The organism is Bradyrhizobium sp. 154, from assembly GCF_023073875.1.
Lineage (GTDB): Bacteria > Pseudomonadota > Alphaproteobacteria > Rhizobiales > Xanthobacteraceae > Bradyrhizobium.
Genome location: NZ_JADPKG010000014.1, coordinates 57,672 through 104,940, shown reverse-complemented (window position 1 = coordinate 104,940; position 47,269 = coordinate 57,672). Strand labels below are relative to the sequence as shown.

30 protein-coding genes and 2 pseudogenes (1 of these 32 running past the window's edge) are annotated in these 47,269 nt (G+C 58.4%); 12 read left to right on the top strand and 20 right to left on the bottom strand.

The window, feature by feature from the left end:
- The 4 genes and pseudogenes from IVA92_RS01190 to nolL all read left to right on the top strand — a co-directional run.
- Positions 1–532, top strand: a pseudogene (locus tag IVA92_RS01190) (IS21 family transposase); the annotation flags it as partial.
- Positions 441–1,304, top strand: coding sequence for an IS21-like element helper ATPase IstB (gene istB, locus IVA92_RS01185; RefSeq protein WP_346015530.1), 864 nt, complete (start codon positions 441–443; stop codon positions 1,302–1,304). The pseudogene IVA92_RS01190 and the gene istB, both read left to right, overlap by 92 nt.
- A 406-nt stretch (positions 1,305–1,710) precedes the next feature.
- On the top strand, positions 1,711–2,973 hold the full coding sequence (ectB, locus tag IVA92_RS01180) for a diaminobutyrate--2-oxoglutarate transaminase (protein WP_247281330.1): 1,263 nt from the start codon (positions 1,711–1,713) through the stop codon (positions 2,971–2,973).
- A gap of 1,053 nt (positions 2,974–4,026) precedes the next feature.
- Entirely contained in the window at positions 4,027–5,148 is a 1,122-nt protein-coding gene (gene nolL / locus IVA92_RS01175) for a nodulation factor fucose acetyltransferase NolL (protein ID WP_247281329.1), read from the top strand.
- 457 nt (positions 5,149–5,605) lie between these two features.
- On the opposite strand, the pseudogene IVA92_RS01165 reads toward nolL, so the two are convergent.
- The 7 genes and pseudogenes from IVA92_RS01165 to IVA92_RS01135 all read right to left on the bottom strand — a co-directional run.
- Positions 5,606–6,212: pseudogene (locus IVA92_RS01165) on the bottom strand (3-methyl-2-oxobutanoate hydroxymethyltransferase); the annotation flags it as partial.
- Between the two features lie 847 nt (positions 6,213–7,059).
- Positions 7,060–8,325: an adenosylmethionine--8-amino-7-oxononanoate transaminase gene (locus IVA92_RS01160; protein WP_247281328.1), complete on the bottom strand. Its 1,266-nt coding sequence runs from the start codon at positions 8,323–8,325 to the stop codon at positions 7,060–7,062.
- Positions 8,322–8,954, bottom strand: coding sequence for a dethiobiotin synthase (bioD, locus tag IVA92_RS01155; protein WP_247281327.1), 633 nt, complete (start codon positions 8,952–8,954; stop codon positions 8,322–8,324). Before bioD ends, IVA92_RS01160 begins: the two co-directional genes overlap by 4 nt.
- Positions 8,951–10,105 carry an 8-amino-7-oxononanoate synthase gene (locus IVA92_RS01150; protein ID WP_247281326.1) on the bottom strand — a complete coding sequence of 385 codons (1,155 nt, stop codon included), beginning with the start codon at positions 10,103–10,105 and terminating at the stop codon, positions 8,951–8,953. Before IVA92_RS01150 ends, bioD begins: the two co-directional genes overlap by 4 nt.
- An 86-nt stretch (positions 10,106–10,191) precedes the next feature.
- Positions 10,192–10,545, bottom strand: coding sequence for an aspartate 1-decarboxylase (gene panD, locus IVA92_RS01145; RefSeq protein WP_247281325.1), 354 nt, complete (start codon positions 10,543–10,545; stop codon positions 10,192–10,194).
- Between the two features lie 50 nt (positions 10,546–10,595).
- Complete coding sequence (gene bioB / locus IVA92_RS01140) at positions 10,596–11,579, bottom strand: biotin synthase BioB (protein WP_247281324.1); 984 nt, start codon at positions 11,577–11,579, stop codon at positions 10,596–10,598.
- Between the two features lie 578 nt (positions 11,580–12,157).
- Positions 12,158–12,613 (bottom strand): hypothetical protein, encoded by a 456-nt coding sequence (locus IVA92_RS01135; RefSeq protein ID WP_247281323.1) that lies wholly within the window; start codon positions 12,611–12,613, stop codon positions 12,158–12,160.
- A gap of 4,953 nt (positions 12,614–17,566) precedes the next feature.
- Here IVA92_RS01135 and gmd point away from each other — a divergent pair.
- The 4 genes from gmd to IVA92_RS01115 all read left to right on the top strand — a co-directional run bounded on the left by gmd (position 17,567) and on the right by IVA92_RS01115 (position 23,994).
- On the top strand, positions 17,567–18,652 hold the full coding sequence (gene gmd / locus IVA92_RS01130) for a GDP-mannose 4,6-dehydratase (protein WP_247281322.1): 1,086 nt from the start codon (positions 17,567–17,569) through the stop codon (positions 18,650–18,652).
- Entirely contained in the window at positions 18,633–19,592 is a 960-nt protein-coding gene (locus IVA92_RS01125; protein WP_276576769.1) for a GDP-L-fucose synthase, read from the top strand. Before gmd ends, IVA92_RS01125 begins: the two co-directional genes overlap by 20 nt.
- A 234-nt stretch (positions 19,593–19,826) precedes the next feature.
- Positions 19,827–21,653, top strand: coding sequence for a glutamine--fructose-6-phosphate transaminase (isomerizing) (gene glmS / locus IVA92_RS01120; RefSeq protein WP_247281321.1), 1,827 nt, complete (start codon positions 19,827–19,829; stop codon positions 21,651–21,653).
- Positions 21,654–22,644: 991 nt separating this feature from the next.
- A complete protein-coding gene (locus IVA92_RS01115) occupies positions 22,645–23,994 on the top strand; it encodes an MFS transporter (RefSeq protein WP_247281320.1) in 1,350 nt (449 codons plus the stop codon).
- A gap of 487 nt (positions 23,995–24,481) precedes the next feature.
- On the opposite strand, the gene IVA92_RS01110 is transcribed toward IVA92_RS01115, so the two are convergent.
- From IVA92_RS01110 to IVA92_RS01050, 13 genes are all read right to left on the bottom strand, one after another.
- Positions 24,482–25,348 carry an electron transfer flavoprotein subunit beta/FixA family protein gene (locus tag IVA92_RS01110; protein ID WP_247281319.1) on the bottom strand — a complete coding sequence of 289 codons (867 nt, stop codon included), beginning with the start codon at positions 25,346–25,348 and terminating at the stop codon, positions 24,482–24,484.
- Positions 25,349–25,762: 414 nt separating this feature from the next.
- Complete coding sequence (gene nifA, locus IVA92_RS01105) at positions 25,763–27,535, bottom strand: nif-specific transcriptional activator NifA (RefSeq protein WP_247281318.1); 1,773 nt, start codon at positions 27,533–27,535, stop codon at positions 25,763–25,765.
- A 256-nt stretch (positions 27,536–27,791) separates the two neighbouring features.
- Positions 27,792–28,559, bottom strand: coding sequence for an SDR family oxidoreductase (locus IVA92_RS01100; protein ID WP_247281339.1), 768 nt, complete (start codon positions 28,557–28,559; stop codon positions 27,792–27,794).
- 979 nt (positions 28,560–29,538) lie between these two features.
- Positions 29,539–30,513, bottom strand: coding sequence for a nodulation protein NodZ (locus tag IVA92_RS01095; RefSeq protein WP_247281317.1), 975 nt, complete (start codon positions 30,511–30,513; stop codon positions 29,539–29,541).
- Between the two features lie 190 nt (positions 30,514–30,703).
- Complete coding sequence (locus tag IVA92_RS01090; RefSeq protein WP_247281316.1) at positions 30,704–32,716, bottom strand: carbamoyltransferase; 2,013 nt, start codon at positions 32,714–32,716, stop codon at positions 30,704–30,706.
- Between the two features lie 199 nt (positions 32,717–32,915).
- Complete coding sequence (locus IVA92_RS01085) at positions 32,916–33,704, bottom strand: ABC transporter permease (RefSeq protein WP_247281315.1); 789 nt, start codon at positions 33,702–33,704, stop codon at positions 32,916–32,918.
- Between the two features lie 3 nt (positions 33,705–33,707).
- Positions 33,708–34,622 carry a nodulation factor ABC transporter ATP-binding protein NodI gene (gene nodI, locus IVA92_RS01080; protein WP_247281314.1) on the bottom strand — a complete coding sequence of 305 codons (915 nt, stop codon included), beginning with the start codon at positions 34,620–34,622 and terminating at the stop codon, positions 33,708–33,710.
- A 4-nt stretch (positions 34,623–34,626) separates the two neighbouring features.
- On the bottom strand, positions 34,627–36,339 hold the full coding sequence (nodU, locus tag IVA92_RS01075; RefSeq protein ID WP_247281313.1) for a nodulation protein NodU: 1,713 nt from the start codon (positions 36,337–36,339) through the stop codon (positions 34,627–34,629).
- Between the two features lie 11 nt (positions 36,340–36,350).
- Positions 36,351–36,980, bottom strand: coding sequence for a nodulation methyltransferase NodS (gene nodS, locus IVA92_RS01070; RefSeq protein WP_247281312.1), 630 nt, complete (start codon positions 36,978–36,980; stop codon positions 36,351–36,353).
- 23 nt (positions 36,981–37,003) lie between these two features.
- Positions 37,004–38,362, bottom strand: coding sequence for a chitooligosaccharide synthase NodC (gene nodC, locus IVA92_RS01065; RefSeq protein WP_247281311.1), 1,359 nt, complete (start codon positions 38,360–38,362; stop codon positions 37,004–37,006).
- A gap of 14 nt (positions 38,363–38,376) precedes the next feature.
- On the bottom strand, positions 38,377–39,030 hold the full coding sequence (nodB, locus tag IVA92_RS01060; RefSeq protein ID WP_247281310.1) for a chitooligosaccharide deacetylase NodB: 654 nt from the start codon (positions 39,028–39,030) through the stop codon (positions 38,377–38,379).
- A complete protein-coding gene (locus IVA92_RS01055) occupies positions 39,027–39,659 on the bottom strand; it encodes a NodA family N-acyltransferase (RefSeq protein ID WP_247281309.1) in 633 nt (210 codons plus the stop codon). The genes nodB and IVA92_RS01055 overlap by 4 nt, the downstream gene beginning before the upstream one ends.
- A complete protein-coding gene (locus IVA92_RS01050) occupies positions 39,656–40,072 on the bottom strand; it encodes a response regulator (RefSeq protein ID WP_247281338.1) in 417 nt (138 codons plus the stop codon). Before IVA92_RS01050 ends, IVA92_RS01055 begins: the two co-directional genes overlap by 4 nt.
- 442 nt (positions 40,073–40,514) lie before the next feature.
- Between IVA92_RS01050 and IVA92_RS01045 the strand changes: the two genes are divergently transcribed.
- From IVA92_RS01045 to IVA92_RS01030, 4 genes are all read left to right on the top strand, one after another.
- Positions 40,515–41,459, top strand: coding sequence for a LysR family transcriptional regulator (locus tag IVA92_RS01045; protein WP_247281308.1), 945 nt, complete (start codon positions 40,515–40,517; stop codon positions 41,457–41,459).
- Positions 41,460–43,835: 2,376 nt separating this feature from the next.
- Entirely contained in the window at positions 43,836–44,555 is a 720-nt protein-coding gene (locus IVA92_RS01040) for a MerR family transcriptional regulator (RefSeq protein ID WP_247281307.1), read from the top strand.
- A gap of 1,367 nt (positions 44,556–45,922) precedes the next feature.
- The gene (gene hisC, locus IVA92_RS01035; RefSeq protein ID WP_247281337.1) at positions 45,923–46,999 is read left to right on the top strand and encodes a histidinol-phosphate transaminase; all 1,077 of its coding nucleotides are present in this window, start codon (positions 45,923–45,925) and stop codon (positions 46,997–46,999) included.
- Positions 47,000–47,214: 215 nt separating this feature from the next.
- A protein-coding gene (locus IVA92_RS01030; RefSeq protein WP_247281306.1) for an LLM class flavin-dependent oxidoreductase crosses the window boundary here: on the top strand, positions 47,215–47,269 show its 5' end (the start). 974 nt of this gene lie beyond the right edge of the window; only the first 55 of its 1,029 coding nucleotides appear in the window; the start codon lies at positions 47,215–47,217; its stop codon lies beyond the right edge, outside the window.

Below are 47,269 nucleotides of genomic sequence, written 5' to 3'. Positions count from 1 at the left end.
GTGATCCGTCAGGATGGACGTATCGTTGCCGAGCACCCGCGATCCTTTGGCCGCGGCGATACCGTCTACGACCCCTGGCATTATGTGCCGGTGCTCGCCCGCAAACCCGGCGCCTTGCGCAACGGTGCTCCCTTCAAAGACTGGGTGCTGCCGGCCGCGATCGATCGGATCCGGCGCAAGCTGGCCAGCACCGACGATGGCAATCGGCAGATGGTCGACATCCTCAACGCGGTGCTGACTGACGGTCTGTCCGCGGTGGAAGCGGCCTGTGCCGAAGCGCTCAGTCACAGCGTCCATTCCGCCGATGTCGTTCTCAATATCCTGGCCCGTCAACGTGAACCTGCCCCACCGGCCAACATCATGACGCCGGCCGCACTGACGCTCCGTCATGCACCGATCGCCGATTGTGCCCGCTACGACAACCTCCGGAGGACCATCTGATGGAACGAACCCAAATCTTCGACCTCATGGGCGAACTCAAGCTCTACGGCATGAAGGCTGCCTTCGACGAGATCATGGCAACTGCCGTTAAGCGCCAGCACGAGCCTCAGCGCATTGTCGGCGACCTGCTCAACGCCGAGATCAACGAGAAGCAAGCCAGGTCGATCAAATACCAGCTCACCATTGCCAAGCTGCCGCTCGCCAAGGACATCGCCGACTTCCAGTTTGACGGCACGCCGATCAATCAGACTCTCGTCAATGATCTCGCTGGCGGCGGCTTCATCGCCCAACAACGCAACGTCGTGCTGGTTGGCGGCACCGGTACAGGCAAAACACACTTGGCCATTGCCATCGCCAGAAGTTGCATCCGCGATGGCGCTAGAGGACGCTTCTACAACGTCGTCGACCTCGTCAACCGGCTCGAGACCGAAACCCGCAACGGTCGGCAGGGACGGCTCGCCGAGCATCTGACCCGCATGGACTTCATCGTTCTCGACGAGCTGGGCTATCTGCCGTTCGCGCAATCCGGCGGTCAGCTCCTGTTCCATCTCATCAGCCGGCTCTACGAACGCACCTCCATCATTGTCACCACCAATCTCGCGTTCGGCGAATGGCCGAGCGTGTTCGGCGATGCCAAAATGACCACCGCGCTACTCGACCGATTGACCCATCACTGCGACATCGTCGAGACCGGCAACGACAGCTGGCGATTCAAAAGCCGCGACGATGTTCAAACAACCCGCGCTCGCGCCGTCTCCGCAACCCCGACCAGCTCCGACGACCCGAGCGCTCCCAGCAGAGCACGCCGATCAAAGGGGTCCCTTTTGGATGCCGATAGGGGGTCCCAGTCGAACGCCGATTGACAGCTGCCGGGCTCCGCCATCGCCGGAGCGCATCGGCCCCTCTGGTCGCGACGACATTTTTCGGCCCACATACTTCCCGTTTCCAAGCTAACCGCGCAGTATGCGCAAATTTCTTCAATCGCGCGCGGCTAAGCAAGTTTGCCCGCGAAGGACGACTTAGCCGGGGCCCTCGCTGGATGGGGACGAAACTACTAAACATAGTAGCTTTGTTCCGCCTGGTTCTCGGGTAAGCCGTTGGAGCTGATTTTCAGACGCCCTACGCATAGCCCAAAGGACGCCGAGAGGCGCCGGAACCGTGCGCTCGTGGTCTGCCAATCCTGTACGATGTTGGCCGCGCGCTTGTTCGTCGAGCAGATTTTCTTGTCGAGGAGACGACCACATGGTTGGAGGACACGAGCCGCACAGAATGAAGACAGTCGAAATGCTAGAGTCCAACGTGCGCTCGTACTCACGTTCCTTTCCTGCTGTCTTCAGCAGGGCGCGCGGCTCGATTATGTTCGCAGAGGGTGGCCGAAAGGTCATTGACTTTCTGTCCGGCGCTGGAGCGCTAAATTATGGCCACAACAATCAGGAGATCAAATCGGCAATCGGCGAGTATCTGGAGTCGGACGGGGTCGTCCACGGCTTGGACATGGCCACTCCAGCAAAGATCGAATTCATGGAGACCTTTAGCTCTGTCATCCTTCGTGAACGGAATCTTTCCTACCGCTTTCAATTTACGGGGCCTACGGGAGCTAACGCTATTGAAGCAGCTCTAAAGCTCTCGCGTAAGATCACAGGACGTCACAACGTCATTTCTTTCACGAATGGATATCACGGCCAAAGTTTGGGAGCCATAGCCGCGAGCGGTAACCGCTTTTACCGCAAAGGCAGCAGCATTCCCTTATCCGGCACAACGTTCATGCCCTATGATGGGTATCTTGGCTCCGCTCACAGTGCGGCGGATTACGTGCGAAAGGTATTAATGGACGAGAGCAGTGGCACTGATCTTCCAGCCGCCATTCTCGTCGAAACCGTGCAAGGAGAGGGAGGCATTAACGTCGCCGGCGAGGAATGGTTGCAGTCAATTCAGGCTTTGGCAAAAGAGGTCGGAGCTATTTTCATAGTTGACGATATCCAAATGGGCTGTGGCCGTACAGGCGAGTTCTTCAGTTTCGAGTTCGCTGCGTTGTCGCCAGACATTGTTGTACTGTCGAAATCGCTGAGTGGGTACGGTTTGCCACTATCGATGCTCCTGATCAAAGAAGCGATTGACGCATGGGAACCAGGCGAGCACACGGGGACGTTTCGAGGAAACAACCTTGCACTCGTCTCTGGCAAAGCGGCTTTGAATCTGTATTGGCGCAACCAGACGTTCTCGCAACAGGTCCGACGATTGGGCGCATTTATGCGGCGTCGACTCGATGCTGTCGCGCACCAGCACGGAAACAGGTTTGCTGTTCGTGGACGGGGCATGGTATGCGGATTCGATTGCAAAACGACCGAAATCGCAGAGGCGACGTCACATAGAGCGTTTGAGAAGGGATTGATTATCGAGCGATGCGGACCGACCGATCAGGTTGTAAAGTTCTTGCCTGCACTTACGATCGAGCAAGAAACGTTGGGACAAGGCCTAGACATATTCGAGGAGTCATTGACCGAAACGTTGAATTCAGCCCGAGCAAGCTAAACTTGTAGGCACCCGAGAGAAACTGTTGCTAGCGACCGCATCGCCGCACACGCCGAAATGGTCAGGAGTTTTGAGGCCATGATCATGAAGGTGAAGCCTGAAGGCCAACTCTATCTGTGACCCTCCGAGTCGGCTGATGCGCGGAGAACGCCTGCTGCCCTCCTCGATCCACAACACGTGAGTGCGAGCAGCACCTTGACCATAGAACCTCGCAATCGCGAGCGATTCTGGTCGAGCTGGCTTATCTAAGTTTCCACTCTGAGGTCTGCCGAAGGTGAGCTCGCAGCGGAATGGAGTCAAATGGTGTGGTATGGCTTCTTGGTGCCCACGTGCCGAGCCGCACGGGTGCGGACTTTGTTGGGACCGTAGATTGTGCAGCAGCGATCCAGCCTGAGCCGTTTACAGCATAGGTGCAGCAACAATCACTCCGGCGGCCGGCGTTGCGACGAACGCCGTCAAGGAACGAGCGGTGGGGATGTCCCGGGTTCTGTTGAATTTCTGAAGAGGTCGGCGTTGCCACCTTGAGCCGGTAGGCTCGGGGTGCTGATTCCAAAGGAGAGCAACGCCATCACGAGAGATATCACACACCGGCTGGTTGGCCGGCGACCGGCGCTGTGGACGAAGCATTTGCGGAAGTGCGGGCGAGTCCTCGAGTTCAGCTATCAGAAGCCCCTATTTGGCGTGAGCGCCTCGGCGGCAAGCGAAGGTGACGGACCAAATGTCAACTATGCTGGGCCAACCGAAGAAGCCCGACGCATCTGCCGGGTCCGAGATGCGTCGGGCTGAGTGGAAGGCTGAGCGCGACAGTCTTCCTCCCAGAACCGCGTCTGCAAATAGTATGCCGTGCCCGTACTGCTACACCAGTATCTCAAAATTAGATATCTGCCCTGCCACAAAGTTCCGCGAGGCATTCAGAGACGCTCAGCCAGCTCCGTCTTCAATGGCCTGACTATTCCCGTTCCAAAAACTCCCGCCATCACCTTTCGTTTGGATCAAAAATGAGGCAGAAGAAGCGGACAACGGGCCGCCGGCTCATCAACAACAGATATCTAGATGTTTGACACATTGCTACGCGTGACTGGAACGATCGCCCCGAGCTCGCGCACGACAGAGGCAAACGATCGAGATCTAAGCTTAGATTTCGCGAAAGGTGCGCTCATTGTTTTGGTGATCGTTGGGCACCTGATTCAGTATGTCATCTACCGAGACGACGGGTTTTGGTATTCGCCGTACTACAAATCGATCTATATGTTTCACATGCCGCTCTTTATGGCGATAAGCGGATATCTTTCTTCTCGATCACTGCTGCAAAAGTCGTTCACTCGAGCCGCCAGCGACCGTGCGAAGCAGCTCTTGCTGCCGATGCTGTTTTGGTGGACGTTCATGGAGACAGCTAAGCTGGCGGCATTGTGGCGCGCGCCCAGCCTAACGAGCGGACTTTTGGAATTTGTAGACGATTTCGCTGGCACATACTGGTTCATCTGGGCCACGTTTATTTCCTACCTTCTCCTCAAGATTTCTACCAGGCTAAACCACCAATCGTGGGTCATATCTGGCTTAGCCATACTGGTCGCACTCGCGCCTCTGACATTCTCCATATCACCCCTGATCAGATTCACTTACCCGTTCTTCTGCTTCGGCTTCTTGCTTGCTCAATCGAGAGAGCGATGGACGCGTACATCGCGACATCACAAGCCGCTCCTAATTTTACTTCTCTCGATAGTGACCTGCGTATGCTTTCTAGCTTGGGGCAAGGATACCTATGTCTACAATAATCTTGGGGTAATTCACGATTTTCGGTCGGCTAAAAACGTGCTTCTGATGTTTGTTGGCTCTGCAGCTGCCTCAGCAATCGCTATCGAACTCCTGCTGCAATGCTGGAGCGTTGGCCATTCAAATCGAATTGCCCGCTTTATCGCTGTGGAGTTGGGCCAGACCACGCTGCTGCTCTACCTGGTCCAGGGTACCGTGTTCCGTCTCATGGATTTCGTACAGTTCGGAGAACTTTGGGATCTCACGACCCGGTTGATCATCGCGGGTATGCTCGGGGCCGCGATTATTGCGATCGCGCTAACGGTGCGCTCGATTGTTCGCGGCGTTCCATATCTGTCGCAGCTCGTCCTTGGAATGCCGCCACGCTCTGGTCTTCCGCAAGCCAAACCTGCAATGAACTAGCTGTATGCATTTGACGTTTGTACGGCAGGGTATGGCGATAGCTTGTGACGCCGCGGGAATAGCGCTCGAACCCAGATCCGACGGCGACGGCGTGCCGCCGGTCGAGCCGGTGATCGGCATAAGAGCAACCCCATCGAAGCGTGTATTGATCAGGTTTGTATGGCACCGGCGAACTCAGCCCATTGCCTCCGTCCAAATAAGATCGACTGTCGTGAGATTAGCTTCGCTGCACCAGTCGTCCAGCCGCCGGGTTTCGACCCAGATCTGGCGATCGAACCTAATCCAATCACACTCGGCGAGATGTTTCTTCGAGTGCCGTACTGAACCCGAGAGTCCAGTCGTTCGAATCTCCGTCTCGGCCCGCAGCTGCCCGAAGTAAAAGGCCCTCAGCAACGAACAAGCCGTTCTTGTTCGATGAGATGGCGAGGCGATTACTCATCGCGAGCAAGTTGTGCTCAGATTCAGTCGCGCGCGCAGCGAGCTCGGCCGGGGCGCCTTCGAGGACAAGAGCAAAGCATCCGGCTGCTGTAGCTGGTGCGCATCGGCAAGCAGGCGTAGGGCATCGTCCACGTTCCGAACTTGTACCTTGAAGCCGCCCATCGCGTTCACGCTTTTATGGTGTGAGACCAAAGATGACCCATCACGGAAATTTCGCAATTCACCAAGGCTCGGATCATCTCAACACGCTTGCCCCTCCCTCAAGTTCGAGGCGTCTGCGCCACGCTGCAGGACGCCTCGAGCGTTGCATATCGTGTCGTCGGAACTGAGATGAAAGCTGAGAAACGGCATGTCAGCTACAAGCAGGGTGCCAGGCCCTGTTTGCGCGACCACGACCAGGTGGTGATTCATCGTCGCCATGCTGACCGGTAAAGTGGTCATCAAACCCAAGGCATACGTTGCCGACGCTATCGCCGACAAGAATGACGTCGACGACAGGATCGGCGATGCGTGCCGTTACCCGCATCATAAGCCGTGATCATCACCATGGCGCGCCCTTCCTCCTTGCGTCGTTGCAGAACTGGAATCGTGACGCGTTCAACCGGCAGCTGCGAAGTGTGGCTCATGTCGATCTGATCCGGCCCCGCATGTCTCTGGAAATGGCCTTCCCCCTGGAGAGCGAAAGGTATCTGTCATTAGGGAGCCCGAAAAGGCGCGTCACTGAGAAGTCGGAAGCACAAAGTTTCCAATGATTGGGCGGTCAGCAAATAAGGTCATTCAACATGTCCTCTGCGCGGTGTTCCAGGGACTGACCATCCGAACATTCTGAGCGTCAAAAACGGCGGCCTGGAGACGACGCACGCGAGCGGCGATAGTGGGTGTGCTTATGAGGCTGCGATTTACGTGTCAAAGCCGCTGTCGGCTCCTTAAGGCGGCATGTCCGTCACCTCTGGCTGCTGACAAGGATGGGCTGGCGCTTAAAGCCACGGCTTCGGCGGACTGCAGGCTCCGCAAACGACCGCGACCAGGCGAGGGAAATAGGAAAGATGCACCAGCGCTCGCGCGGCTGCCGCAAACTCCGGAATGCGGATGACGTGTCCAGCATCTCCGTGTCCGTAGAGGCTTGATAAGACCTGCCGTCCAGGCAATCTCATCTAATCGAAATAACGGCGGAACTTCCGCAACAGGCCGTCACCAATGGACGCATAACTTCATGATTTTGACTTCGCGCAGGCATCCACACAGATGAACACGCGACCAATCGCGATAACGCGATCGGACTGAAACCGAACGCGCGATGACACTGTGGACCGACCCGGCGAAGCCCGCGATCTCGCCCGGCCGGCAGCACCCACGTTGCAGATCCGAGGTCACAATCGTCCATTTCGTAGGTATATGGCAAGGCTCTCTCAAGTCGTTCGGGAAGCCGACGACAGCTCAGGATCCTTGATCTTGCGCTGCCGCGCGTCTCTTTCAGGCCAGTGTATCGGCAGCGCCACAAATGCCTGCATATATTTCGTCCAGGTCACCTGCTGTTACACAATATGGCGGCATCACATAAATCGTATTGCCGAGTGGGCGCAGCAAGAGATTACGGTCTTTAAAGAAGGCGTGAAGCCTCGGGCCGATGCCTGCGAGATAACCGGTATCTCTCGTCTTCAGATCGAGTGCTGTGATGGTGCCGCTACGGCGAACGTTTGCAAAGCGCGGATCGGCGCGGAATGCTTCAATTGCGTGCTCCTGCATGGTTGCAACCGCAGCGATGCGCCGGTGACATTCCTGGTCTTTCCACAGCTCCAGGTTAGCCTTAGCGGCGGCACAGGCCACCGGATTTGCCGTGTACGAACTCGAGTGAAAGAATGTGCGCGTACGGTCTTTTGAATAATGGGCATCGAAAATCTCCGCCCGGCAGAGTGTCACCGCGAGCGGCAGCGCCCCTCCCGTGAGACCCTTCGAATAGCACGCTATGTCTGGCACAACATTGGCCTGCTCACAGGCGAAGATTGTTCCGGTGCGGCCCCAGCCCGTCATGACCTCATCGGCAATGAACAGGACGTCCGACGCCTCGCAGATCCGCTTCATCTCTCTTAGCACCCAAGCTGGGTACATCAGCATTCCGCCTGCCCCTAACACCAGAGGCTCGACAATAAAGGCTGCGGGATTTTCGTTCCGACATGCTGACTCAAGCGCATCAAGCGTCGCCCGCTCAAGACCGCTCGCAGGGAACGGGATTGAGGTCACGTCGAACAGGAGAGGTCCGTACGCCACGTTGAAGACACCGCGGGCACCAACTGACATCGCACCGAACGTGTCGCCGTGATAGGAGTGCTGCATGACAACGATGCGTGTTCGCTGTTCGCCTATATTGTGCCAATAGCCGAGCGCCATCTTCAAGGCGACTTCCACGCTGGCTGAGCCACTGTCCGAGTAGAACACGTGGTCCAAGCCTCGGGGTGTGAGTTTCAAAAGGAGCCGAGCGACCTCCTCGGCCGGATCATGCGTGTAGCCGGCGAAAATGATTTGGTTCAGCTTGCCGGCCTGTTCCTGAATCGCGCTCACGATCTGCGGATGGCAATGGCCGTGAGTGACGACCCACCAGGATGAGATTGCATCTATGATTCGATGATCATCCGCCGTGTAGAGATAAGCACCGTCGCCACGCACAACCTTGGTCATCTCGTTGTGAAGAGCATGCTGCGTGAATGGGTGCCAAATTGGCCACCTCTTGTTTGGCTTCATGGCTTGAAATCGCCGGGAACAAACGAGCCTTTGAAGACATCCCGTAGGCTGTCTGCCGTCAAAGGAGAAATCCAGGGCAGCCGTCCTAACCAACGCACCCGCGCGATGTCACAAATTGCGCTCTCAGTTTCAGAATTTCTTTCCCCGATGAATGCGATCCCAAGAATGTCGATCTGGCGCTTTCGCAAGGCCTCTATCGAGAGCAGCGAGTGATTGATGGTCCCGAGTAGCGTGCGCGCGCAAAGCACGACGGGAAGTCGCCACCGCTGGAAGATATCGATGTAGAGTGCGCTAGAATTCAGCGGCACCATCAGCCCGCCAGCGCCTTCGATGACGAGCGGTCGCTCCCCGGTATCCGGCAGGACGAGCGAATCGGGGTCGATGCGAATCCCATCTATTTCGGCGGCATGATGCGGGGAAGCGGGCGTTTTAAGGCGGTAACGCTCCGGAACGATCCGATCGGCCGGAAGACCGCTCAGTCGTGCGACCTGCTGGCTATCGGTCTCTCCTTCAACACCGGCCTGAATTGGTTTCCAGTAATTCGCGCCGAGAAGATGGGCAAGGCCTGCCGAAAAGACAGTTTTGCCGATCCCTGTATCTGTGCCGGTCACCACGATCCGCTGACTCATCGAGATCCGCCCCTCGTCTCCTCAACGAGGGCATCGAGCATCGCACGCACCTCATTCTCTCCGACGTTGAGCGTCAGTGAAATTCGTAAACGGGCCGTGCCGGCCGGCACCGTTGGCGGTCTGATTCCTCGGATGTCAAATCCGCGAGCCTGTAGCGCGGACGCTAGCCTCATGGCGCGGGCATTCTCGCCAATGATATAGGGCAGGATCTGCGAGTTCGAAGGACTTCTCTCGCCTCGCGCAACCATCTCCCGATGCGTGAACGCGACAAGCCTCGCCAGCCGCTGTTGGCGCTCCGGCTCCTCCTGCAGGATCGACAGAGCCTCCCGTACGGCTACCGCCATTAACGGCGAAGGGGCGGTCGCGAAGATAAACGGGCGACAGCGATTGATTATGAAGTCGCGCAGCACGCCAGAGGCGGTAACAAGCGCGCCGGCGGCTCCCAGCGCCTTGCCGCAGGTATGAATAACCAAGAGATTTTCGCGTCCTTCATAGGCCGCTGTGAGGCCTCGCCCCTGCTCGCCGTAAACGCCGGTGGCATGAGCTTCGTCCACAACCAAGAACGCATCGTACCGGTCCGCGATCGCGAGCAGGTCTTCAAGCGGTGCGAAATCGCCATCCATGCTGTAGAGGCTCTCGACTACGATCCAGACCCGCCCCGCTCCGCCCGCGGCACGCCAGTCGCAAATTGCGCTTTCGATAACCTGGGGGTCGTTATGGGCGCTGATTCGAAACGCGGCTCGGCCAGCTCGTGCTCCTTCGTGAATGCTGGCGTGAACCAGGGAATCAAGGACGAGCAGGTCGTCCCGTTGCGGCAACGTTGTCAGCACCGCAAAATTTGCGACATAACCACCGCCGAAGAAGAGCGCGGTCTGCGCGCCGAAGAACCGCGCCGCTGCTGCTTCGAGGCGTTCGTGCTCCTCGCAGTTGCCGCGCAGAAGCCGTGATCCGCCGGCTCCGATCGGAGTACCCCCTTCGAGCGCGGTGACGATGGCTTTTTTCATGCGCGGCGCGCTCGCCAGGGCCAGATAATCATTTGATGAAAAGTCAATCCCGGTGCGCGGCCTGAGACTCCGCAGGCGGTCGTCGTTTTTAAGCGCATCTAAGCCTGCCGCATAGCTGGCGACTTTACCCGCAATGATGGAATTCATTCTTCACTCGCTGAGCAAGGATGGACGCAGCAAAACTCCCAACTGGTCGCCAACGACAGGGTCTTGCGGCGGCTAGCTTGTTGGATTCAAACCGGGACGATGCGATTTTGTCGATCAACCAGCACAATGCGCGGCCTGAAGATTCTTGCATCCGCCTCGTCAAGTGAGGCGTATGCAACGATACTTATTTTATCGCCGGGCATCGCCAGTCGCGCCGCCGCACCGTTCACGTCTACCGTGCCGGACCCTTGTGGCGCTTCCGTCACAAACGTTGCAAAGCGTGCCCCCGTCTCGAGGTTGTAGAGTTCGACGCGTTCGTTAATCAGGATACCGGCCGCGTCCAGCAGTGCGCGATCAATCGAGATCGAGCCTTCAAAGTGCAGGTCGGATTCAGTTACCGAGGCGCAATGAATCTTTCCCTTCATCATGACAATCTGCATTTCTTACCTACGCTGATAGCTTGCACGCAGCACGCCGTTGTTCTGATGACTTAAGCGAGTCCAGACGTAATGCCGAGCCGGGCTAACAAACTTGCATCACGGTCAAGTTGCGGGTTTTTGGTAGTCAGCAACACATCGCCGACAAAGATGGAATTCGCACCCGCCAAGAAGCATAGGGCTTGGAGTTCATCAGTCATATACTGGCGCCCGGCGGCCAACCGTACGACGCTCTTGGGCATCATGATCCGCGCGGTCGCCACCAGGCGCACCAGTGCAATCGGATCGGAACGCTCCGCCGTGACCTTCACCGGCACGCCATCCACCTCGTTCCACAGGTTGATCGGTATACTTTCCGGATGCTTGGGAAGATTGGCGAGCAGTACCAGCATGCCGAGACGGTCATCGACGTGCTCACCCATGCCAATAATGCCGCCACAGCAGACTTTGAGCCCCACCTCGCGCACGCGCGTAAGAGTGTCGATCCGATCTTGCAAAGTCCGCGTAGTGATGATGCTGCGGTAGAACTCCGGCGAAGTGTCCACGTTATGATTGTAGAAGTCGAGGCCGGCGTCGGCGAGCCGCGTGGCTTGCTTTGGCGTGAGCATGCCGAGCGTTACGCACGTCTCCATGCCGACACGTTTAACGGCGGCAATCATGTCGCAGACCTTATCGAGATCGCGGTCCTTTGGGCTGCGCCACGCCGCGGCCATGCAGAAGCGACTCGCCCCGGCCGCCTTGGCGCGCTGCGCGGCGGCGACCACATCAGCGCGATCCATCAAGCGAGTCGCCTTCAGGCCAGTGTCGTAATGCACGCTCTGTGCGCAGTAGGTGCAGTCTTCAGGACAGCCGCCCGTCTTGATGCTGAGCAGGCTTGCGGTTTCGACGTGGTTTGGGTCAAAATTGCCGCGATGAACGGTCTGGGCCTGAAATAGGAGCTCGGCAAATGGCTGCGCGTAAACCCCTTCCGCCTCGGCACGTTCCCAGTCGCGGCGGACCGGCGCGCCGTTGCGGCCGCTATTGCCTTCGACTTCCACAGCACCCCCAAGATTTTCGGTCGATCATACAGGCGACACCGTCGTGCGTAGCTTCGCAAAGCAACACTCTTGCCCGGTATTGACGAGAAATATCGCCGAGTTGCGCGGGCATGGCGCTCGTATCAAGCTAATCGCCGCTCCCTCGTGCAGGATTTCCTCGCGAGGCCGAGACAAGCGCAACAACGCTCCTCGACGCGCCTCACTCAGGTAACTAGCCGATGCGTACGGTAGTTGCGCCCCGTAGGAGCCTCTCCTGATACAAATGTATTTGGCCGCGCGCCGTGTACAACGGATCCACGAATCTGTTCACCTGGCCGATCCCACGATGGTGTGGTTATGCGCGTCACATCCCGTACAATAAACGGTGGCCCGGACGAGCCGACTCTGCGAGCGTTACCTCCCGCCGTCTCCAGAAGCGCAGCGGGTTGGGCTCTGGGGCGCAGAGCAGCGGCCCGGCGCGCCCTTGGCGGGTCTGTGGCCACCTAGGCTTGCTCACCGCCCCTGGCTGTGGTGAGCAACTCCGCTGGACTCTCGATCACGTCGTCGCCGCCCGACTTGGCACGACGCGGCGAGATCTGCTAAGACGTCGCACTCATCTGCGCAAACAGAATGGCCGCTTCAGACGGCCCGAGCCCGACGATGCCCACGAAGGCTGCCGGAGGCATCGGAATGACCTGACGGGTCGGCCTCCAGAGATGCAGGCAGTAGCGACTATTGTTCACATACTGCGAATGAGGAGGATGCAGCTGCATCACACATTCCTCTTCATCCCAAAACATATCTTTGGCGAAGCACATCTCCTCCCAGTTTGGAGATCGCCGTGGCGTCGACACAGAGACATGCTCCCATCCCGGACGGACGAAGCCGACGATCTTGAGTTGGCAGCCACAAGGCCCCTGCACGAAGAAGAGACCGGAAGGACCAGACCCCGGTGCGGTGGCGAATCGGCCATCGCGGACGCGCCCCGCTTCGAGTCTTTCTACACTTTGCTTCCTCATGCGTCCTCTTTCTTCTTTTGGCCGATAGAGTTGCATCCGGCACCACTCGTGTTGTTCGACTCGTACATCGAACGGCTGGTACCCTGGCATGGGCGGCCCCAACTGCCGCTGATCATCTGCACCGACTTACTTGGATGAAGAACATCGGTTCTGTCCGCATCGTTCACCGGGGAGTTCTCTAGGGTTTATCTTTCGACATCTGAGCTCTCTTAAACTTTCTCGTCATTCGCCCGTTCGTTGCGAACTTGGCCTCATGCAGACAATCTGCGCAGACATCTACGATGGCTTGTCTTGGCAAGCCGTGCCACCAGGAGCTTCTGCTCGCCTCGTCGCCTGAACAAGTCCGCAACGTATGGCGTTGAGCTCGCCGTGCTTGGTGCAAGATGCCAGAATTCGACTGAAACGCTTAATGGCGGCGGAAGCCAATTCGCGTGGCATGATCCGGGCGAACCGGCTACTTTGTCACCCAAACAAACGTCGCAGGCTTCAGCACATGATGCAAAGCGACGCCAATGCCTCGCCAGTTCATCGAGCGAGAGGCTTTGATTTCGACGATCTGGCGGTGGCTTTCATCTCATTCCTTCATGTCTAGCGGTTAGCCGGCTTGCCGCCTGAGACACCGTCAATGCGTCATCTATGTGGCCGGCCACCGTGACTCCGAATGGATTCATGGTCAGAGGCTCGCACGCGCGGACCGCACTCGTTCAGCAGCCTCGCTCATTGGCCTTACCGCATGAAGCAGTTCAGCCCTAGCGGGCTGTGAGCTCCAACGGAGAGACACCCCGCGCCGGGGTCACAAGCATTGACGATCGGTGCAACCGTCCGCCCGGTCGATCAGAACTGCCCGTCAACCTCATTTCTTTGCCGCCCCTCCGCGAGGCGAGCCAGCTTATCATATTCCTCAGCGACCTTGATGAGCCTGCATCTGGATGTGTCGTCCTCGAGCGACTCCGCTTTTCTTCGGGTCGCTTCAGCACGGCTTCGCCAATGTTTGGCGTCTGAGAACAGGTTTTTTTGCTTCATGCGGAAGACGATGCAGTTATTAGATCAAGAAAATGCGACACATGCCCTACGTAAGATCCCGTAGGTTGGCTGTCGCAAAAGCACCTCATTTGCCGTTATCTGCCGACCGCTCTGTTGATGTCTGAGATGCGACAAGCCGCTCGCACCAAGCGCGGCGAGGGGCGCGAAATGCGCGACTCTCGACATTAGGGCTTGAATCGTACGTAGCGTCAGATTGTAGGGTCTTCTTACAGGTGGCGAGCGTGCTTGGCCGTACAACAGCTTCCGGGCGACACAATTTCGAGTGTGTCGTTTGGCGAGCCAGATTGCAGAAGGCCCGCGTTGTCTCGGACGCCGCAGTGAAGCCGCCTCGGCGACTCATTGCAACGTGTCGCGATGAAGCCAGGCTGCAGGAGAACCGGATTCTAAGATCGCAGCAGCATTGTCGCGTGGCGATTGCGCCGCTTTGTAGATTGCTCACGCAGAGGTCGCGGTCCGGAGATCGGGGCCTCGCAGCTCAGAGTGGAATGGAAGTTGGAGGCCATACTCATCTTACATAGCCGTGATGCGGCCGCGGCGAACCTGCAATAGCTTGCTCACGCCGAAACAGGTAGCTGTAGGCATACACGGTTGCCAGCATTCTCGCCAGAGATGCGCCGACTGGTCGCTCATGCCGGAGCCCCCTACGGGTGCCTGGATTGACTCCGCCGCCGCCTCCATCATGTTTTTCGTATCCAAAGACGGACAACACGGCCTCGGGAGTAGCAATGACTTCTGCAGCTTTGGCTACCAAGCAGTCGTTCAATTGACGGCCATGGAGCGCGCGAGGTCAGACCACAAGGAAATCTCGATCTATGCCCTGTCCGAAATGTCACACAGATAACTGGTGCGAGATCGCAATGCACGATCCCTGGAGCGGCCGACCAGTGATCAACTGCAATACTTGCGGTGAATATGCCGAGTACGATTGCCTCCAGCGCAAAGCAGCGCACGCGATCATCGCAGCTACCTTGGCTTGTACCGTGAGCAAAGAGGACCAGCGAGATCCGCGGGCGGTTGCTGACAGCATTTTGGATGTGCTGGAGAATGCCGGCCTAACAATCGCTCGCGCCTCAAGATGAATGGGAGGAACACCGATCGGCGCCGCTACAAGGCCCCGCCCGTCCATCAGAGAGCATGGCCAACTGCGCCGCTCGTTCCAACAGCCACTTGATTGCCTTCAAAACGCCGTCTGTCCCCTGGCCGACCTGGAGTAGTCGGCATAGCAACTCTTTGATACCAACAACGATTGTAGCAAACGCGCCAATCTGGACCCGAGCCGCGACGCTCTCAACGGGACCAGGGCTGAGTACGGCTTAGGCGCGGGCTTCCAACGTGAGGCCCGGCAGATCTTCCCACAAGTATCGAACCGGCGATGATCAACCCCGCGTGGCCTGCACCTGACGGCGCCTTTCGCGGTCCATAGTTCAAAGTTATCTAGAACGGCGAAGTCACTGTTAGGTGCCTTGACGGGAGTTTGGCTCATTGACCAGATTAACGGGCTGCCGATTGATCTCGTTTCCTATTCTGCTCAGCCGCCGCGGCACCGACAACTCCCGGGAAGCAGCCCTATTATGACGGGGACAGCGGGAGAGCTCGGCTGGATAGACAAAACCAATTCGCACAGACTCGAGAGAGCATTCAGCCATGGACGATTGATTCCGGCGCCGAGGCAGCTCCTATCCACACATTCAAGTAAGCTTGACTGATTCGCTTGATCACTCGTGGCCGGCGACGAGCAGCCTCACAGCTGGGCGTAGCTATGCGCGCACACTCGAGCGGACCCGAGCTGCGCGTTCCGCAGACGACGAATACAGAAAGCCAACTGCCTTGGTGAAGCGCCTCCCGCCCTCCTCGTCATGCGGCTGGCTCCTGGCGAACGAAGACGGTTTCGACATATTCACGCGATAAGCCCGCAGGGGGATTGAATCGTACGTAGCGTCAGATTGTAGAGTGCCCCCTAGGGAGCACCAATGTTCGGTCGCTTCAGAAGTTCCTGTGCTAAAGCGGAGCAGGCCGGTTGCTTGCGATGAGAGCTTTTCTGCCAAAGCGGCTGAGGATCGCGCTCACTGCGAAGAACGCTGTTTCTGTCCTGTTCACGCAGATCGCCGGCCCGTATGAAGACAAGATCGCCCACATGTAAGAAGGCCCAATCCAGCCTTGCAGGCTTCGATATACGTTTGCGGGCACTGAGTGCCCAACCCGCCGCTGCGAGATTGATGCGCTATCCCGGAGCGGACATGTGAGAGGACCCCATGGATCCAATAGGGTCTTGCTCGTCGATCACTGTGAGGGCCAATGCCGGGCCATTGTTGGCTTCAGGAATGGCGATCCTGGAACCGCATATATGTGCGGCGAACCTGTTGTGATGGGACCTCGCCAAAAGCTGTCATCATGGTGCGCTTATCACCATTCCCGAATGCACGTCACGCCATGGTCGGGCGGACGCAGCGTCGTTGAAGGAAAGCAGACTAGATGACCAACAGTAATCCGAGACGAGCGCGCGCAATTGCTAGGCATGGGCAGCGGTCGTCGCGGGAGCAAGAGAGCTGCCGATAGATCCGCGAGCTGGATCTGCGCGACGTGCAGGCCTGACGATTGCCCCAGGGCCGAACGCCGATCCAGGCAATGAGGCCCATCAAGACCTGATGAACGAGTATTAAGAAGCTTATGTGAGCGCCTTGGATCAGAAATGAAGTGGAAGTTTATACCCGCGAGGGACTGAAGATTGATCTCGGCACCTTGATTGAGGGCAACACCGCGTTCGAAGCCGATAAGCCGGCGATCCATTTCGAGGGCGCGCCTCTAAAGCTTACGCTTCTTTCGGCGCATGCGAGCGGGTGGCACGTGGTTTAAAGGCCCGGGTCAACCTCTCCACGAGCAGCTCATCCGAATTCTTTCTGCCGAGGGGCTGCAAATCAAATGTGATAATTGAGGTAGAACGCAGTTGATCCGTCAGCTCAGGCTACTGTCCGCAGAATGCTTGCTCAAGAACCGGGACTTTGCCGCGGGCATCGATAAGAGAAGGGGCGCTCGGGACCAGCAAACCGCCAGTTTCAATGGCAGCGGCACGTGCTCAAGGCGAGCCTATTCACGCACATGCGGGCTTTGCCTAGTCATACTACGGCTGGCCCAAAGACATGCTTGCGAGCGCGGAAAACACCCCCGCGCCGAATGGTCGCCGAACCGAGCACTGACCTTCTGAGCCATATCGTCCGCGCGCTAAACGCACGATTGTTGTTGATTCCGTGGCCACTCGCGAGCAATGAACCGCCAGATGCTTTTCGCTACTGAATTCGTCATTCGGTGGCGCAGGGGCACACTGATCGTCGCGATAAACCCCTTGAGGTCCCATATAGCACTGGCCTCATTCATGCAGCGTTTTTCTGTGAACTCAAACAGCACAGAGTCAATATGCGCGCCTTCACTTTTGCTTGCCAGATCACCAACTTGATTGTCCAGAAATGGATCGATGATGATAAGTACTGCGCGACAAGAGAACGAATTTCAATGCTTTGTTTGCCCGGCTTGCTCGCGGTTGCACTGGATGAACAGCAGACTGGAAAACTCTTAGGTAAGGACACGAAATGAGGGACACTCGCTGGCTCAACGCGCGAGTTGACCACGCAGGGGACTGTGGAACGCTTCTCGGCCAAACGGGTCTGCTTACCTCCTATGCGCGTCCGCAATTTCATTAATTGCACCCGCGCAATAGAGAAACGCCTGACGAAGGCCGAACGAAATCTTCTGGGCTACAAACTTTCGTATAGTCCTTCAAAACCCTTTCGATGTGGAAGGTTACCTCCGTACAGTTGAGCAATTGATGCAATGCCTATACAGAGTCCAGAACTCGGCAGTTCGAGAGCGCGACGCTTCCGCATTCGAAGAGGCCAGACGCGATTGACGTCGTCGATCGGGGACCGACATTAGCCTGCGCAGAGCAACGATTTGTCAAACCAAGAGAGCAAACGGCGGGTCGCTCTAATCACCGGCGTGACTGGACAGGACGGCGCCTATCTCGCCGAACATCTGCTGTCGCTCGGCTATATCGTGCACGGCATCAAGCGGCGCTCGTCTTCGTTCAACACTGCGCGGGTCGACCATCTCTACCAGGACCCGCATCTCGGGGACGTGCCGTTCCTGATGCACTACGGCGACATGACGGACTCGACCAATCTGATCCGCCTGGTGCAGCAGATCCGGCCGACCGAGATCTACAATCTCGCAGCCCAGAGCCACGTCGCCGTCAGTTTCGAGAGCCCCGAATACACCGCCAATGCCGATGGGATCGGCGTACTGCGGCTGCTCGAGGCGATCCGGATCCTCGGCATGGAGAAGGAGACCCGGTTCTACCAGGCCTCGACCTCCGAGCTCTATGGCCTCGTCCAGGAGATCCCGCAGAAGGAGACCACGCCGTTCTATCCGCGCTCGCCTTACGGCGTGGCGAAGCTCTACGGCTACTGGATCACGGTGAATTACCGCGAGGCCTACGGCATGTTCGCGAGCAACGGCATCCTGTTCAACCATGAGAGCCCGATCCGCGGCGAGACCTTCGTCACCCGCAAGATCACGCGCGGCGTCGCGCGTATCGAGGTCGGGCTCGAACAGACGCTCTATCTCGGCAATCTCTCGGCCAAGCGCGACTGGGGCCATGCCAGGGATTATGTCGAGGGCATGCATCTGATCCTCCAGGCGGACAAGGCCGACGATTTCGTGCTGGCGACTGGTGAGACGCGCTCGGTGCGCGAGATGGTCGAGCTGTCGTTTGCGCAAGTCGGCCGCCGCATCGAATGGCGCGGCGAGGGCGTCGACGAGACGGGCGTCGATGCCAAGAGCGGCAAGACCGTGGTGCGGATCGATCCGAGCTACTTCCGTCCGACCGAGGTCGAACTCCTCGTCGGCGACGCCAGCAAGGCGCAACAGGTGCTCGGCTGGAAGCCGAAGCGCAGCTTTGTCCAGCTCGTCGAGGAGATGATGGCAAGCGATCTGGCGGAAGCAAAACGGGAGGTGGCCCATGGCAAACGCACCGTTTGAGCTGAAGGGCAAGAGCATCTACGTCGCAGGTCATCGCGGCATGGTCGGCAGCGCGCTGATGCGCCGGCTCGCGCGGGAGGACGTGCAACTCGTCACGGTCGACCGGCGCGAGGTCGATCTCTGCAACCAGGCCGCCGTGTTCGACTGGTTCGCGAAAACGCGGCCGCAAGTGATCTTCCTCGCCGCCGCAAAAGTCGGCGGCATCGTCGCCAACGACACGCTGCGTGCCGAGTTCATCTACGACAACATCGCGATTGCCGCGAATGTGATCCAGGCCGCGCATCAAAACGGCGCCGAGAAGCTGATGTTTTTGGGCTCGTCCTGCATCTATCCGAAGCTGGCCCCACAGCCGCTGCGCGAGGATTCGGTGCTATCAGGCCCGCTCGAGCTGACCAACGAGCCCTACGCGATCGCCAAGATCGCCGGCATCAAGATGGCGGAAGCCTATCGCAGCCAGTACGGTAGCGACTTCATCAGCGTGATGCCGACTAATCTCTATGGCCCCGGCGACAATTATCATCCCGAACTGAGCCATGTCGTTGCCGCGCTGATCCGCCGCTTCCACGAGGCGAAGGTCGCGGGCGCAAGGAGCGTCGCCGTGTGGGGCACCGGCACGCCGCGGCGCGAGTTCCTCTATGTCGACGACATGGCGGATGCCTGCGTGCACCTGATGAAGAGCTATTCGAGCGCGGATCTTGTCAATGTCGGCACCGGCGAGGACATCACCATCGCCGAGTTCGCGCGGGTCGTGGCTGAGGTCGTCGGTTACGGCGGCGAGATCACTTTCGACACGTCGCGCCCCGATGGCACGCCGCGCAAGCTGCTCGACGTCAGCCGCCTCGCCAGGCTCGGCTGGCGCGCGAGGACAAGGCTTGTAGATGGAATGCGGCAGATCTACCAGGCCTTCTTGGCGGTATCGGGTACATCGGACAAAACGTGAGACTCAGCTGCTAACTGCTGACGTCGCTCATTGTCCGATTGCCAGAAAGTTGCTTTAGGATCTTCCGGCGAATTCGACTGGGCTCCACGTGTTGCTTGGAGCTCGCGCACCTCTGGGTGCCGCGTGCCCGATGGAGGGCAGGCACGGCTCGATTGGCCGATAACTATAGCGAGCGAATTGGTCAGGCGCGCCTTGCGGGACGCTCTGTTTTGAACTTGAGGTAAACTGATTAGCATGTGCGGAATTGTCGGCATCTTGGGGCGCGGTCCGGTCGCGGATCGTCTCATCGATTCACTGAAGCGACTGGAATATCGCGGCTACGACTCAGCGGGCATCGGAACGCTCAAAGGAGACCAAATCGAGCTTCGACGCGCCGAGGGCAAGCTGAGGAACCTTGAGACACGCGTTCAGTGCCATCCGCTCTCAGGCCATGTCGGGATTGGGCACACGCGCTGGGCTACTCATGGCAAGCCGACGGAGCACAATGCTCATCCGCATGCAACGGACAATGTTGCAGTCGTCCATAACGGCATAATCGAGAATTTCCGCGAGCTGCGAGCGGAGCTAAAACAGCATGGCGCCTGTTTCGCCTCTGAAACAGACACCGAGGTGGTGACGCATCTCATCGACTTTTATCTGAAAGATGGCTGCTCGCCGCAGGAGGCAGTAAAAGCGTCCCTGCCGCGGCTAGTCGGCGCGTTTGCGCTTGCAATCCTGTTCAAGGGTCAACACGACCTCATGATCGGTGCGCGCAAGGGCTCACCACTCGCGATCGGGCATGGCGAAGGCGAAATGTATCTCGGATCGGATGCTATCGCGCTCGCGCCCCTTACCGGCTTGATCACCTACCTTGAGGACGGCGATTGGGCTGTGCTCAACCGCAACTTCAGCGTGGTCTACGACGCACAAGGCACAGTTGTCCGCCGGCAGGTGGTGAAATCTGGCGCGTCGTCGGTTGTCGTCGACAAAGCAAACTACCGCCACTTCATGGCGAAGGAAATCCACGAACAGCCTGGGGTGGTCGGGCAGACGCTGGCGCATTACGTCGATATCGCCACCGAAAGCGTAGCACTGCCGCAGGAGCTTCCGTTCGACTTCAACGAGATCGGACACATCTCGATCACGGCTTGCGGCACGGCAGGCTACGCCGGCCATATCGGCAAATACTGGTTCGAGCGGCTGGCTCGTATTCCGGTTGAGCTCGATGTCGCCTCCGAATTTCGGTATCGTGAGGCGCCGATGCGCAAGGGAGATCTTGCTATCTTCATCTCGCAGTCTGGCGAGACGGCCGATACGCTGGCCGCGCTCCGCTATGCCAAATCGCAAGGCCTGCATACCGTCTCGATCGTAAATGTACTGAGTTCGACCATTGCGCGCGAAAGCGGGACAGTGTTGCAGACACTCGCCGGACCTGAAATCGGCGTTGCCTCGACCAAGGCGTTCACATGCCAGCTCGTCGTCCTGGCGGCGCTTGCGGTCGCTGCTGGCAAGGCCCGCGGTGAATTGCTGGAGAGCGACGAGGTCGATCTCGTGCGAGTGCTGATCGAAATTCCGCGGCTCGTTACAGCGGCGCTTGCCAGCGAGCCGCAGATCGAGAAGATCGCACGCGACATCGCCAAATCGCGTGACGTGCTATATCTTGGTCGCGGCACGTCGTTTCCACTGGCCTTGGAGGGGGCACTGAAGCTAAAGGAGATCTCCTATATTCACGCCGAGGGTTATGCGGCCGGAGAGCTCAAGCACGGCCCGATCGCCTTGATCGACGAGAGCGTTCCCGTAATCGTCATTGCTCCCTACGACCGGGTGTTCGAAAAGACCATCTCGAACATGCAGGAGGTCGCCGCACGCGGCGGCAAGATTATCTTGATAACGGACGCTCGGGGAGCCGCAGAGGTATCCATGGATTCACTCGCGACGATTGTGCTGCCGGAGATGGGTACGACGTTTACGTCGATTGTCTATGCGATTCCGGTGCAGCTTCTGGCCTACCACACGGCCATCCTGATGGGCACGGACGTCGACCAACCCCGAAATCTCGCGAAATCGGTAACCGTCGAATAAGGCAGGGTGATGCGGCCTGGAAGTGTCGTGGTCAGATTCCGAATGCGCACAAGCCTCGGTCAGATCGAATTACGATGTGCCGCCCGGCTCCTGGCCCGATGCCACAGCATGGTTTGTGCCGGTTCATAGCGCTTGCTTACGGAGGCCGAGACTCATGTGCAAAATCTACGGCCAATCAGGTTACGAGGCTGGTGTGGCGTTGCCTCCGGCAAGCAAGGAGTCGCGTATGACTTATCATGGCATTCCGATTGCTTGGACCTGGTCATAATTCGTGACGAACGTCAGGTTTTTCGTACGGCGTGGAAGCCAGATGAACCTGTTCGATTGATCCAAACGAATACTCGGTTATCGCTGAGGAGGCTCGCTACGTTCTTCCCCCTCAACACGGGTTTTGGAGCGCATTAGGACCGCAGCGCCCCTCGAAGTACGAGGCGCGCCTCGCTTCGAAGGACAACGTGGCACTTGCCGAGCATGGCGATCGGCGCTATCGGACGGGCTCGATCGCCAGCACGCTCACCAAACGTTTTCCGTCAAACCTCAGGTTAACTTGAGCAACTCGAGGCCAAATCGCTGGACGTCGGGGTGAGATGCTAACGGACCTCGGCCCCAATCGCAGGCTCGCGAGCTGTTCTAGCACGACATCTCACGGAGCTCTTCCCTGCCGCTCGAATGCCATGCATCTCGTCCTTTCCTTTTCATTGCATGTCGGTGCGCTCAATGAGCGAATTCGGCCACGCCACAGACAACAACCCTTGTCACCGAGAATTGCCCGACGTTTCAGTAGCTTGAGAGTCACTCCTGCCGTGCGAGCGGAATAACGCCCGAAAAACTGTGCGAGTTTGCGGCAATTGCCGAAAATATGCCGGAAACGTCAGGCGCTTACGGGTTGGTCGATAGTGCCCTGATGGCAGATTCGCGGCCATGAAACTGCACTGGGCTGGCGTGAGATTTTCTCCGGAACCGGCCATTTCAAACCGAGAGGAAACTCGCCATGTCACCAGCGTCCATCGCGCATGCGTCAAATGCCAAATCGCGCATTGGCGCCATCTTACGTGCGACGAGCGGCAACTTCCTCGAGCAGTTCGACTTCTTCTTGTTCGGGTTCTACGCCAGTGCCATCGGAAACGCGTTCTTTCCATCAGGAAGCGAAACCGCTTCACTGCTTAACACCTTCGGTGTGTTCTGGTTGGGGGCCTTGATGCGACCGGTTGGCGCGATTGTGCTTGGAGCCTATATTGACCAGATTGGCCGTCGGCAAGGCCTGATCATCACGCTTTCGATCATGGCTGTTGGCACCGTCATCATCGCCTTTTGTCCCGGCTATGCAACAATCGGCATTGCCGCACCCGCGATCGTGCTGTTCGGACGGCTGTTGCAGGGCTTTTCTGCCGGCGTTGAGGTTGGCGGCGTTTCCGTCTACCTCTCCGAGATTGCCACTCCGGGCAACCGCGGCTTTTACACATCGTTTCAGTCCTCGAGCCAGCAGGTTGCGATCTTTGTCGCGGCTCTTATCGGGTATTTTTTGAGCGAAGCACTTCCGGCCGAAATGGTTGCGGCCTGGGGCTGGCGGATCCCATTCTTCCTTGGCTGCTTGATCGTTCCGCTTATCTTCTTCCTGCGCCGGACGCTGGAGGAAACTCCGGAGTTTCTGGTCATGAAGACCCACCCAACGGCCCGCGAGGTCTTTGCCTCCACAGTTGCGAACTGGCGCATTGTCATTCTCGGCATGATGATCGCGATGCTGACGACCACGACCTTCTATTTCGTCACAGTGTACACGCCTACCTTCGGCAAGCACGTATTGCAGCTGTCCTCGCAGAACACGCTCTTGGTGACGCTTTTGGTCGCCGTGACGAACTTCATCTGGAACCCAATTGGCGGCGCGATTTCTGACAGAATCGGTCGGAAGCCGGTCTTGCTGACCATTGCCGGCCTTGCCCTGGTGACTGTATATCCGGCGTTGTCTTGGCTTGTGACCGACCCAAGCTTTGGCAAGATGCTGGTAGTGGAGATGATGTTCTCGTTCTACTTTGGCACCTATAGCGGCGCCATGTTGGGCGCTTTAGTCGAAATCGTACCGAAGCACGTTCGCACAACCTGCTTTTCTTTGGCCTTCGCACTCGCCGCAGCTCTCTTTGGCACCTTTACCCCGCTCGCATCGACTTGGCTGATCGATCGGACCGACGACAAGGCTTCGCCGGGCTTCTGGTTGATGTTTGCAGCTTTGCTCGGCATTATCGCCGCGCTCACGATTTATCCAGGAAACACCAAGAGAGTTGCGAAGCTGTCGCGACCCGAGCGCTCTAACCGGGCCGTAAGCGCGCAATTTACCACGCATTAGCAGCGCGCCCACGGGGGGGACCTTCACGTCCAAGACTGAACTGAACGGGGTGCGCGGCGGTCCTTGCGGTGATCTCGCGGTGCTCCACGTGCCACTCTGCGGGTCACGGTTCTTCCTATGCGAGTGGAGCAGTATCGGGACGAGCCGTGGCTGATGTTGACCGGAATGGCTGAGCACTATCGCCACGCGCGATTCGTTCTGTGGTCGGCGGCGCGATGATAATGCTCGCACTTTGCGGTTACGTGAAACACGGCAGAGCTCGCGCGAGGGAGATACATCCCTCGCGCGAGCTTCACGTGCGCTGCCAAGCAAACTTAACGGGCACGTCTTGAGGTTGCATGAATTCCCCAGTGGACCGGTGTATCGCAGCTCGCCAAACCTCAGCGAGCGGTCGAAAAGCCTTCAATCGTGCCTAGTGGACCGACCGACGGGTCAATGCATGACTACGATCCGGGCCATCTCTGGCTCCGCTCGATCAGCCGCGACTTCACGCACCGCTAGTTTGCGCGGATGAGCTACCGCGCGCAAGCTGTGCGAGCTCCGTCTCGAGCGTAGGGTTGCGCTTGAACATGGCGTCGATCAACGCTTGCGCCGGCTGCTCGGCCGCTTCCACCCACGTCGCCTTCTCCGCTCGTGCGGAGGGCGCGAAGACACGCTTGACGACGGTCGGCGACCCCCTCAGACCGCATTTGGCCATGTCATCCACGCCGGCAGTTTGAGCGCTCCATTTTACGATTGAGGCACGGGCCGCACGCAAGGCATCGATCATTGCACCGCGGCGAATTTGATTGCTTGCCTCTAACATGCTGATGAGACAAGGAAGCTTGGAACGCAGCACCTGGACTCCTCCTTCGCAGCGCCGTTCCGCATCGATCGTGCGTGCTTTGAAGTCCAACGCTTTGATTGTGGAAACATAAGTAAGCTGCTGGACCCCGAGCCTCTTCGCAATGCCAGGTCCCACCTGCGCGGTATCGCCGTCGATAGTCTGCTTGCCGGTGAATATGACGTCTGGTGGGCCATATTCCTTCCCGATGTTGCGAATCGCGCACGCCAGCGCGTAACTCGTCGCCAGCGTATCGGAGCCCGCGAAACTACGATCAGTGAGCAGGACAGCACGATCGGCACCAAATGTCAGCGCCTTTCGGAGAGATTCTTCAGCCGACGGCGGGCCCATTGTGAGAACAGTGATTTCGCCGCCGAACTTGTCTCGTAGCTCGAGCGCAGCTTCCAGTGCGAACAGATCATATGGGTTGATGATTGTCGGCACGCCCTGACGCATGATCGTATTCGTGACAGGATGCACGCGGATTTGTGCGGAGTCGGGGACCTGTTTGATGCAGACGATGCTGTGCATATGCTTCTCCTAAGATGTTGAGCAGGCTCCCCACGAATAGCAACTGTCATACCACCCCAGGCATTTCGCCTATGAGAGACGAATGCAACGGCTGCCGACTGACGGTGAGACCGTTGGGGACTGCGACGGGCTGCGTAAAGCGGACGTGATCTCTCTGATCTGAGCTGCGCCATAAACGGCGCGGCCGCGATCTTGCGCTAGTTCGACACCTAATCACTTCTCATAGTGCGAATACATTGCAAGCGGACGATGACCAGCACCGGCTGACGCGAAGAGGGCTTACACTTCCCGGCATGGCCACCCCCAAGCAGAGCACATCGGTTTCGTATCCGCTTCATGGACCAGAGTACCGCCTCTTGCACGTTCTCCTACCGCGCCCGGGCGAGCGAGAGAGACGCGAGCCCGACTTTTTAATCAGAAACGCTTGATCTCGATACCGTGCCTTCTCAAGGCATAGCCAATCTGGCGCGGCGTCAGTCCAAGCAAGCGCGCCGCCTTGGCCTGTACCCACCCGGACCTTTCCATCGCCGCGACTACACGCTCGCGATCTGTGACCTTGGCGGCACCTATGCTAGGTCGGCCGGGTGGCTCTAGCGGCGTCAGTTCGCTACCGACCGGCTGATCGTGTGCCACAGGATGTGTCGGCGGCATGCTCAGCCTTGTGGGAAGTGAGATTATCGGGCTCGGCTGTCGCGCCACTTGCTCCGGCCCGCACTTCCATAGCGTGGCCGACAGGCATTGCCCGTGCCAGCAGGCAAAATCGTCTCTTCCGATCGATGATCCGTGCGCCAGGGTCGCGGTCCGCTGCACACAGTTCTCCAGCTCGCGGACATTACCGGGAAATCCGCAATTCATAAGAACGTCAACCGCACTTGAATCGAAGACCAGAGCACGGCCGTTCTCATTGTTGAAGTTCTTCAAGAATCGAGTGGCGAGAAGCGGAATATCAGTGCGTCTATCGCGCAGCGGCGGCAGTAGCAGAGGAACCACGCTGATGCGATAATAGAGATCGGCACGAAACTCCTTCCTTGCCACCGCCTCTTCAAGATTCTTATTCGTGGCTGCAATCACGCGGACGTCGACTTTGATCGTCTGATTGCCGCCCACCCGCTCGAACTCCTGCTCCTGAAGTACGCGCAGGAGTTTCGCCTGGAACGAGGCCGAGATCTCGCCAATCTCATCCAGAAACAACGTTCCCTTGTCGGCGAGTTCGAAGCGCCCCTTCCGCGCGTTGAATGCGCCCGTAAACGCCCCCTTCTCGTGACCGAACAATTCGGATTCCAGCACTGTCTCGGTGAGGGCTGCGCAATTCAGCTTGATAAAGGGGCGTTTGGCGCGCGCTGAACGCTCGTGAATAGCCTTCGCGACCAGCTCTTTGCCGGTACCCGATTCGCCACGCAACAGAACGGTGCTATTCGATTTTGCGATCAGCTCGATCTTCTCAAGCATCGCGCGCAGCGCCGGGCTGTCGCCGATAATTCCATCGACTTGGACCTTCTTACGCTCCCACCCATGAGGCTTGAGTTCGGACAGCTGCTTCTGCGGCCGGAACTCCTCGTCCATAGGCCGCCCGCGATCGCGCGCAAAAACGCAATGCAGCTTCGCCGTCTGGCCCACAAGGCTTGCGACCATCGTCAGCAGGCGGAGGTCGTCCTCGAGCTGCGCATGCGTCCCGTTGTCTGCGATGCGGTCGATGCTCAGCGTACCCACAACCTTCTCGTCAATCTCTATGGGAACGCCGATGAACGCAACACACGTATTACCGGCGGCGTCCAGCATCTCGACGTCCGAAGAACTGAAGATCGGCTGCAGCGCTACGTTCTCGACGATGAGCGGCCGCCCCGTCGCCACAATTTGATCAATTGCTCCTTGCGGCAAGCGCCCCCCGCAACGCGCGTCGCGCCCTTCGCTCCGGCAGTCGTCTACGATGATCTGGGGCACCCCGTCATGTTCGAACAGACATACGATGCCGCGCCGCATCTGCACGAGCGATGGCAGACGCTCGATGACGCTCGCCAGCTTGGCTTCGAGCCGGCATAGGCCGGTGAGCGTGTGCGCTATTTCAAAGATCGTGCTTAGCGATTTCTCTTGCGACGGCAGAATAGAAGCGGAAGGGCCCGCAGAAGCGGAAGGGCCCGCGTCGGAGGTTGAGTTTGGTCTTTCGCGCAGGGAAACGCTGTCCAGCATAATGACTTCTCCGTTCCTTTCTTGATCCTCCCCATCACCTCGATCGGACTTGTTGGACTCGTGTTGCATGCCTGCCTCGATCTGACATCCGGTTCTCAGGGCGGGGCGAGTGATGACGCCTCTTCATGGCACGCCGGCAGCACTTACAGTGCTAGATTTGCCGCTTTATTCTTTCCAACTCGCTGCGCGGATTCGCCCCGGCCAACATGGCTTCCACCGATGAAACTCAGTTAGTCGGGTTCAGGGACGAATTCACTCACAAGTGTTGCCCGCCGTTGATCGGCACTTCGGCGCCAGTGACATAACTCGCCGCATCTGAACATAGGAAGAAAATGACCTTGGCGACCTCTTCGGGTGTACCCACCCGGCGTAGTGGGATCTTTGGCACAAGATACGCTTCCGTGTCAGGCGACAAAATGTCCGTCTTGATTTCGCCGGGCGCGATCGCATTGACGCGAATGCCATGAGAGGCGTAATCGTGCGCCATTTCGCGCGTGAGACAAGCGAGCGCAGCTTTCGACGTGGCATATGCCGTTCCTGCAAATGGATGCACCCGCGCTCCGGCGATCGAAGTCACATTGACGATCGAGCCTGAAGCCGCTTTTAGCTCATCGAACAGACCCTGAGCGAGCAGGATCGGCGCCACCAGATTGAGGTGGAACACGCTCATCCAGGTATCGACTGAGGTCGCTAGCGACGTAAGCCGGGCACCGTTTGGCGTTTTTGGTGAGTTTCCGGCATTGTTTATCAGTCCCTGCAGCGGTGCGCCGGCAAGGCGCTCCTTTATCTGGGCAATCACGCGCGGTAACGTCCGATGATCGCTCAGGTCGACTTCGATATAGCTATCCCCCTCTGAGTCCCATGGGCAGCGCACCGCCTCGAATGGTTGGCGCGCGCAAGAAATGATGCGCCAACCGGCTTCCGAAAACAATCTTCCCGTGGCGCGACCGATACCGCGCGATGCCCCGGTCAATACCAGCGTTTTCCGCTCACGCAGCGGACGGCCCCCTCCATCGGCGTGAATTGGACCGCGAGCGTCCGCTTCCGACGATTGAGCTGTGACCGCATTGTGATCTGGTAGACCTAGATTCACACGCGACTCCCCTCCGCTCCCCTCGCCTGTGCACCTGGTGCAGGATCCGGGCCAGAGCGATGCAGGGCACAGGTGGCGCGCTTTTAGGACGCAAATGGCAGGTTCCGAACATCTGGCCTGTTTGCTTTTCGACACCAACCACGCAGCAATGGCTGTCGTCGAGCTCCCGGGTGCTGCCCACTGCGTGCGCTAAGGCTTCGAGCCGAGAGGCTGGTGTTTCCATCGCGAGCTGACTGCGTCGTCCTCCATGAGTGGTCTGTGGGTCATGCGGGCTGGACGAGATAGGTAAGCTGCCTTTGGCGGAGATCAGGATTTAATGGCCAGTTCGTCCAAGTTGCTCTCGGCCATGGTACGCGCGGCCGTACATGCGGCTCTTGAGCAATATGGATGGGCCGCCGGCCCCGCGGTTCATCCACCTCCGTCCGAAAGGACTCTGCGAGCGGCGCATGAACAAGGCCGTCGTCCAGAAAACGAGCTGACCGGTTGCCCAGCAAAGGCGATCCATCTACCGGACGCGCCTCCTTGCTGCTGGGACATTCTGACGTGACTGTCTGTTACGTCAGATTTCCTCGGCGACCCGAACCGCCATTGCCGTGCTTTTCACCGTCTGGCCCGCGATGGCGGATTTGGCCGGTGGATGACAGAATAACCTTTCCGCGCGACTCGACTTACACAGGAGGGCCCGAAGCATTGCAGGGCACGGCCGTCGGCGCCCGCGGGCATTGGCCTTACGCTTCGCAGGCGTTCGCCCTCCCACCGCACCGTGGTGGTGCGCCGGTCAGCCGTCGCTTGCGGGACGGAAGTCGCCATCCACCGATCCTGCGAGACGTTGCGAAACGCGATGGTGTCGAGCCAGCAGTCTCAGACCGATGATCTAGCCCGCCATTGCTCAGGCTCACATTCTGGCGCTTCATGAAGCCGCGAAATGTTCGTATGGGTTATCGATCATGGTCAAGTGCTCCGGCTTGCTCTTGTCGAATTCAATAATCCGTGGCACGAGCAGACGGGCATAGCGCGTGAAGGCGCTGGTGGGGGGAAAGCGGATCACTGTAGCGCATCGCGCAAGAAGATACATGTCGATGAGAGCGGAAGCTCCACCTTCAATTCCCATTTCCGCACTATGCAACGGCCCTGCCCGATCGGCCTGGAAACGTTTTGGTACGGCAAAGACATCGGGAAACAGACCCAATAGGCGATCGAGCACCTGTGCACTGTCCGTGCACAGGAAGACCTTTACAGGCTTTGGATATGGCAAAGCCTTGGCTTTACAGATTGCCATGCAGACCTGACGGAGGGCGAGCTCCGAATCGGCCCAGTACGGCGCATGCTCCATGATATCTTCGCCATTGCCGTGCCGAACATGAACGCCAATAATGCTATGGCCGCTAAAGTGTTCCTCATACAAGGCGTCGACCCGCGCTTGAATCTCGGACCTGAGCTTGATGTTCCGAAAGATCAGTCGTTCGGCTTCCTCGCCACAACGCCACATCAGGCAGGCGTCACAGACAATGGTGTTGGCTTCGTTATCTTCTCTTGCCTGGAACAGCTCGGTCAGTTCGTCACGTTCTTTGAAGATCTGCTCATCCGGACGATGGATGCAGTCGATCGACGGCCTATTCCACCACCGCGGGAAGAACGGTCCGGGAAACGAGAGCTGGTTGATCCGGTCATCGCAAATCACCGGCACCCCAGCGATGTCCTCAAGCGGCTCGAAGAACACCGGAAAGGCGTTGCTGAACGGTTGGTCGATGTAGCAGGAACCGCGCCAGTCAACGACGAGCGTCCGCCCGGTCCGCTGCGCGTACGACCAGGCTGAGGCCAGCGACCAGAGGCAGTCACCAAAGCCGGTACGCCTGCGCGAAATAACAAAGCGTTCCTTCGTCAAGTTATAAACCCTTCTCGTTGCGCAAGATTAGTTTTGTGTGGCGCACCTACTCCTGCGATTCCGATCCACGCCAATGGACGGCTGGTCACCTGGACGCAAGGCGATCAACCCGCAAGCCCTCCTCCACGGCACCGCGATTGGCAGGTCATGCAAGAGCGTCCAAGGAGCCCTCTTCCGCATTGCCCACCTTTTACGACCGCGCAGGCTGTGACGGATGCAGCCGAATACGGCGCAGATCCCAGAGCCCGCGCAGTTCGTTCACGAGCGCTTCTCGCCTAGTCCTGTCAGAGGTGACCCTGGCGAGAAGATCGGCAAGAACAGCTTCCTTCTCAATTTGCATCAGCATGTCGAACAGGTCATGCGAGACGCGCACGCTGTCCTGGCTGGAGTGACCCATGCGGATCTCGCAGACTGTCTCCTGGCGTTCTCGGCCGGCATGAGCGCGAACCCGGTAAAGAGATACATGGGGCGGCAGTGATACGGCGAGTGCAGTCCAGCTTTCGAGCGTTGTTGCCCGCTTCTTGACGAGGAATGACCCGACTACAAGACCATCCAGCTCGGTCGATAAAAACGCCGTAATCGCATCGGCAACGGAATCTACGATCGGTTCGGCATTGTTGTTGAAGGACGTATTAAGCAGAATCGGGACGCCTGTCCGGCTCTTGAACGCATTGATGAGTTCCCAATAGGCGGCATTGTTCGTGCGGGAAACCGTCTGCAGCCGAGCCGTACCATCGATATGCGTGATCGCGCCTAGCAAAGCACGCTTGGATTCGTGCACGCGAACGACGAAATTCATGAAGGGATATTCTGCGCGACCATCCGGCAACTCAAAGAACGCGCCCGCATCCTCCTCCAGAACCGATGGCGCAAATGGTCGATAACTCTCGCGCTTCTTGACCATCGCATTGATCCGGTCCTTGTTCGCCGCGGGTCTCGGGTCTGCAAGAATACTGCGGTTGCCGAGCGCGCGAGGGCCGAACTCCGATCGGCCCTGTACCCAGCCGATCACGGCGCCATCAGCCATCCACTCGGCTGCTCTGGTTGCGACGTCAGCGGTCCGTTCAATCTCCAGGTGTGCAGCCCATCCCTTCAGTTCCTGTTCGATGCTGTCGTCGCTGCCGACATCTGGCCCCCAATAAACCGCCTGTAGTCGCTCGCGGGGCGCAGGCTGCCCGGCCTCGTTCGACACCATCAGTGCCGCGCCCAATGCGCATCCGGCGTCATGCGCAGCCGGCTGCACGAAGATGTCTTCGAACAGGCCTGAATACAGGAGTTTTCCGTTCAGCGTGCAGTTGTGAGCCACCCCGCCAGCCAGGCACAACCGTTTCATTCCAGTCGACTCACGGTAATGCCGAAGAATGTGAAACACGATCCGCTCCAGCGCCTCCTGCAACGATGCGCTCACATCTCGATGCTGTTGCGTGAACGGCATTCCCTTTCGCCGGACCTCAATATTGCGCAGCAATGCCGGACCGATACGGTCGAGGTGAACGCGGTAGCCACCGTTTGCGGAGAGCTCATAGAATTGGGAAAAGAGCTCGCGATAGCGTGCGGGATCTCCGTAAGGAGCCAGCCCCATAACCTTATACTCGTCGAACAGGCCGTAGCCGAGATATCGGATCGTCTCCAGATAGAACAGTCCGAGAGAGTTATTCTCTGGAAAGGTCATAAGCTCGGTCATTTCGGTGCCCGACCCGACCGCCAAGAGACCCGACAGGAAGTCGCCACAACCGTCGATCGCGAGGACCAGGCTTTCTTCAAAACCCGACATCGCCAGAGCGCTCACGGCGTGGGCCTGATGGTGGCCTACGAATGACACCCGCGAAGGATCAACTTGGGTACCGAACTCCGTGGCTAGAAGATGCCGTAACAGCAGATTCGCATCTAGCGGAATTGAGATTTCCGGTTGTGAGATGAACAACCGTTCGAGCATCGCATTGCAATAGGCTTCAGTAGCGTAGAACGCAATACGATCGACGTCGCGAAGCTCCACACCCGCGGCTGCAAGACAGTATTCAATCGCACTGCTCGGGAGCTTGTTTGAATGTTTGATCCGGTTGAGGCGCTCCTCTTCCACGGCAGCGAGCACGCGCCCGTCCTTGACAAGTACTGCGGCGCCGTCGTGCAGAAACGTGTTCGGTAGTCCAAGGGGGTTTTCATAGACCCTGTCGAGGCCGCCACTCAATCCTAGACACAGCATCTTGTTCTCCGTTAATCCTGAGAGGCCTGTCGGCCTATTTCGTATCGCTTGCTTTGGGAGTAGGCCGCACGTCGTCGCGGGGCCGATCAGGCATCGCTAGCGTGACAAGACTCACATAAGCGTCGCACGCGATCGGAAGTTCGTTACGCCCGATATCTCATCTCGCACGCGCGATGCTTCGCTTTAGGTCTTGTTCCTCTCACCGCATCAGGCGCTGCCGAAGCAGCATGGCCGAGACGAGGAAGGGAAATGCTGCGTAGATGCAAAGTGCGCCCACATGCAATCCGACGCTGTCGACCGGCCGACCGAGCATTGCCGGACGAATGAGATCGACCGAATGAGTCAGCGGCAATAAGGCCGCGATGCGTTGAAATGAACCGGGCAACTGGCTCATTGGGAAGATCGCCCCGCTCAAATACATCATGGGCGTGAGAATGAGCGACTGGTAGAAGATGAAATAGTCGTGGCTCGGTGCAAGTGCTGAAACGACCATTGCGAGGCTCGCGAAAGTAACGCCAGTGAGGGCGATGGCTGGTAACGAATAGGGGATGGATGACCACTCTGCGTAACCCAGCGCGACGGCGACAATCGTGATCGCGGTCCCGGCGAGCAAGGCCTTGCTCGCTGCCCACGCCACTTCGCCGAGAACAATGTCGCCGAGCGTAAGGGGCGTACAGAGCACTGCCTCCCACGTGCAATTTGTCTGCATGCGAGCGTAAGCCGCATAGATCGTTTCGAAGGTTGCGGAGACCATCGCGCTTGTGGCGACCATGCCAGCCGCCAGAAACGAGATGTATGAGGTCCCCTCAACACCACCTATGATCATTCCAAGGCCAAACCCGAGACCGAACAGAGAGCTCATCGGCTCGGCCAGATTCCCAAGAATCGATGCCAGAGCGACTTTCCGCCAAACCAAAAAATTGCGGCGCCATACCGCGATCCAGTTCCATGGATTAGCAGGGAGCGCCGGCGCAAAACGTTGCCACATCGTTCAGTCCTTTATCTCTCGCCCGGTTAGCCGCAAGAAGACATCCTCCAGATTTGGAGGACGCTGCAGAAAGCGGAGATCAGTGCGGTTGGCAAGCCGGAGGCGCACCTGCTCTGGATCCGTGACATAGCAGAAGAGCGTCTCCCCGCTCACCTCAGCGCGCTGCACTTGGGGTCTGACCAACGGCAGCAGTTCATGCGGATTACCGCCGTAAATCTCGATCACTTGGCAGCCGATCTGCTGCTCGATCAGCGCGTGGGGCTGACCTTCGGCGATCTTACGGCCGTGCTCAAGCACGCACAGGCGGTCGCACAATCGCTCCGCCTCTTCCATGAAGTGCGTGGTGAGAAGGATCGTTTTGCCGCGCGCTAATAGCGAGCGCAAGCGTTCCCAGATCAGGTGACGGCCGTGCGGATCAAGGCCGGTCGTCGGCTCATCAAGCACCAAGAGCTGCGGGTCGTTAATGAGGGCCCGTGCCAACGTCAGGCGTCGCCTCATGCCGCCGGACAGTTCGGCGACGCGGGCATCCGCCTTGTTCTCCAGGCGCGCGAATTCGAGCAGTGACGGCGTGACCGCTTTCACCTCAGCCGCGCTCATGGCGAAGTAGCGCCCGAAAACGAGCAAGTTTTCGCGCACCGTGAGCTGAAGATCAAGGTTATCGAACTGTGGGACAACCCCGATCCCCCGCCGCGCCAAGGGCGCCCGTGCCGGCACTGGCTCGCCGAGCACGCATATCTTACCTGCGTCGGGCGATGCAACACCCAGGATCAAACGCGCGAGCGTGCTTTTACCCGCGCCGTTTGGTCCCAGCAGACCGAAGCACTCTCCCGGCGAGACCATAAACGAAAGAGCGTCCACGACGACCCTGTCGTCGTAGAACTTGCTCACCTGGAAAAGGTCGACTGCCGCGGTTGACATTTGCTTACGCCATCGCGACGGACGTTATTCGCGCCGCTTCCTCGCTTGCGCGTTTTTTTGTCCAAAGCAGCCCGTCACACCATACGTGATCGACGCGTCCCCACTGGCACGCGGCGGCAGCATCCGGGAAAAAGCCGCGTCCATGCAGATTGGCGCTGGTATTGCAAAGCAGCGGAATGCCTGTGAGCTTCTCGTATTCGACGAGAAGCTCGGCCACTTTATGCTGAGAGGTTCTGGAAACGGTCTGTAGACGAGCAGATCCGTCGAGATGTACGACGGCGGGAATTTTGTCCCGCCATTCCGGTCGCGTCTGGTGATCGAACAGCATGTACGGATCGGGTATTCCAGGGCTAAAAATCTCCGCCGCACGATCCTCCAGGCATATCGGCGCTACCGGCCTGAAATGCTCGCGAAGTTTGATGTCGTTGAGATGATCTTTCATTCCTTCCCAGCTCGCAGCCGCGAGAATGCTTCTGCCACCCAAGGCTCGTGGTCCGAGCTCGGCACGCCCGGCAAGGAAGACCACTGGCTTGTCGCAAGCGAGGATTGCCGCAAGTTCGCCCATAGTGCAGGGCGCGCCCTCCCATTCGGGCGGGACTTCGCTGGGACGCACGGCCGGTCCACTGTAGACCGACCATTCCAGAGCTCTAAAGCCTTGCTGTGCCGCCAGCGCAGAGCAAGCAGCACCAATGGCTGAGCCGCTGTCGTTCGGAAAGGGCGGCACCCACACGACATCGAATAGGCCGGTCGCACGAAATGCACTATTCCACTTAATATTCAGGCCACAGCCGCCGGCTATGCAGAGGTTACGCGCCCCCGCAAGATCCGAATGCCGCTCCACAACATCAGCAATGGTGCGAACCAGCAGACGCTCTAGAAAAACGTGAAATGACGCAAGGACGTCTTCGGCTTGCTTTTCCTTCAATCGCATTGCGCACGCATCGAAGAAGTCGTGCAGAGCTTCAAGCGGCGCTTGTGAGCTGTTGATCTGTTCAAGCTCAGGACAAGCGCCCTCAGCATCCGTGGCAAAGTGCGCCTCATAAAGTTCATGAAACGTCTTAATACTGTCCTCGTCGGGCGATCCCAGCGCGATATAGGCCATCAGCTTGCCGGCAATACCGAGATCCCAGCTGGTGCGGTCTGCCCGCTTGTAAGGTCCAAAGTGATGTCCTGCCGTCGCATAGGCGTGACCTATCATCGGAAACAGGCACTCGATGAACCGGATGCCATGGGGCTCGACATAGTAGAGGCGTGGAAACATGCAGCCGTCCCACACCAAGCAGAAAGCAGATTGCGCGGATTTGGCAAACGAGCTGGCGCAATATGCGGATGCTACGTGCCCGGTGACATGGGGATAGCTTTGATAGGGATATAGCTTCCCATCAAGCATGAGGCCGATGCCATCGCGGGACGCCAGGGGGCTATCGCCTAGCCGTTCGACATACGGCGCGCCCTTGAGCTTGATGGTCGTCGTCCCACTAAGGACTTCAAACTGCGACTCGAACTCTCCATCCCAGCCATCAATAACGAACTGATCAACATCGCTCGGATGCAGCCCGTGCTCCGCCAAGGCGCTAACAACGGCATCCAGGTTGTCGATGGTTTGATAACGCGGATTGTTGTTCAGCTTCTCCTGTTCGACACAAAACACCACCCGGCCGTGCTCGATCAGAGCGACTGCCCCGTCATGCGTCAGCTTGATACCGCAGATACGCATAGTGGCTCCTTTCAAGCTCGGCCGTTAGGACGGATCGAAGATCGCTCCGGATTGCGAAAGCGGACCAACAAGCAGTCTTCGTCAGCCGACTGCCCCTGGCACTGCACGCGTTCGACCTCGATGAGCGCTTCAGTCAACATCGTGATGACTGTCTCGGCGCCAGCGACATGCCCCCATCGCCTGCAGGTGGCATCACGTGCAGATCCGAAGACCAGATGCCCACCTGGAGCAAGCATCTTCACTATTTTGTCGATTGCGGTACGCATCCGTGTCATGTCTTCGAGATAGTAGAGAACTTCGGCGACCACGATCAGATCGAACAGCTCTTCGGTCGAGAACTGCAGAATATCGCTCGCCGCCCAGCTGATATGCGACCACCTCTTGGTCCGCTGGACCGCTCGACCGATCGCTCGCGGCATAACATCGATGACCGTGAGCCGTTTGCAGTGAGGAGCAAGCTTCTCTGTGAATGCACCGGCCGCGCACCCGATCTCGAGCCCGGTTGAGACGGCGCCGTTCGACAGCGATAGCCGTAGCAATTGGGTGTGACGCTCACGTTCGAACGGATTGTCGTCAAGCCGCCACGGGTCATCGTTAGTCAGCTCCCGTTGCAACGATTGATGTGTCTTGTCCACGCTCACCACTAAATGCCCCTATAAAGCTGTCAGTCAGTCTCGGCCGCAATGCCATCAGACGCGGTCAGCTGCGAGGGAGCGCGCGAAAGACCGGCCCCGCGAATTGAGCCAGGCGTTTCCGATACCGGGTTAAGGCTTGGTCCAGTTGTCGCGTCTTCGATCGAGGCCTTCGATTCGTCAACGTGTGATGATTTCGCTACTTTGCGCGAGAGCCAGTCGCTGTTGCTCAAGGTACAGAGCGCATAGGCTTTCATCGGGAGCAGGAGGAAGATGTTGATCGGGGTGTGGAGCGAGAAGCCGATAAATCGAAGCTCGCCGGCACGAAGGGCCGCCACGCCGCATCGAATCATGGTCATCGCGACGATGGTCAGACCGGTCCACCAGGGCACGGTGCCGGTGAGCGTGAGCTGAGCGAGCGCGGCAATCGATGAGATGGCGAGCAGCAGCGGCCCGAGGTTCTGTCCGAGCACGTCGAGCGTAAGGTACCGGTCCAGGGCGGGCAACAGGTGCAAACCCAGCAGCGTGTCGCGGTAAGTGCTCCGCGCCCAGCGGAGCTGTTGCCGCAGATACGGCAAGAGCCTGTCCGGGACCACCGTGGCGGCGATGGCGTCCGGAACGTACTCGGTTCGAAACCCTGCCTTGAGCATGAGGATGGTCAGATGGCGGTCCTCACCGAAGTCGCTCGGCTTTCCCCGGAAGAACTGCGTCTCGTACTGGTCCAGCAGCAACAGCAGCGCGGAGCGGCGGTACATGGCACACGGCCCGCAGCAGCACATGACGGCACCAAAGCGCGTCTGCGCCGCGCGCTCCTCGTTGCAAGCCAACCAGTACTCCATGTCGATCAATCGGGTCAGCCAGCTGTCGTTCCGGTTGCTGGCTGTCAATTGCCCCATGGCCGCGCCGACGGCTGGATCCTGCATCTTGCGTACGAGTTTGCTGACCACGTCGCTGGCGATTTCCGTGTCGGAATCGACGTTGAGCACGAGATCGCCGAACGACCGGCGTATCGCTGCGATCTGCGCCTTGCGCTTTCCAACGTTGCTCGGCAGCAGAATGACGTTGAACCTCGGGTCATATGCGTAGCTCCCATGGACCGGGGCCACTGCAGCGACATTTGCCGAGCCGTCATCGACCACATAGACCTGCAATCGCCCTGGGTAGTCCTGGCTTGCGAGAGACTTCAGGCAGGCGGCCAGCGTGCGCGGGTCCTCGTTGAAGCAGGGCACGATGACATCCACGCTGGGCAGAGCACCGGTGTCGACCGGGTCGTACGGCGGCAGTGAGGCGTCGGTTCGCAGCGCATAAAGCGCCTGCGCGCTCTTATGAACGCTGGAGAGCAACGCGTAGGAGGCAACAGCAACGGTGCTGATGGTGGCAAGCAGGCTCATGGGAGTTGATCTATTCAGTGAGTTTGAGGAATCGACCGGATTGCAAATCCACGGTCATGCAGTGCTGGAATGAGCTGGGCGAGCGCCGTCACAGTCTGGTCGCGCCGACCAGAGTGAGGGCAGCGTTCCAACTCGTCGGGAGGGCACCCGTCGTGCAGGAGCACGATGGCCCCCGGCCGGACCGAGGCCAGCACCGCGGCAACAATCGCCTCGGCGCCAGGACGAGACCAGTCTTGCGGGTCGACTGACCAGTGCAGGGCTGCCAGTTCGGCCTTCGCCGACGCGGCGAGGGCCTCCTTGGTCCAAGTCCCATACGGCGCACGCATGTGCCGCACAGAGGCTCGGGGGCAGGCCATTCCGATCATCTTGTTCGTCGTGAGGATCTCGTATTTCACCTCATCCGGCATGCATTTGGATAAATCCGGGTGCGTCATTGTGTGGTTTGCGATTTCGTGCCCTTCTGCAATGATGCGCTGGATCAGCTCCGGCTGACCCGCTGCATATGCACCGATCACGCAGAAGGTGGCGGGGGCCCGATGCTGCGCCAGCACATCCAGGATGGCCGGCGTGCAATGCGGGTTGGGCCCATCATCAAATGTCAGATAGACGCAGTGCTCTCCGTCGGAGTAGTCGCTCCGCGCTTCAGTCTCGTCGTCTGCGGACGTCACAGTTCCGGCCCGTTTCGTTCAATCATCTCACCGGCCGGCCATTCGGTCATTGGCCTCGCAATCGGCAGAACGAGGACGACCACGTCCTCCACGCGCGTCGGAGGCACAGTGAGATAGATATCCGAACGAGTGGACCGGACACTGAGCCCTGGCAAAACAGTCGCCAATCCCTGTCGCCCGAGCAGCCGGGTAATATGTTTCTGCAGGGCGGATCGGACCGTGCCAAAGCCGAATGGCACCCCAAGATCTCGCAATACCGGATACATCACGCGGATAGAGTGGCTGATGCCGAGCCCCTCGAGATCCGGGCGTACCCCGTACAATCCGAGTTCAGCCACAAGCAGATCGACCTCACCAACTTTTATGAAGCGGCGCAGTGCGCCGATGTGAATCGCGACGCCACGATCATCATAGCCGATCGCCCGAATCTCAGGCCTTGCGCCGGCCCAGCTTCGATGATCTTCAAAGGGCTTTGCATTGAATGCCCCGGTCGGACCATAGGTCTTCCGGAAGAAGTCGGACAATTCAATATGGTCAGCAAGTTGAAGCTCATTCTCCCAGCACAGCCTCCAACGAACTGGAGGGCGCGCCGAAACACCTCGTCTGGATTCGGGCGCGATCATTTTCATAGAGAGAAATTCCTATTCATTATCTGACTCCTGACGCAGGCCAGCAGTTCGCTACGCTGGAAAGGCTTGCTCAAGAACTGGAGTCCAGCTTGCAGAACTCGCCTCATATCCTCTTCGGAGTTGTCTGTGAGCAGAACGGTGGGAAGCGCGCCTCCGGATGCAGCAAGATGATGGAAAAGCTCAAAGCCACTCATCCCGCTCGACTGCATGTCCGCGATCAAGCACGACGTGATCAAACGGCGGCCCGATTTTAAGAACTCGTCTGCGCTCTCGAAGGGTTCGGGTACGTAACCCGCGGAAAACACCATATCTGTCAGAGCTTCACGCACTGACCGATCTGCATTCACAATGGATACGACGTCGAGCGTGTGCGCAACTCGCATCAGATTCGCCAGGGACGCCTTCGCTTGCATGTTCCGCACGATTTCTCCGCAGCAAGGACGCAATCGGATGCGACCAAAACACATTTGGCACCCGCAACCGAAGGGGTCCAACTGGAGGGAAATCTACGGCCAGGTTGAGCGTTCGCTCAATTCTACGGCGGTACACGGCCGGTATAGAATGGGTTGGCGAAGCCATACGATGGTTTGCTCGTCCTATACGCCCACGCACATCTGCGGATCCCCACCGTGCTAGCTCGCCGAGATATGACTTGCGCAACACGCGCGAAACTGCGACCGCACGGTCCAGATGTCTTGATCGATCCCTGGCGCTGGGCTGAGACGCGCTACGATTTGTAACCATTCTGATAGATCTGACATCTCGCTAAACTATCCTTTGCTATCCTCATTCGGTACAAATGGTAAAATCGATTGTATCGATAGAACACATTCATACGGTGGATCACTCAAGATTATGCGTTTCAAGGGACTCGATCTGAATCTCCTCGTCGCGTTCGACGCCCTGGTGACGCAAGGCAATCTCACTGCGGCGGCAAGAAGCATCAACCTCAGTCAACCTGCCATGAGTGCTGCCGTCGCGCGGCTTCGCACTTACTTTCGCGATGAGCTATTCACGATGAGGGGCCGGAAGCTTGTCCCAACGCCGCGGGCTCAAGCGCTCGCAGTCCCGATTCGCGAGGCTCTCGCTCACATTCAGCTCTCCATCATTTCTCCGGACGGCTTCACTCCGTCTCAATCGAATCGGCGATTCAGGATCATCCTGTCCGACTTCATGACTGTCGTGTTTCTTCGACGAATCGTGGACCGCGTCGCGCGGGAAGCTCCGACAATCAATTTCGAGTTGCTGCCGCCCGTAGAGGAACCCGATGAACTTCTCCGGCGCGGTGAAGTCGATTTCCTCATGTACCCGGAGATGTTCATGTCGAGTGCGCATCCCAAGGCGGCACTGTTCGAGGACACTTTCGTTTGCGTGGGCTGCCCGATGAACAAGCAGCTGGCGCCGCGACTTACGTTCGAGAAGTACATGTCGATCGGGCACGTGGAAGCCCAGTTCGGGCGCTCCCTGAGGCCCTCCTTCCACGAATGGCTCTTGCTCGAGCATGGTTTCAAGATACGCACTGAGGTCGCTGTGCAGGGTTTTGGTATGATTCCGCCTATGTTATTGGGCACCAACCGTATAGCGAGCATGCCCTCAAGATTGGTCAGCCATTTCGCAAACACGATGCCCCTGCGGGTCATCGAACCTCCGCTGCGACTTCTCACATTCACCGAGGCCGTCCAATGGCCGGCCATTCATAATACTGATCCCGCAAGCATTTGGATGCGCAACATGTTCTTGCAAGAGGCATCCATGATGGTCTCTCCGTCCGAGACCAACCAATGTCACGGCCCGTTCTAGGATTGTTCGGCCGTTTGCGACCTACTCTTCGTTAACCAGATCTACGCCAGGCTCGAAGCACCGGTCCTCGCTGGTGTTCGGATTGGCGCGCCTGAGCGTAGTTTGATCGGGTCGGCGGCGCTATTGATCTCGCGCTGGCGTGACGATCTTGCGCGTCATACAGCTCGTTCGGCGGCGCTCCGCAATGACTTTCCGCTGGTCCGACGGGCTGCGTCGCGCTGTTCTACATGAGCTGAGCTCAGAGCTCGCGAAATGATCCGGCCAGTCAGGTGAACGAGATCCGGCCTCGGCACTAAAATCCCTTGAATCGTACACCGCGTCAGGTTGTAGACCAAGACCTGCGATCGAGGCTGCAAACGTGGACACTGCTAGCGCACCCGCACCGCTCTTCGCCTGCCGTTGGGCATTCTCCTTGCCGCACTGTCCCGGCGATCGCAGCAGTAATGCCGAAGCTCGTCAGTAGCTAAACGCCTCTTGGCGGGCCGCCCCACAGGGTCGATGCCGGCTCGTTCGCGTCGAACCAACTTGTTCTGCCGAACGCCAACGCTGTCCACAGTCGCGTCCGGAAAGCGCAACGCGAGCTGGCGTAACTCGGGAGAGCGGAACCTGCAAGTGAGAGGTCTGCGCAAGGTTGGCATGGAGGTTGAGACACGTCATCTCAACGGCTTGTCTTACTCTTATACTCGATCCCGCATGACGGAGCGCAACCGCAAACTCGCTGGCCGCAGGATCAACCTGGATCCACCCGCCGTGAGCTCGCGGCATTGTCCCGCTGCGCGCGTGCTTGGGGGATGAGTGTTTATGATGAGAGGACGGCAACTGTGCCAATGTCCGGCGCACGGAAGGGCTCGTCGCTCCCATTCGCCAAGCCCTGCTCCACCTACAGCTTTTGCTCGTTTCGGGCGACATGGTCAATCCAGCCACATCGGATCGTGGGTGCAGGGTCATCCTTTCGGATCTCGCGACAGTCGTGTTCTTTTCGAAAGTGTCGTGGCGCGTGGCGCGCGGGATGCCGCCGCCGTTAGCCCCGAGTTGCGGCCCCTCACCGCTGTCCCCGAAGAGCTACTTCGGTGCGGTAACATGATTTGCCTATCTTACCCAAAGCATCTATGTCCAGCGCTCGCAGACCAAAGCGATACTGTTCGAGGATGAAACTGAGTGAGCTTCTGGACGAGCAAGCCATTACCCGCGACAGCTGGACTGTGCTGCCCAACACTGATCCGGCTCACCTCTGGATATGCGAGTTATTGCTGTAGGAGCTATGGCACGTCATTGTTTTCCCGGCGCGGCCGCGCGGCGCCCGGGGCCTGTTGACCTGTTTTGAGCGCCTCCAGGTCCAACGGATACGGAGCGATCCTTCAAGGCTCGGTCCTCAATCGCGAGTAACGTTTCGCCAGCCGCGCGAGGTGCGCTTGCGTTGAGATACATGCCGGGAATGGTTTTGCGGCCCGCCTTCTCTCATTCTACCGACGCTTTGGGTCGCGGACTTGCGCCGTTGAAGAGCAGCCATCATTTTGTGGCATTCCAAAACCCGATGTTGCCATGCGCGAACAGCGCCTTCGCGCCGGCAAAGCCATCTCAACAGGACTAGCATCGTGTCGAAAATGCTGTTAGGCGCCGAGCGGGCGGCCGCGTCACGATGTGGTGGTAAGACTGATCTGCGATGATTGACCAATCAACGCCGGCTCGACGATAGACATCAAAGCAAGGATTCGACCGAAAGAGGCCCATCTGATCAGATCAGTACTGTGTCTGGGCCGCCGTTCGTGAAGCCGTGTCTCAAGAGCAAGCGGGGCTGCATGTATCTGCTTTCGCTTCGCGTGGCGATCAGACAGCAGATGGCCCACTGCTGCGGCAGCATCCAGCAGAAATTGCACAGTTTCGGTTAGGGCAGTGTTGGACAAAAGGGAAGCAAACGCCGTGTTGCACAACGGCACCACACGAACGTCCTGTCACATTCTTTCGCGCACGTCGCCGCTCCGTCTCCTTTTTGCCCCACCACAGCCAAACGGCTTCGTCACGTGCGGCGCTGGTGCGACAATCAAAGGAGCTTACTCTTGGATAAGCCGAGCGGAGTCTACGATCCGGAGGATCTCGCGAGCTTGGGAAACCTTTTTGATCGAGCAATCGCGTCTTTACCGACATGCATGCGAACCAGCGAGAATCGCGTGGCGATCGCCAGACTTGTGATGCAACGCGCAGCGAGGGACGAATTGGCGTCGCTGGCGAACTTGATGCTTGCACTTGTCTCGGCCGCTTGATCAACAGCATGCGCTCAGTCCTCCCGGGGGTTCGCAGCAAGAGACCATCATCTAGATCATTGAAATAACTTGATTCTCACGTGACGTCAGGTTGTAGGCTTGCAAATTGAGGACCATGACAAACGCCACACCACGACGGCGCCGATGGCGCATTGGAGAACTTGCAGAGGCGACCGGCGTAACGGTACGCACTCTGCATCACTACGAACATACCGGGTTGCTGACGGTCTCGGAACGTACCGATGGCGGTCACCGCATGTACGATCGTGAAAGCCTACAACGCGTCTCTCAGATTCGCGCGCTACGTGAGCTCGGCTTCTCGCTTCCTGAGATCCGCAAAGCCATCGAGGGGCGGACATCTCTCACGGACCTATTGCGCAACCATCTGGAGCGAATTGAAGTTCAAGTCGCGCGGGCGACACTATTACGGGATCGATTGCGCAATATGACGACCCAAGGTGAGACAGAAGTCAGTGTCGACGAGCTGCCGGCCACGTTAGATGCAATGTCGCGGATTGAGGAGCGTACCCCCTCGGCCATCTGCACGTGCGCCTCTAACGCTAGCCGCGAAGATCGGTGGCGCAAGATTCGGGACGAGCTACGTAGCTGCATGGATCGGGGCGAGCCTCCATGCAGTGATCGGGCAAATGCGGTCGCGCGTCAGGCCCGTTCGCTGCTGACTGAGATCGCAGGAGTTGACTCGACTGTCTCGATGATACTTAAGGTGCTGACGCGATTGACCGAACCACACAATCTCGCGGGCTGGGATGCGAGCCTCATGCGATACCTGGATCTCGCTCTCGCCGCGCTGGAGGACCAGCTGGGAAAGAGTTGACGCACGGGGTTGCCCGCGACTCGGTTACTGCAATGTCTCTAAACCCAATGAAGTGATGCTGATCCTTGTCTGACTGAGGATCGTTGGCCCGTAGCAATTCGCTGCGAATCCGCGTTGTCGGCACTCTTTGGGGTTCTTCGCTCTGTGGATTTTGGCAATCGCCCTCGACGAGCACCCTTCGAAGTACTTGATTCGCACGTAGCGTCACATTGTACCTTCTAAAAGCATCGACGCAGCGGCGGGGCGACCGACAGAGCGCCGGCTAGGCCGACGGAGACTCCAATGATCGGCATCACTTTCGGAAATTCCCGGTGAGAGCGCTGAGCGAGAACAAGTCGGTGGATGATCGTCTTTGGCCGTTGCCGGCGACTGCACAAAAGGCACGCTCTTTACCTTTATGCCGGACTCGACGACGAATGCTGCAGGGGCAACCGTCGTCGCCAAGCTCAAGGGTACGAGCCTATCTGCCGCAGGTTGCACGCTCTAGATGCCGCAGTTCAAGCATAGGCAGGCTCAGTCAAACGGACGGGCACCTTCGATGCCACGCGGGTCGCTGCGGTCCCTACTTCGGGCTCAATCGATACGGCCATTGCCACGTCCAATTCGACTCCAAGCGAGACAATGCCGCTTCTGGGTTCATCGTTTACCGCTCGCGCGACAATACCGTCGAAGCGGTCGCGCAGACCTGACCGCCCGCACCAACACCGCACGGAGCGTTCGAATGATCAACCATCCTCGACATAGCGATTACGCGCTGCTCACGTGCGTCGCAGTCGCCGCAGTCGCAGCATTTCTCGCCCTGGCGGCAATGCTATCAAAGCTGTCGTGCACGCCCGAACGGCCGCCCGAAGAGTACGTTCCCATTCGCCTGGTGCCACTAGAGTGAGCATCACTTCCACATTCGTAAGGCCGACGAACATCGGTGACTTCTTCCAGCTAGTGAAACTGATGCGCACCTCGCTCTCGGGAGTGAGCTGCCAGGACCTCTTTAGGAGGAACGTAGCTTGTGGCAAGATGTCAGTCTTGCGCAGTCTGTCTGCGGATTACGCGAGTTCAAGCCAAGCGTTAGCAGCGCTGTTCGGCCGAGTGGACGTGGCGTTGCCTCCCCTCGTGAAACAGGTATTCGCTGGAATAACGCCACGCGCCGCCTGATCCGTGCTGATCGCTGCCGGATTTTGGGACGGGCTCTGATCCGGTGCTGCGCTTAGATCTGAGCCCGCCTATGGCACCCCACCCCTCACATTCATGCACACCTTGCGCTTCCCGGCTCCGAACACAGCGCGCGCATCACATAGGCTCGATGAAGGCCGTCAACTGCTCTCGTCGACAAAAGGGAGAACACCAAATTGGATGCAAAACTGCAAACTATGCTTTCCTCGCTCTCGCCGGTGGCTCGCGAATTGGATGCTCTGCCATCCGGGCGACCCACTCTGGATAATACTTGCGTGAAACTGAACACGAATGAGAACCCATTTCCTTTGCCAGCCATCGTGATGCGAAGCGCAATTGCAGCTCTTGAGGCGCAATACCGCTATCCAGAAGACGACAATGTCAGTTTGAGACAAGCGGCCGCAGCGGCCTATGGGATTGCCACTGATCGCGTGATGGCTGGCAATGGATCGTCTGAACTCCTCAGTCTCATTTACAGAGCCTTTCTTGCCCCGGGCGACGGCATCGCAATGATGTCGCCCGGCTTCTCATTCAATCGCAAGCTTGCCATGTTGCAAGGGGCCCGGTTCATTGAAATTCCCTGGTCTGAACCCGACTGCTTGCCGATGGACGAGCTGCTTTTCGGTCCGGCTAAACATGCCAAGTTCATTCTGCTGGCCAATCCGAACAATCCGACCGGAAGCTTTGTTCCGCTCGCTGAGATCGAGCGCCTCGTTATACGATCTGACCGATTGATCGTATTGGACGAAGCTTATGTCGATTTCGCACCTGAGGACGGCCTACGCCTCGTTGAGCGCCATCCGAATCTTTTGGTCTTGCGCACGTTTTCCAAGAGTTATTCCGCCGCTGGCATTCGCGTCGGCTTCGGTTTCGGCCATCCCGAGCTGATTGGGCGGCTTCGCAACCTCCAGAATGTTTTCAACATGAATGTGGTCGCTCATGCCGTAGGCATGAGCGTCCTTGCGCATCGCGACGCCTACGAGGAGAACCATCGCCACGTAAGGCTTCAGCGTCAGCGCGTAGCGGCCGCCCTCTCGGAATTAGGGTTCTCCGTAACGCCTTCCCACGCGAACTTCCTCCTCGCCCGTGTGCCGGTAGGCCAGGGTGGCAGATGGTGGCAGGCGGCGTTGCAAGACCAGAGCGTCCTCGTTGCCTTCTTTCCGGATGCCGGCCTGCAAGAGTGCTTTCGGGTTAGCATCGGTACAACGCGCCAGATGGATGCGTTTCTTGTGGCTGTCGGCAGCATTCTTAAGAAAATGGGATGCCGTGGCTAGTGACCCCTTCCACTCAGGTCACAGATCCCCGTTCGTCATCGATCCGGACCCACACATGATGAAGCTTCGCGACGCAGCCGGAGTCAGTTTTTGTACGATCGGAGCATTGCGAGCTGTTGAGAACGGCTTCGCAGCATATGCACCGCAGTGCCAGCGAGCGCCTCTTGCACCCCAAGACCCGGAGGACTCCGGTCCTCTCTATAGGAGATAACTGAGTGAGAAACGTTCTTCCCTCAAACCTGACCTGCGGCATCTTTGATCATCTTGACG

Excerpts from the sequence above, each read along its gene's own strand:
- IVA92_RS01040 (WP_247281307.1), top strand. The coding sequence starts at position 43,836 with ATGACAAACGCCACACCACGACGGCGCCGATGGCGCATTGGAGAACTT.
- nolL (WP_247281329.1), top strand. The coding sequence starts at position 4,027 with ATGTTTGACACATTGCTACGCGTGACTGGAACGATCGCCCCGAGCTCG.
- IVA92_RS01150 (WP_247281326.1), bottom strand. The coding sequence starts at position 10,105 with ATGAATTCCATCATTGCGGGTAAAGTCGCCAGCTATGCGGCAGGCTTA.
- IVA92_RS01050 (WP_247281338.1), bottom strand. The coding sequence starts at position 40,072 with ATGCAAGCGAAGGCGTCCCTGGCGAATCTGATGCGAGTTGCGCACACG.
- bioD (WP_247281327.1), bottom strand. The coding sequence starts at position 8,954 with ATGAGTCAGCGGATCGTGGTGACCGGCACAGATACAGGGATCGGCAAA.
- IVA92_RS01110 (WP_247281319.1), bottom strand. The coding sequence starts at position 25,348 with ATGCACAGCATCGTCTGCATCAAACAGGTCCCCGACTCCGCACAAATC.
- IVA92_RS01135 (WP_247281323.1), bottom strand. The coding sequence starts at position 12,613 with ATGCAACTCTATCGGCCAAAAGAAGAAAGAGGACGCATGAGGAAGCAA.
- istB (WP_346015530.1), top strand. The coding sequence starts at position 441 with ATGGAACGAACCCAAATCTTCGACCTCATGGGCGAACTCAAGCTCTAC.
- nodC (WP_247281311.1), bottom strand. The coding sequence starts at position 38,362 with ATGAGCCTGCTTGCCACCATCAGCACCGTTGCTGTTGCCTCCTACGCG.
- nodI (WP_247281314.1), bottom strand. The coding sequence starts at position 34,622 with ATGTCAACCGCGGCAGTCGACCTTTTCCAGGTGAGCAAGTTCTACGAC.
- IVA92_RS01160 (WP_247281328.1), bottom strand. The coding sequence starts at position 8,325 with ATGAAGCCAAACAAGAGGTGGCCAATTTGGCACCCATTCACGCAGCAT.
- hisC (WP_247281337.1), top strand. The coding sequence starts at position 45,923 with ATGCTTTCCTCGCTCTCGCCGGTGGCTCGCGAATTGGATGCTCTGCCA.
- IVA92_RS01115 (WP_247281320.1), top strand. The coding sequence starts at position 22,645 with ATGTCACCAGCGTCCATCGCGCATGCGTCAAATGCCAAATCGCGCATT.
- IVA92_RS01045 (WP_247281308.1), top strand. The coding sequence starts at position 40,515 with ATGCGTTTCAAGGGACTCGATCTGAATCTCCTCGTCGCGTTCGACGCC.
- ectB (WP_247281330.1), top strand. The coding sequence starts at position 1,711 with ATGAAGACAGTCGAAATGCTAGAGTCCAACGTGCGCTCGTACTCACGT.
- panD (WP_247281325.1), bottom strand. The coding sequence starts at position 10,545 with ATGCAGATTGTCATGATGAAGGGAAAGATTCATTGCGCCTCGGTAACT.
- nifA (WP_247281318.1), bottom strand. The coding sequence starts at position 27,535 with ATGCTGGACAGCGTTTCCCTGCGCGAAAGACCAAACTCAACCTCCGAC.
- IVA92_RS01090 (WP_247281316.1), bottom strand. The coding sequence starts at position 32,716 with ATGCTGTGTCTAGGATTGAGTGGCGGCCTCGACAGGGTCTATGAAAAC.
- IVA92_RS01055 (WP_247281309.1), bottom strand. The coding sequence starts at position 39,659 with ATGAAAATGATCGCGCCCGAATCCAGACGAGGTGTTTCGGCGCGCCCT.
- IVA92_RS01125 (WP_276576769.1), top strand. The coding sequence starts at position 18,633 with ATGGCAAACGCACCGTTTGAGCTGAAGGGCAAGAGCATCTACGTCGCA.
- glmS (WP_247281321.1), top strand. The coding sequence starts at position 19,827 with ATGTGCGGAATTGTCGGCATCTTGGGGCGCGGTCCGGTCGCGGATCGT.
- nodU (WP_247281313.1), bottom strand. The coding sequence starts at position 36,339 with ATGCGTATCTGCGGTATCAAGCTGACGCATGACGGGGCAGTCGCTCTG.
- IVA92_RS01085 (WP_247281315.1), bottom strand. The coding sequence starts at position 33,704 with ATGTGGCAACGTTTTGCGCCGGCGCTCCCTGCTAATCCATGGAACTGG.